The sequence below is a fragment of the Acidovorax sp. 94 genome (assembly GCF_003634645.1).
Lineage (GTDB): Bacteria > Pseudomonadota > Gammaproteobacteria > Burkholderiales > Burkholderiaceae_C > Acidovorax > Acidovorax facilis.
On record NZ_RBJA01000001.1, the window covers coordinates 3313864 to 3369654 of the forward strand.

At 66.9% G+C, this 55791-nt stretch carries 53 protein-coding genes (1 of these 53 only partly in view); 34 read left to right on the plus strand and 19 right to left on the minus strand.

Features of this window, described 5'->3' with window-relative positions:
* Window positions 1-175 precede the first annotated feature (175 nt).
* The 3 genes from flgK (at window position 176) to C8C94_RS15230 (ending at window position 4741) form a co-directional block, all read left to right on the plus strand.
* A complete protein-coding gene (gene flgK / locus C8C94_RS15220; RefSeq protein WP_121421306.1) occupies window positions 176-2152 on the plus strand; it encodes a flagellar hook-associated protein FlgK in 1977 nt (658 codons plus the stop codon).
* 27 nt (window positions 2153-2179) lie between these two features.
* The gene (gene flgL / locus C8C94_RS15225) at window positions 2180-3433 is read left to right on the plus strand and encodes a flagellar hook-associated protein FlgL (RefSeq protein WP_121421307.1); all 1254 of its coding nucleotides are present in this window, start codon (window positions 2180-2182) and stop codon (window positions 3431-3433) included.
* A gap of 72 nt (window positions 3434-3505) precedes the next feature.
* Entirely contained in the window at window positions 3506-4741 is a 1236-nt protein-coding gene (locus tag C8C94_RS15230) for an HDOD domain-containing protein (RefSeq protein ID WP_121421308.1), read from the plus strand.
* Between the two features lie 147 nt (window positions 4742-4888).
* On the opposite strand, the gene C8C94_RS15235 is transcribed toward C8C94_RS15230, so the two are convergent.
* Window positions 4889-6379, minus strand: a complete 1491-nt coding sequence (locus tag C8C94_RS15235) for a PLP-dependent aminotransferase family protein (RefSeq protein ID WP_121421309.1) — start codon at window positions 6377-6379, stop codon at window positions 4889-4891.
* Between the two features lie 147 nt (window positions 6380-6526).
* Between C8C94_RS15235 and C8C94_RS15240 the strand changes: the two genes are divergently transcribed.
* From C8C94_RS15240 to C8C94_RS15300, 13 genes are all read left to right on the plus strand, one after another.
* The gene (locus C8C94_RS15240; protein WP_121421310.1) at window positions 6527-7141 is read left to right on the plus strand and encodes a LysE family translocator; all 615 of its coding nucleotides are present in this window, start codon (window positions 6527-6529) and stop codon (window positions 7139-7141) included.
* A complete protein-coding gene (locus tag C8C94_RS15245) occupies window positions 7138-8052 on the plus strand; it encodes a DMT family transporter (protein ID WP_121421311.1) in 915 nt (304 codons plus the stop codon). Before C8C94_RS15240 ends, C8C94_RS15245 begins: the two co-directional genes overlap by 4 nt.
* Window positions 8049-8519, plus strand: coding sequence for a RidA family protein (locus C8C94_RS15250; RefSeq protein ID WP_121421312.1), 471 nt, complete (start codon window positions 8049-8051; stop codon window positions 8517-8519). Before C8C94_RS15245 ends, C8C94_RS15250 begins: the two co-directional genes overlap by 4 nt.
* 5 nt (window positions 8520-8524) lie before the next feature.
* The gene (locus C8C94_RS15255; RefSeq protein WP_121421313.1) at window positions 8525-8854 is read left to right on the plus strand and encodes a DHCW motif cupin fold protein; all 330 of its coding nucleotides are present in this window, start codon (window positions 8525-8527) and stop codon (window positions 8852-8854) included.
* 8 nt (window positions 8855-8862) lie between these two features.
* Window positions 8863-9198 (plus strand): cupin domain-containing protein, encoded by a 336-nt coding sequence (locus C8C94_RS26070; RefSeq protein WP_121421314.1) that lies wholly within the window; start codon window positions 8863-8865, stop codon window positions 9196-9198.
* The gene (locus tag C8C94_RS15265; RefSeq protein ID WP_199731270.1) at window positions 9195-10397 is read left to right on the plus strand and encodes a PLP-dependent aminotransferase family protein; all 1203 of its coding nucleotides are present in this window, start codon (window positions 9195-9197) and stop codon (window positions 10395-10397) included. The genes C8C94_RS26070 and C8C94_RS15265 overlap by 4 nt, the downstream gene beginning before the upstream one ends.
* A 169-nt stretch (window positions 10398-10566) precedes the next feature.
* Window positions 10567-11193 carry a glutathione S-transferase family protein gene (locus C8C94_RS15270; protein WP_121421315.1) on the plus strand — a complete coding sequence of 209 codons (627 nt, stop codon included), beginning with the start codon at window positions 10567-10569 and terminating at the stop codon, window positions 11191-11193.
* 14 nt (window positions 11194-11207) lie between these two features.
* The gene (locus C8C94_RS15275; RefSeq protein WP_121421316.1) at window positions 11208-12071 is read left to right on the plus strand and encodes a PhzF family phenazine biosynthesis protein; all 864 of its coding nucleotides are present in this window, start codon (window positions 11208-11210) and stop codon (window positions 12069-12071) included.
* A 172-nt stretch (window positions 12072-12243) separates the two neighbouring features.
* Window positions 12244-13119, plus strand: a complete 876-nt coding sequence (locus C8C94_RS15280) for a PhzF family phenazine biosynthesis protein (protein ID WP_121421317.1) — start codon at window positions 12244-12246, stop codon at window positions 13117-13119.
* Window positions 13120-13148: 29 nt separating this feature from the next.
* A complete protein-coding gene (locus C8C94_RS15285; protein WP_233573484.1) occupies window positions 13149-13835 on the plus strand; it encodes a VOC family protein in 687 nt (228 codons plus the stop codon).
* Window positions 13836-13840: 5 nt separating this feature from the next.
* Window positions 13841-14482 (plus strand): LysE family translocator, encoded by a 642-nt coding sequence (locus C8C94_RS15290; protein WP_121421318.1) that lies wholly within the window; start codon window positions 13841-13843, stop codon window positions 14480-14482.
* Window positions 14479-15462, plus strand: a complete 984-nt coding sequence (locus tag C8C94_RS15295) for a threonine dehydratase (protein ID WP_121421319.1) — start codon at window positions 14479-14481, stop codon at window positions 15460-15462. Before C8C94_RS15290 ends, C8C94_RS15295 begins: the two co-directional genes overlap by 4 nt.
* 96 nt (window positions 15463-15558) lie before the next feature.
* Complete coding sequence (locus tag C8C94_RS15300; RefSeq protein WP_055398330.1) at window positions 15559-16230, plus strand: histidine phosphatase family protein; 672 nt, start codon at window positions 15559-15561, stop codon at window positions 16228-16230.
* A 175-nt stretch (window positions 16231-16405) separates the two neighbouring features.
* Here C8C94_RS15300 and C8C94_RS15305 read toward each other — a convergent pair whose 3' ends face one another.
* The 3 genes from C8C94_RS15305 to C8C94_RS15315 are packed head-to-tail and all read right to left on the minus strand — an operon-like array spanning window position 16406 to window position 18156.
* Window positions 16406-16870 carry a GNAT family N-acetyltransferase gene (locus C8C94_RS15305; protein WP_055398331.1) on the minus strand — a complete coding sequence of 155 codons (465 nt, stop codon included), beginning with the start codon at window positions 16868-16870 and terminating at the stop codon, window positions 16406-16408.
* 34 nt (window positions 16871-16904) lie between these two features.
* Window positions 16905-17765 (minus strand): creatininase family protein, encoded by an 861-nt coding sequence (locus C8C94_RS15310; protein ID WP_121421320.1) that lies wholly within the window; start codon window positions 17763-17765, stop codon window positions 16905-16907.
* Between the two features lie 31 nt (window positions 17766-17796).
* A complete protein-coding gene (locus C8C94_RS15315) occupies window positions 17797-18156 on the minus strand; it encodes a hypothetical protein (protein WP_121421321.1) in 360 nt (119 codons plus the stop codon).
* Between the two features lie 112 nt (window positions 18157-18268).
* On the opposite strand from C8C94_RS15315, the gene C8C94_RS15320 reads away from it, so the two are divergent.
* The 5 genes from C8C94_RS15320 to C8C94_RS15340 all read left to right on the plus strand — a co-directional run bounded on the left by C8C94_RS15320 (window position 18269) and on the right by C8C94_RS15340 (window position 27012).
* Complete coding sequence (locus C8C94_RS15320) at window positions 18269-19030, plus strand: alanyl-tRNA editing protein (RefSeq protein WP_121421322.1); 762 nt, start codon at window positions 18269-18271, stop codon at window positions 19028-19030.
* Between the two features lie 178 nt (window positions 19031-19208).
* Complete coding sequence (locus C8C94_RS15325; protein WP_121421323.1) at window positions 19209-23012, plus strand: DUF748 domain-containing protein; 3804 nt, start codon at window positions 19209-19211, stop codon at window positions 23010-23012.
* 114 nt (window positions 23013-23126) lie between these two features.
* The gene (locus tag C8C94_RS15330) at window positions 23127-25376 is read left to right on the plus strand and encodes a protein-disulfide reductase DsbD (RefSeq protein ID WP_199731271.1); all 2250 of its coding nucleotides are present in this window, start codon (window positions 23127-23129) and stop codon (window positions 25374-25376) included.
* 65 nt (window positions 25377-25441) lie between these two features.
* A complete protein-coding gene (gene lgt, locus C8C94_RS15335; RefSeq protein ID WP_121421325.1) occupies window positions 25442-26290 on the plus strand; it encodes a prolipoprotein diacylglyceryl transferase in 849 nt (282 codons plus the stop codon).
* Window positions 26291-26397: 107 nt separating this feature from the next.
* Window positions 26398-27012: a thioredoxin family protein gene (locus C8C94_RS15340; protein ID WP_121421326.1), complete on the plus strand. Its 615-nt coding sequence runs from the start codon at window positions 26398-26400 to the stop codon at window positions 27010-27012.
* Window positions 27013-27021: 9 nt separating this feature from the next.
* On the opposite strand, the gene C8C94_RS15345 is transcribed toward C8C94_RS15340, so the two are convergent.
* Window positions 27022-27372 (minus strand): MliC family protein, encoded by a 351-nt coding sequence (locus C8C94_RS15345; RefSeq protein ID WP_121508424.1) that lies wholly within the window; start codon window positions 27370-27372, stop codon window positions 27022-27024.
* A gap of 105 nt (window positions 27373-27477) precedes the next feature.
* Between C8C94_RS15345 and C8C94_RS15350 the strand changes: the two genes are divergently transcribed.
* A complete protein-coding gene (locus C8C94_RS15350) occupies window positions 27478-27993 on the plus strand; it encodes a CoA-binding protein (protein ID WP_121421328.1) in 516 nt (171 codons plus the stop codon).
* A gap of 87 nt (window positions 27994-28080) precedes the next feature.
* Window positions 28081-29403 carry an O-acetylhomoserine aminocarboxypropyltransferase/cysteine synthase family protein gene (locus tag C8C94_RS15355; RefSeq protein WP_121421329.1) on the plus strand — a complete coding sequence of 441 codons (1323 nt, stop codon included), beginning with the start codon at window positions 28081-28083 and terminating at the stop codon, window positions 29401-29403.
* 12 nt (window positions 29404-29415) lie between these two features.
* Here the strand turns inward: C8C94_RS15355 and C8C94_RS15360 are convergent, their stop codons facing one another.
* On the minus strand, window positions 29416-30225 hold the full coding sequence (locus tag C8C94_RS15360; RefSeq protein WP_121422895.1) for an IclR family transcriptional regulator: 810 nt from the start codon (window positions 30223-30225) through the stop codon (window positions 29416-29418).
* 142 nt (window positions 30226-30367) lie between these two features.
* On the opposite strand from C8C94_RS15360, the gene C8C94_RS15365 reads away from it, so the two are divergent.
* The 4 genes from C8C94_RS15365 to C8C94_RS15380 all read left to right on the plus strand — a co-directional run bounded on the left by C8C94_RS15365 (window position 30368) and on the right by C8C94_RS15380 (window position 34339).
* Complete coding sequence (locus C8C94_RS15365; protein WP_121421330.1) at window positions 30368-31327, plus strand: MBL fold metallo-hydrolase; 960 nt, start codon at window positions 30368-30370, stop codon at window positions 31325-31327.
* Between the two features lie 27 nt (window positions 31328-31354).
* The gene (locus tag C8C94_RS15370; RefSeq protein ID WP_121421331.1) at window positions 31355-33004 is read left to right on the plus strand and encodes an FAD-dependent oxidoreductase; all 1650 of its coding nucleotides are present in this window, start codon (window positions 31355-31357) and stop codon (window positions 33002-33004) included.
* A gap of 16 nt (window positions 33005-33020) precedes the next feature.
* The gene (locus tag C8C94_RS15375; RefSeq protein ID WP_121421332.1) at window positions 33021-33278 is read left to right on the plus strand and encodes a DUF2783 domain-containing protein; all 258 of its coding nucleotides are present in this window, start codon (window positions 33021-33023) and stop codon (window positions 33276-33278) included.
* A gap of 92 nt (window positions 33279-33370) precedes the next feature.
* Window positions 33371-34339: a tripartite tricarboxylate transporter substrate binding protein gene (locus C8C94_RS15380; protein WP_121421333.1), complete on the plus strand. Its 969-nt coding sequence runs from the start codon at window positions 33371-33373 to the stop codon at window positions 34337-34339.
* Window positions 34340-34447: 108 nt separating this feature from the next.
* Here the strand turns inward: C8C94_RS15380 and C8C94_RS15385 are convergent, their stop codons facing one another.
* Entirely contained in the window at window positions 34448-34990 is a 543-nt protein-coding gene (locus C8C94_RS15385) for a DUF2062 domain-containing protein (protein WP_121421334.1), read from the minus strand.
* A 17-nt stretch (window positions 34991-35007) separates the two neighbouring features.
* Window positions 35008-35988, minus strand: coding sequence for a TerC family protein (locus C8C94_RS15390; RefSeq protein ID WP_121421335.1), 981 nt, complete (start codon window positions 35986-35988; stop codon window positions 35008-35010).
* Between the two features lie 150 nt (window positions 35989-36138).
* Here C8C94_RS15390 and C8C94_RS15395 point away from each other — a divergent pair, with 150 nt between their 5' ends.
* Window positions 36139-37041 carry a LysR family transcriptional regulator gene (locus C8C94_RS15395; RefSeq protein ID WP_121421336.1) on the plus strand — a complete coding sequence of 301 codons (903 nt, stop codon included), beginning with the start codon at window positions 36139-36141 and terminating at the stop codon, window positions 37039-37041.
* A gap of 75 nt (window positions 37042-37116) precedes the next feature.
* Here C8C94_RS15395 and C8C94_RS15400 read toward each other — a convergent pair whose 3' ends face one another.
* The 4 genes from C8C94_RS15400 to C8C94_RS15415 all read right to left on the minus strand — a co-directional run bounded on the left by C8C94_RS15400 (window position 37117) and on the right by C8C94_RS15415 (window position 41442).
* Entirely contained in the window at window positions 37117-37845 is a 729-nt protein-coding gene (locus C8C94_RS15400) for an alpha/beta hydrolase (RefSeq protein WP_121421337.1), read from the minus strand.
* A gap of 262 nt (window positions 37846-38107) precedes the next feature.
* A complete protein-coding gene (locus C8C94_RS15405) occupies window positions 38108-39079 on the minus strand; it encodes a helix-turn-helix domain-containing protein (RefSeq protein ID WP_121422896.1) in 972 nt (323 codons plus the stop codon).
* 84 nt (window positions 39080-39163) lie between these two features.
* The gene (locus tag C8C94_RS15410) at window positions 39164-40492 is read right to left on the minus strand and encodes a sulfatase (protein ID WP_121421338.1); all 1329 of its coding nucleotides are present in this window, start codon (window positions 40490-40492) and stop codon (window positions 39164-39166) included.
* Entirely contained in the window at window positions 40489-41442 is a 954-nt protein-coding gene (locus C8C94_RS15415; protein WP_121421339.1) for a Bug family tripartite tricarboxylate transporter substrate binding protein, read from the minus strand. The genes C8C94_RS15410 and C8C94_RS15415 overlap by 4 nt, the downstream gene beginning before the upstream one ends.
* 117 nt (window positions 41443-41559) lie before the next feature.
* Here C8C94_RS15415 and C8C94_RS15420 point away from each other — a divergent pair, with 117 nt between their 5' ends.
* Window positions 41560-42129, plus strand: coding sequence for a MarR family winged helix-turn-helix transcriptional regulator (locus C8C94_RS15420; protein WP_121421340.1), 570 nt, complete (start codon window positions 41560-41562; stop codon window positions 42127-42129).
* Between the two features lie 49 nt (window positions 42130-42178).
* Here the strand turns inward: C8C94_RS15420 and C8C94_RS25480 are convergent, their stop codons facing one another.
* A complete protein-coding gene (locus C8C94_RS25480) occupies window positions 42179-42766 on the minus strand; it encodes a hypothetical protein (RefSeq protein ID WP_147433267.1) in 588 nt (195 codons plus the stop codon).
* A 227-nt stretch (window positions 42767-42993) separates the two neighbouring features.
* Here C8C94_RS25480 and C8C94_RS15425 point away from each other — a divergent pair, with 227 nt between their 5' ends.
* The 3 genes from C8C94_RS15425 (at window position 42994) to C8C94_RS15440 (ending at window position 46782) form a co-directional block, all read left to right on the plus strand.
* A complete protein-coding gene (locus C8C94_RS15425) occupies window positions 42994-44577 on the plus strand; it encodes an MFS transporter (protein WP_121421341.1) in 1584 nt (527 codons plus the stop codon).
* 156 nt (window positions 44578-44733) lie between these two features.
* Complete coding sequence (gene hemE / locus C8C94_RS15435) at window positions 44734-45846, plus strand: uroporphyrinogen decarboxylase (protein WP_055398944.1); 1113 nt, start codon at window positions 44734-44736, stop codon at window positions 45844-45846.
* A gap of 51 nt (window positions 45847-45897) precedes the next feature.
* A complete protein-coding gene (locus C8C94_RS15440; protein WP_121421343.1) occupies window positions 45898-46782 on the plus strand; it encodes a helix-turn-helix domain-containing protein in 885 nt (294 codons plus the stop codon).
* A 26-nt stretch (window positions 46783-46808) separates the two neighbouring features.
* On the opposite strand, the gene C8C94_RS15445 is transcribed toward C8C94_RS15440, so the two are convergent.
* The gene (locus C8C94_RS15445; RefSeq protein WP_370449768.1) at window positions 46809-47270 is read right to left on the minus strand and encodes an NADH-quinone oxidoreductase subunit B family protein; all 462 of its coding nucleotides are present in this window, start codon (window positions 47268-47270) and stop codon (window positions 46809-46811) included.
* A gap of 846 nt (window positions 47271-48116) precedes the next feature.
* Between C8C94_RS15445 and priA the strand changes: the two genes are divergently transcribed.
* Window positions 48117-50255, plus strand: coding sequence for a primosomal protein N' (priA, locus tag C8C94_RS15450; RefSeq protein ID WP_121421344.1), 2139 nt, complete (start codon window positions 48117-48119; stop codon window positions 50253-50255).
* Window positions 50256-50261: 6 nt separating this feature from the next.
* On the opposite strand, the gene C8C94_RS15455 is transcribed toward priA, so the two are convergent.
* The 3 genes from C8C94_RS15455 to C8C94_RS15465 all read right to left on the minus strand — a co-directional run bounded on the left by C8C94_RS15455 (window position 50262) and on the right by C8C94_RS15465 (window position 52918).
* Window positions 50262-50825: a midcut-by-XrtH protein gene (locus C8C94_RS15455; RefSeq protein WP_121421345.1), complete on the minus strand. Its 564-nt coding sequence runs from the start codon at window positions 50823-50825 to the stop codon at window positions 50262-50264.
* A gap of 146 nt (window positions 50826-50971) precedes the next feature.
* Window positions 50972-52489: a carotenoid oxygenase family protein gene (locus C8C94_RS15460; protein ID WP_121421346.1), complete on the minus strand. Its 1518-nt coding sequence runs from the start codon at window positions 52487-52489 to the stop codon at window positions 50972-50974.
* Window positions 52490-52507: 18 nt separating this feature from the next.
* A complete protein-coding gene (locus tag C8C94_RS15465) occupies window positions 52508-52918 on the minus strand; it encodes a DUF2141 domain-containing protein (protein ID WP_121421347.1) in 411 nt (136 codons plus the stop codon).
* A 315-nt stretch (window positions 52919-53233) separates the two neighbouring features.
* Here C8C94_RS15465 and C8C94_RS15470 point away from each other — a divergent pair, with 315 nt between their 5' ends.
* Entirely contained in the window at window positions 53234-53962 is a 729-nt protein-coding gene (locus C8C94_RS15470; protein ID WP_121421348.1) for a hypothetical protein, read from the plus strand.
* A gap of 80 nt (window positions 53963-54042) precedes the next feature.
* Here C8C94_RS15470 and C8C94_RS15475 read toward each other — a convergent pair whose 3' ends face one another.
* Window positions 54043-54996 (minus strand): AEC family transporter, encoded by a 954-nt coding sequence (locus tag C8C94_RS15475; protein WP_121421349.1) that lies wholly within the window; start codon window positions 54994-54996, stop codon window positions 54043-54045.
* A gap of 141 nt (window positions 54997-55137) precedes the next feature.
* Window positions 55138-55791 carry the 3' portion of an ABC transporter substrate-binding protein gene (locus C8C94_RS15480; RefSeq protein ID WP_121421350.1) on the minus strand. It continues 627 nt past the right edge of the window, so 654 of the gene's 1281 nt are visible here — the last part of the coding sequence; its start codon lies beyond the right edge, outside the window — the gene reads right to left on this strand; it ends in the stop codon at window positions 55138-55140.

Sequence of the window (55791 nt, forward strand, 5' to 3'; positions counted from 1 at the left end):
CCATGCAAACACCCCCTGAGTCGCTTCGCGCCTTCCCCCTCTCTCGCTTCGCGGGAGGGGGACGCCCCCAGCGCGGCGGGGCGGCCCTTGCGCGGGGGCACTGGCTAGGGCCGCGCCAGTCTCACGCGCTGGGGGTGCAGGCAGCGCTGGGGATCACTGAAATGCGAGGTGAGTCATGAGCTTGCTCAACGTCGGCGCCCGCGCCCTGTTGGCCAACCAGGTGGCGCTGCAGACGGCGGGCCACAACATTGCCAACGTCAACACGCCCGGCTATTCGCGCCAGACCGTGGTGCTGCAGACCGTGCAGGGCCAGTTCACGGGCGGCGGCTACATCGGCCAGGGCGTGGATGTGCAGACCATCCTGCGCAACCAGAGCGAGCTGCTCACGCGCCAGTCGGCCACGGCGGGCTCGGTGCAGTCGTCCGACATCGTGCGGGCCGAGCGCCTGCGCCAGCTGCAGGAGGTCTTCAGCGGCGGCACGGCGGGCCTGGGTGCAGCCATCAATGACATGATGAATGCGTTCTCGGACGTGGTGAGCGCCCCCACGGACATCACTGCGCGCACCGTGGTGCTCACGCGCATGGACGAAACCGCCTCGCGCATGCGTGCGGCCGCCGACCGCATCAACGAGATCCAGTACACCGTGACCGAACAGCTGCAAAGCAGCATCACCGCCGTCAACAGCCTGGCCGGGCAGATGGCCAGCGTGAACGAGCAGATCGCGCGCGCCAAGGGCAATGGCCAGACTCCGAACGACCTGCTGGACCAGCGCGACCAGATCATCCGCGACATCAACCAGTACGTGCAGACCACGCAGATCCCAGCTGACGATGGCACCGTGGGCCTGTTTGTGGCGGGCAGCCAGCCGCTGGTGCTGGGCACCACGGCCACCAGCCTGTCCATCGATGACGCGACGGCGTTCCCCGGCAGCGGTCAGATCAAGCTGTTCTTCAACCGGCCCGGTGCGCCAGCCGTGGAGATGGACGAGAACGTGCTCGGCGGGGGCTCGATGTCGGGCCTGCTGCGCTTTAACAACAACGATCTGGCCGAAGGGCGCAACCTGCTGGGCCGCATGGCCATGGCCATCGGCATGACGATGAACGACCAGCACAACCTGGGCCTGACGCTGGACGGTGCGCTGGGCAAGGACCTGTTCGCGCTGCCCGCCAGCATGCCGGGCCACACCAACGGCGCCGGCGTGGGCACGGTGTCCTTCACCGGCCCCACGGAGTTCGCGGCGTCGGACTATGAAATCCGCTTTACCACCGGCACGGCCGGGCAGGTGGTGCGCTTGTCGGACGGCACGTCCACCCCGTTCACCGACGCGGCCAACCTGGCCACGCTGCAGATCGACGGCCTGAACTTCAACCTGACCACGCCCGGCAACCCCGGCGAGCGCATGTTGTTCAAGCCGTTCAGCACGGCGGCGGCCAACATCCAGTCGCTGGTGTACTCACCGCGTGATCTGGCTGCGGCCAACCCCATCAACGCGGCCATGGGCACCTCCAACGGCGGCACGCTGCAGCTGGCGGGCCTCAAAGCCACGGGCCTGCCCAACCCGCCGGGGCTGGTGCTGCCGCCCAACGCCAACCCGGCGGCGTTGCCCCCCATCCTGGGCGGTATCCAGCTGCAGTTCACGGCCGGCCCGCCCACCACATACGACGTGCTGGACCGGGGCACTGCGCCACCCACCACCGTTGCCGCTGCGCAGCCCTACACGCCGGGTGCACCCATCTCGATCAACGGTTGGGAGATCAAGCTGCAGGGCAGCCCCAACACGGGCGACACCGTCGTGATCGGCAATGCATCGGACCCGCAGTACGGCGACATCTTCACGCGCAATGCGGGCAACGCGAGTGCACTCATGGGCCTGCGGGACGTGAAGATGTTCGACGAGTCCACACTCTCCGACGGCTACGCAGGGGCCATGGCCCAGGTGGGCACCCGCACCCAGAGCGCGCTGTTCGCGGCCGAGCTGTCCACCACCATCGCGGCCAACCTGGAACGGGACCGTACGGCGATTTCGGGCGTGAACCTGGACGAGGAGGCTGCAAGGCTGATCCAATACCAGCAGGCGTACCAGGCATCGTCCAAAATGATCCAGATTGCGCAAAACATCTTTGACTCGCTGCTGCAGGGCCTCGGCCGCTGACGGCGGGACAGGAGTTAGGAGTTCGACATGAGTAACAGCATCTACCGCCTTGGCACGGCCAACATGTATGACAACGCGCTGCGCAACCTGGGCACGCGCCAGACCAACCTGTCGAACCTGCAGGAGAACCTGACCTCGGGCAAACGCGTGGTGCGGGCCAGCGATGACCCCGTGTCGGCCGCGCAGGCCGAACGCGCCATCAACCGGCTGGCGCGCATCCAGACCGAGCAGCGCGCACTGGAAACGCAGCGCAACGCCATCGCGCAGGCCGAGTCCGCCCTGGGCGACGCAGTGGACCTGGTGCAGAACTTCCGCGAACTGGTGGTGAACGCCGGCAGTGCGGCCCTGACCCCCAACGACCGCAACACCATCGCCAACCAGCTGCAAGGCCTGCGCGAGCAGCTGCTGGAAGTAGCCAACCGCAAGGACACCAACGGCGTTCCCCTGCTCAGCGCCCTGGGCAGCGCGCTCGCGCCGTTCCTCGGCCCCCTGAGCAGCAGCCCCGACTACAGCTTTGAAGGACTGCCTGGCCAGACAGCCAGCAGTGGCGTGTCGATTCCCAACACCCTGGATGGCGAAGCCGCCTTCATGTTCGACCCGCAGCGCGATGGTGTCTACACCGCAGGTGTCAGTGCCATTCCCTCCAGCCGCTTCCTCAACACCACGGCGGTCACCCCCGTGGACCCGAGCCTGGTAACGGGCGACAACTACACCATCACCTTCAGCGCGGTCGGCCCGGGTGCCACACCCGGCACCACCACCGCCACCTACACGCTCACCAACACCACCACAGGCGCCGTGTCACCGGCCGTGGTGGTGCCCGACTATCCCACCGACAAGCCAGTGACCATCGCCATCACCAGCATCCCGGGCCTGAGCTTCGACATCAAGGGCAACCCTGCCACCGGGGACACCATTACCCTGCAGCCCAGCCCGAGCATGTTCAGCACCCTGGACAACGCGATCCGCGACATCCGCAGCGCCCCCGACAGCAATGCAGCGGCGCAGGCAGTGGGGCAGGCCCTGGGCAACATGGACATTGGCCTGGAACGCCTGCACAACATGCGCGGCTACGCAGGCGAGCTGCTCAACCGAGCGGACCGCATCACGGGCGACCAGGAAAAGCGCTCCATCCAGCTCGAAGGCGACCGCTCGCGGGCCGAGGATCTCGATATGATCCAGGGAATTTCAGACTTCCAGAACCAGCAGGTGGGCTACGAGGCAGCGCTCAAGTCCTATGCGCAGGTTCAGAAGCTGTCCCTGTTCAATTTCATCAGTTAAAGCGGGCCTGCCCACGCTGCACAGCCCCGGGCGGGGACAGGCCCCAACGACGAGACAAACGCCTAAGAGCACATGGTCCAATCTGTCCTTGGCAGCCTGATTCTGGGTTACCGCCCTTTGTGGAACCGCGCCCGCAAGCTCGCGGCGATCCAGCTTTATGTGCACAGCGAGCCTTCGGCCCTGGTCGATACCGCCCACCTGCTGCGCACGCTGCAGGAGTTGTGGTCTGCCAGTTCTCCCCCGATTCTGCTGTCCCCCCAAAGCCACCAGCTGCTGTCCAACATGCTGGAGCACGCGCCACGTGGCGCGCCCTGGATCGAGGTGCGCGGCAACTGGCTGTCCGACTCCACCATCTATGCGCTGGTCAAGGCCGCCCACCAGCGGGGCCTGAAGCTCGTGTGGCGCGGTGAGCTGGGTCGGCTGCCCGAGCCCGACATTGCCCAGTGCTTTGACAACAGCCTGCTCACCCTGCGCCCCGAAGACGCCGTGGCGGCCCTGAAGGCGGCCCCCGCCGCACGCCCTGGCGGCACCCCCACGCAGCCCGCGCGCACCACCAGCCCGGTGCTGGCCGGGCAGATGTACGAGAACATTGCCAGCCGCGCGCTCATGGAGCATTGCCTGGATCAGCACAACGCCCTGGCACTGGCCGGCTGGCCCACCGAAGATGTGCTCTACAGCCTGCGCCACCATCCCCAGCAGCCATCGCACGCGGTGATCTTCAAGCTCATGAAGGCCATCGACGCAGAGCAGTCGCTGGAAACCTTTGAAGACATCATGGGCCAGGACCCGATCCTGGCGTACCGCTTCATGGTGTACACCAACTCTGCGGCCCTGGGCCTGCGCACCGGCATCGATTCGCTGCGCCGGGGCCTGGTGATGATGGGCTACGGCTCCATCAAGCGCTGGCTGTCCGACCAACTGCCCCATGCCAGCACCGACCCCAACATGCAGCCGGTGCGCGAGGCCATGGTGATGCGTGCCCAACTCACCGCACAGCTGCTCGACGCGGGCGTGGAGAACGATCTGCGCCGCGAGATCTACCTGTGTGGTCTGCTGTCGCAGATCGACGACCTGCTGGGGGAGCCGCTTGGCACCATCCTGCGCCGTCTGCCCTTGTCTGAGCGCATCTATGACGCCACGGTGCTGCGCACCGGCCCCTACACCGGTGGCCTGCAGATGGCATGCGCGCTGGAGACGGACGACGCCAGTGCCATTCGCAACCTTTGCGAGACGTTCGAGCTGGACCTGGAAGAGGTCAACCGCGCGCTGCTGCGAGTGCTGGCCGACCTGGAAGTAGAGCGAAGATAGCCCCCCTGAGCCGCTGCGCGTCTTCCCCCAAGGGGGACGCCACCGGTGGCCCGGCAAAGCCGGTTCCACGGTGGCACTGGCTGGGGCCGCGCCAGTATTTGCCGACAGCGCCAGTCTGGGACATGGGCTCAAAGGCAGTGGGTCGGCTCACCGTGCCTGCTCATCGCGCACCCGCGCAAAAGTCTTCCAGAACTCCGCCTCCTGCGTGGTCGCAAAGTTGATGCGCATGAGGGTGCTGGGTTGGCGCTCTGCATGGAACAGCGCGCCCGGCGCCAGCAGGTAGCCCTCGTCGAGCATGCGCTGCGACAGCGCGTCGGTGTCCACCCCTGTCTCCACCCAGCCAAACAGGCCCACGGGCTCGGCTGCAAAGGTGCAGCCCGCGCCCAGCGCCAGCTTCACGCTGCGTGCACGCGCAGCGTCGAGCCGCGTACGGATGCGCTCGGCGTGGCGGCGCAGTTGGCCCTGTTCGATGCACAGGGCCAGGGCTTTTTCCAGCAGCGCGGGCGTGGTCAGCGTGGCCAGCAGTTTGGTGTCCAGCAATTGCTCCACCAGCGCGGGCGGTGCGGCCATGAAACCGATGCGCCAGTTGGGCGCGAGGATCTTTGCAAAGCCGCTCACGTAGATGGTGCGCTGCAGCCCATCGAGCGCCGTGAGGCGCGTGGCGTGCTCGGGCGCGATGTGGCTGTAGGTATCGTCCTCCACCACATGGAAGTTGTACTGGTTGGCCAACTGCAGGATGCGATGCGCGCTGCCCGGAGACAGGCAGTAGCCCGTGGGATTGTGGAACACGCTCACGCTCACGTAAAGCTTGGGCTGGTGCACCTCGCAGTACTTCGCCATGACCTCCAGGTCTGGCCCGTCGGCACGGCGCGGCACCGGCAGGATGTGCATGCCCAAAGCAGACAAGCGCGCAAACTCCACCGCCCAGCCGGGCTCCTCCACCATCACCGGGTCGCCCGGGCGCAGCAGCGTGCGGCTCACGATGTCGAGCGCGTGCGTGGCACCCACGGTGGTGATGATGTTTTCGGGGGCGGCATGCACATTCAGCGTGGCCAGCTTCTTGGACAGCACCCGGCGCAGCCCCGTGTCGCCCAGAGGCTCGCCGTACTGCAGCGAAAAATCATTCAACGCGCGTGTGCTGGTCACCTTGCGCACAGCGGCGGGCATGAAGGTGGACTCCAGCCAGGCAGGCGGAAACACGCCCATGCCGGGCTGCGGCTTGTCGCTGATCTTGTGGAACATGCCCCGAATCAGCGCCGTGGCGTTGACGGGAGGCGCCCCCCGCGCAGCACCGCGCCCGGCGCCGCGCGCGGCAAACCAGTGCGCGGTGCTCCAGTTGCCCATGGCACGCTCGACTTCCTGGGCGCCCGCGTCGTCGTCCTCAGCGCCCCTGTCCAGCAACCCGTTGGCCATCTCGCGCACAAAAAAGCCCCGGTTCTTGCGCGCCTCCACCAGCCCCTGCGCCAGCAATTGGTCGTACGCTGCAACCACAGTGGAAGGGCTCACGCCATGCTGCTGCGCGCACTGCCGCACCGAAGGCAGGCGCGCGCCGGGCGCCAGCAGCCGGTTGCGGATGCGCTCGCCGAAACGCGCCGACAGCTGCTCGGTCAGCGACTGGGTGGTGGTTTTCATCAGCATGGCGGTGTCCTTGTGTACTGTTATCGCAGCCAATACAGATCACGAACTGCGCTGCTTAACTGTACTGGTTGTGTACTGACATCGAAGATTACATTGAAGCCCAGGCGATGACAAGCCACCCGCCATAAAGCCCGGACCCACCTGCCCATGACCGCCCCCGAACTGACTGCCCTGCTGCTGTTCTGCACCGCGATGAGTTTTTCGCCGGGGCCCAACACCACCTTGTCCACTGCGCTGGCCGCGAACCTGGGCCTCAAGCGCGCCCTGCGCTTTTGCTTTGCAGTGCCCACAGGCTGGACGCTGCTCATGCTGGGCAGCGGCCTGGGCCTGGGCGCCCTGATCACCGGAGTGCCCGCGCTGCGCTGGGCCGTAACGCTGCTGGGCGTGGCCTACATGCTCTGGCTGGCCTGGAAGCTCAGCAGGGCAGGCAAGATGACCGAGATCGACACCACGCGCCTGAACGTGACTTTCTGGCAGGGCGTGGGCCTGCAGTTCGTGAACATCAAGGCCTGGATGCTGGCGCTCACGCTCAGCGCAGGCTGGGTGGTCAACGCCGCAGGCCAGCCCTCGACCAATCCGGGCGAGCGCCTGGCCATCATCTGCGGGGTGATGATGGTGTTTGCGTTCACCAGCAACTTTGCCTACGCGCTCATCGGCTCGCTGCTGCGCCAGTGGCTGGCGCAGGGCCAGCGCCTGCTCTGGTTCAACCGCGCACTGGCCCTGGTGCTCGTTGCCACTGCCCTTTGGATGCTCGCGCTATGAACAACGCACAAGAACGCGAGGCGCTGGTCTGGGGGCTGGTGGGCGTCACCCTGTTTGCGGCCACCCTGCCGATGACCCGCCTCGCCGTGGGGCCCACCGACGCGCCGCAGCTGTCGCCCTGGTTCGTCACATTCGGCCGCGCTGCCGTGGCAGGGCTGCTGTCCATCGCCTACCTGTGGCTGCAGCATGCGCGCGGGCGCCTCAACCTGCCGCAGAAAGCAGAATGGCCGCTGCTGGCCATCACGGCCTTTGGCGTGATCGTGGGATTTCCGCTGTTTCTGGCTCTGGCACTGCGCCATGTGCCCAGCACGCATGGGGCCGTGGTCACCGCCTTGCTGCCACTGTCCACCGCCTTGCTCGGCGCGCTGTGGTATCGGCAAAGGCCCTCCGCCGGATTCTGGGCCTGTGCGGTGCTGGGCAGCGGCCTGGTGCTGGGCTTCATGGTGTGGCGGGCCGGTGGCATCTACCTGGGTGCAGCCAACATCTACCTGCTCATTGCCATGACCACGGGCGCGTTCGGCTACATCGGCGGCGCCCGCCTCACGCCACGCCTGGGGGCCGAGCAGGTCATCTGCTGGGTACTGGTGTGCTCCCTGCCGCTGACCATTCCCATCGCCTGGTGGTTTGCACCGGCCGTGCCCTCGGCCATTGGCGGCATGAGCTGGCTGGGCTTTATCTACGTGGCGCTGTTCTCGATGTGGATCGGCTTCTTTGCCTGGTACCGGGCGCTGGCACTGGGCGCCGTGCGCGTGAGCCAGATCCAGCTGATCCAGCCCTTCCTGAGCCTGCTCTTCGCCGTGCCGCTGCTGGGAGAGCGGCTGGATACCGTCACGGTGGTGTTTGCATTGGCCGTGATCGCCACCGTGTTTGTGGGCAAGAAGATGCCCGTTCACCAAGGAGCTTCCGCATGACCCCCATCACCCCAGAAGAACGCCTGCAGCAGCTGGGCCTGGTGTTGCCCGCCGTGACCGCACCCCGTGGCAACTTCGACGCCTATGTCCTCGACGGCAACACACTGTACCTGTCGGGCAAGGGCGCTCCCGCCCGCGAAGACATGGCCACCGTGCCCAAGGTGGGGCGCGAAATCAGCGCCGCAGAAGCCAGGGCCCATGCCCGCGAGGTGGGACTGCACCTGATCGCGACGATGAAGGCTGCACTGGGCGACCTCTCGCGGGTGCGCCGCGTGGTCAAGGTGCTGGGCATGGTCAACGCCACCCCCGACTTCATGCAGCACACCGAGGTCATCAACGGCTGCTCGGACCTGCTGGTCGAGGTGTTCGGCGACGCGGGGCGGCATGCGCGCTCTGCCGTGGGCGTAGGCTCCCTGCCGCGTGGCTTCGCGGTGGAGATTGAAGCGGTGGTTTCCGTGAAAGACTGACAGCCATGCAGATACACAACATCCCGTTTGCCACCACCGACTGGTCCAGCATTCCCCGCGAAGAAAAAAGCGCACAGGCAGGCCAGGCCTTCTGGCGCACGCAGCAGTTCGGCGACATGCGCGTGCGCATGGTGGAGTACACGGCCGGATACGTTTCGGACCACTGGTGTGTCAAGGGCCATGTGCTGCTGTGCCTCAGCGGAGAATTGCACACCGAGCTGGCCGACGGCCGCCGTTTCACGCTGACGCCGGGCTTGAGCTACCAGGTGGCGGACAACGCCGAGCCCCACCGTTCCAGCTCACCCCAAGGGGCAACCCTGTTCATCGTGGACTGACCAGGAAGATGGGAACGCCTGTGAAATACTCCGTGGAACACGCATTGCAGCAGCTACCTGGCCCGGGCGGTGAGCGGTTCGTGGAACTCTTGCGCCACGGCAGCATGCGCACGGAGCTGTATGCGCCACGCGGCCACGACCCGCAGCAGCCGCACGCGCAGGACGAGTTGTATTTCGTCCAGCGTGGAAGCGGAGAATTCGTGCAAGGTGAAGCCCGCCACCACTTTGCAGCCGGAGACGCCTTTTTTGTACCTGCGGGACAGCACCACCGCTTTGAGAATTTTTCTGACGACTTTGCAACATGGGTAGTCTTTTGGGGACCGCCCGGAGGAGAACGAGAGTGAAACTGAACGACCTTCCACAGACCAGCACCTGGACCCTGGCGCGCCGCGCCGAGCGCATGAACCCTTCGGTCATCCGCGAAATCCTCAAGGTCACGGAAAAGCCCGGCATCATCAGCCTGGCGGGCGGCCTGCCCTCGCCCAAGACTTTCCCGGTGTCGGCCTTCGCCGAAGCCTCGGCCGCCGTGCTGGCCAATGACGGCCCCGCTGCCCTGCAATACGCCGCCAGCGAAGGGTATGCCCCGCTGCGCCAGGCCATCGCGGACTTCCTGCCCTGGGCTGTGGATGCCGACCAGGTGCTCATCACCACCGGCTCGCAGCAGGCGCTGGACCTGATCGCCAAGGTGCTGATCGACACCGACAGCCGCGTGCTGGTGGAAACACCCACCTACCTGGGCGCGCTGCAGGCCTTCACGCCCATGGAGCCTGCCGTGGTGTCCGTGGCCAGCGATGACGAAGGTGTGCTCATCGACGACCTGAAGGCCAAGGTGGGCACAGGTGCCAACAAGGCGCGCTTTTTGTACGTGCTGCCCAACTTCCAGAACCCCACGGGCCGCACCATGAGCGAAGCCCGCCGCGCCGCCCTGGTGCAGGCTGCCGCTGAACTGAACCTGCCGCTGGTAGAAGACAACCCCTACGGCGACCTGTGGTTTGACAACCCGCCACCCGCGCCGCTGACGGCCCGCAACCCTGAAGGCTGCATCTACATGGGCTCGTTCTCCAAGGTGCTGGCACCCGGCCTGCGCCTGGGTTTTGTGGTGGCGCCCAAGGCGGTTTACCCCAAGCTGCTGCAGGCCAAGCAGGCCGCCGACCTGCACACGCCCGGCTACAACCAGCGCCTGGTGGCCGAGGTGATGAAGGGCAATTTCCTGGACCGCCATGTGCCCACCATCCGCGCGCTGTACAAGCAGCAGTGCGAGGCCATGCTGGCCGCGCTCGACAAGGAAATGCAGGGCCTCGGTGTGCAGTGGAACCGCCCCGATGGCGGCATGTTCCTGTGGGTGCGCTTGCCCGAAGGCATGAGTGCCGTCGAACTGCTGCCCAAGGCGGTGGAGCGCAACGTGGCCTTCGTGCCCGGCGCGGCGTTTTATGCCGACAACGCCGACCCGCGCACACTGCGCCTGTCGTTCGTCACATCGACGGTAGAGCAGATTGCCACCGGCATTGCTGCGCTGGCAGCGGCCATCCGCGATAACAAGTGAACAACCCCCTGTGGCGCTGCGCGCCTTCCCCCTTCTCTGACATCGCTGTGCGATGCGGAAGGGGGACGCCGCCAGCGCGGCGGGGCGGCCCTTGCGCGGCGGCCGCTGGCCGGGCCACGCCCGCTTCATACATCACAGTTCGTTCAACGCACATGAAAGTTGATTCAACATGCTGAGGCTCTGGGGGCGCCTGTCGTCCATCAACGTGCGCAAGGTGGTGTGGGCTGCGCAAGAACTCGGCATCACGGTGCAGCGCACCGACGCGGGCGGCCAGTTCGGGCTGGTGCGCGAGGCCGACTATCTGCAGCGCAATCCCAATGGCCTGGTGCCGCTGATGGAAGACGACGAGACCAGCACCGTGTTGTGGGAATCCAACCCCATCGTGCGCTACTTGTGCGCGCGGCACTCTCCAGGCGAGCTGTACCCTGAAACCTTGCGTGAGCGCTTTGTGGCCGAGCAGTGGATGGACTGGCAGCAGACCACACTGAACCCGGCCGGGCGCGATGCCTTTGTGCAGTGGATACGCACCCCAGCGGCCCAGCGGGACGACGGGCTGATTGCAGCATCCGTGGCGGCCACGGAGCTTCTGATGGGACTGCTGGATGCGCATCTGGCGCGCCAGCCCTTCATGGCGGGCGACCAGTTCACCATGGCGGACATCCCTGTGGCCTGCGAGATCCACCGATGGTGGGGCCTGCCACAAGAACGTGTGGCGCGCCCTCACCTGGAGCGGTGGTACAACACGGTCAGCACCCGGCCCAGCGCACGCGGGGTGCTGGACCAGCCCCTGTCGTGATCCCGGAGCCCCCCATGCACCAGCGTCCCTTCAAGCAAATCGATGTGTTCAGCGATCACCCGGGTTTTGGCAACCCGGTCGCCGTGGTGCTGGATGCCGAGGGCCTGAGCGACAGCGACATGCGCCGCTTTGCGGCGTGGACCAACCTGTCGGAAACTACCTTTCTGCTGCCCGCCACCGAGGCCGGGCGCGCCGCGGGTGCCGACTACCGCCTGCGCATCTTCAGCCCCAATGGCGAACTTCCCTTTGCGGGGCACCCCACGCTGGGCACCTGCCATGCGTGGCTGCAGGCGGGCAACACGCCACGCCAGCAGGGCATGGTGATCCAGGAGTGCGCGCTGGGTTTGGTGCGTATCGCGCAGGCCGATGGCACCCTGGCCTTTGCCGCCCCGCCCCTGAAGCGCAGCGCGCCCAGCCCGGCCCTGGTGCCGCTGATTGCGAGCGCGCTGGGCCTGCGCCCCCCGCAGATCCTGGGGGCACAACTGCTGGACAACGGCCCGGTGTGGCTGGGCCTGCTGCTCGACAGTGCGGACACCGTGCTGGGCCTGCGGCCGGACCACGCGCGCCTGAAAGACCTGGGTCAGGACGTGGGCGTGATCCATGTCGGCCCCACCGCCAGCGACACCGCCCAGCCCGGTGTGGTGGTGCGCGCCTTTGCCGCCCCCATGGGCAACCCCGAAGACCCGGTCACCGGCACCTTGAACGCCAGCTTGGCCGAGTGGCTGATTGCCGACGGCCTAGCGCCACGCAGCTATCTGGTCGCCCAGGGTGAATGCCTGGGCCGCGCCGGCCGCGTGCACATCCGCCAGGACGACGATCACCAGATCTGGGTAGGCGGGCGTGCAGTCACCTGCATCGAGGGCACGGTGCTGCTATGAATTTGATGGCTTCCGTGCCGCGCCCCAGCGGCTGAATTTCACGCCTCCGGGCTCCTAACGGGGCCTACCGAATCCACACCAAAAACACCGGGCAACACACCCGGTATGCCCCCGGCGTGCCTCCACCGTCACCTCACTGGCCGCATCACCGATTTTTCTACCAAGGACCACCATGCAACAGCGCCACTTCCAACAAGTCGATGTTTTCACCGCCCAGGCCTACCGGGGCAACCCGCTGGCCGTGGTGCTCGATGGCACGGGCCTGTCCACCGAGACCATGCAGGAGTTCACGAACTGGACCAACCTGTCCGAAGCCACCTTCTTGTTGCCACCCACTCCCGAAGGCCGCGCCGCCGGTGCCGACTACCGCGTGCGCATCTTCTGCCCCGGGCGCGAGCTGCCTTTTGCCGGCCACCCCACGCTGGGCAGCTGCCACGCCTGGCTGAGAGCTGGCGGCAAGCCCCAGGTAGCAGGCAAGGTGGTGCAGGAATGCGGCGTGGGCCTGGTCACGCTGCGCCAGGATGGCGAGCGCCTGGCTTTTGCCGCGCCTGCGTTGATCAAAAGCGGCCCGCTGGCGGAAGACGACGTGGCCTTGATTGCCAGGGGCCTGGGGATAGACCGCAGCGACATCCTGCACCACGCCTGGTGCGACAACGGCCCCAACTGGCGCGGGGTGATGCTGCGCTCGGCTGAGCAGGTGCTGGCGCTCAAGCCCAACGCCAGCATCCTCGGCCAACTCGATGTGGGCGTGGTGGGACCGCGCGGAAAAGTGGGTGTCATCGGCAGCACGGACGCAGAAGGCATCGCCTTCGAGGTGCGCGCTTTTTTCCCCGGCAACAACGGCCTGGCCGAAGACCCCGTCACCGGAAGCCTGAATGCCGCGTTGGCGCAGTGGCTCATCGGCGCCGGGCTGGCCCCCACGCAGTATGTGGCCGCCCAAGGCACCTGCCTGGGGCGCGCCGGGCGGGTGTACGTGCAGCAGGACGGCGACACCATCTGGGTGGGCGGGAGCTCGGTCACCTGCGTGTCGGGCGAGGTGCTGCTGTGACCACGGCCATCCCCCAGCACCCACCCTGCGTGGACCACCTGGTTGTGTTGGCTACGGACCTCGCCAGCGGCGTGGCGTGGTGCGAGCGCACGCTGGGCATCACCCCCACTGCGGGCGGTGAACACCCGCTGATGGGCACACACAACCGCATCATCAACGTCTCCAGCCCGGCGCATTCGCGCATCTATCTGGAGATCATTGCTATCAATACAGGAGCAACTCCCGCAATACCAGCGGGCGCAAGGCGCTGGTTTGACATGGACGATGCGGCTCTGCAGCAGCAGGTGGCAGCGCACGGCCCGCAGCTCATCCACTGGGTGGCCTCCGTGCCCGACGTGGCCGAGCGGTGTGCCGCGCTGGGGGCGCTCGACATCGAGCGCGGCGCCATCGTCACCGCCAGCCGGCCCACGCCAAACGGCCTGCTGCAATGGCAGATCACCGTGCGCGACGACGGCCTGCGCCTCATGGACGGCTGCCTGCCCACCCTCATCCAGTGGGGCGCGGTGCACCCGTGCAGCAGCCTGCCCGGCAGCGGAGTGCAACTGCAGCGGCTAACGCTGCAGCATCCGCAGGCCGCCACGCTGCAGGCCGCGTGCGAAGCGGTGGGGGTAGCAAACTGCGTCGCCATCACACCCGGCGACACGCCCCGGCTCACCGCGCAGCTCAGCACGCCACGGGGTCCGGTCACCCTCTCGTCGTTCACCCCTCAGGAGTAACCGCCATGCTTTTCTCCGTACAGGAACTGCTGCTCTTCACACTCGCCGCGCTGGTACTGGTGCTCACGCCGGGCCCCAACATGGTGTATTGCGTTTCGCGCAGCCTCACCCAGGGGCCGCGCGCCGGGCTTGTCTCGCTGACCGGAGTGGTGCTGGGTTTTGTCGTGCACCTGCTGGCAGCGGCGCTGGGCCTCACAGCGCTGCTCGCCGCCGTGCCACTGGCGTTTGACGCCATCCGCTACGCCGGTGCCGCCTACCTGCTGTGGATGGCCTGGCAGGCCGTCAAACCCGGCGGCGCTGCTCCCTTCGAGGCGCGCAACCTGCCGCACGACCGCCCGCGCACGCTGTTCCTGATGGGCTTCATGACCAACCTCCTGAACCCCAAGGTGGCCATGTTCTACCTGTCGTTCTTCCCGCAGTTCCTGCACCCCGAGCGCGGCCAGCTGCTGCAACAAAGCCTGACGCTGGGCGCGGTGCAGATCAGCACCAGTGCCGCAGTGAACGCACTGCTGGTGCTGGGTGCCGCCCGCGTGGCGCTGTTCCTCAACCGCAATGCTGCATGGATGCGCGCCCAGCGCTATTTCATGGGCACCGTCCTGGGTCTGCTGGCCCTCAAACTGCTGACTGAAAAGAAAGCCGCCGCATGAACACCCGCCTCGACCCCACCGCCCTGCTGCCCACCCTGGCCGACATCGAAGCCGCTGCCGAGGTGGTGTACCGAGACTTCGCCGCCACGCCCCAGTACCGCTGGGGCCTGCTCAGCCAGCGCCTGGGCACCGACTGCTGGCTCAAGCACGAGAACCACACGCCGGTGGGCGCCTTCAAGATCCGCGGCGGGCTGACCTACTTTGACCAGCTCGCACAACGCGGCTCGCTGCCCATGGAAGTGATCAGCGCCACACGCGGCAACCACGGCCAGAGCATGGGCTGGGCCGCGCGCCGCCACGGCGTGGCCTGCACCATCGTCGTGCCACGCGGCAATTCGGTCGAGAAAAACGCTGCCATGCGCGCACTGGGCGTCACGCTCATCGAGCATGGCGACGACTTCCAAGAAGCGCGCGAACACGCCATCCAGCTCGCGGCCCAGCGCGGCGCCCACATGGTGCCCAGCTTCCACCCCGACCTGCTGCGCGGCGTGAGCACGTATTGGTGGGAGTTCTTGCGCGCCGTGCCGCAGCTGGATGTGGTGTATGTGCCCATCGGCCAAGGCTCGGGTGCGTGCTCGGCCATCGCGGCCAAGCTGGCCCTGCAGCACTCGGTGCGCGTGGTCGGAGTGGTCAGCCGCCACGCCACCACCTATGCCGATTCGCTGGCCGCCGGCCGCGTGGTCGAGGCGCCCGTCACCACCCAGCTCGCCGACGGCATGGCCTGCCGCGTGGCCGACGCCGAAGCCCTGGCCGTGATGGCCCCGCACATCGACCATATCGTGCAGGTGAGCGATACCGAAGTGGCCGCCGCCATGCGCGCCTTGTTCACCGACACGCACAACGTGGCCGAAGGTGCAGGCGCGGCGGCGCTGGCGGCAGCGCTGCAGGAACGCGACCAGCTCCAGGGCTTGCATGTGGGCCTGGCGTTGACAGGCGGCAACGTGGACGCGCCGATGTTCAGCAGCGTTCTGGCGGGCTGATCCCGTTGCACACACAAGCTACCATGCTATTCATTCAATAGCATTGGTCGCTTGTGTGACAAGCGCCAGGGCCCTGTTCTGGCCACAATCCGCCGCATGGGAACCCTCTACCTCGTGCGCCACGGCCAGGCCTCGTTTGGCGCAGATGACTATGACGTGCTCAGCGCGCGCGGGCGCGAACAGGCCGTGCGCCTGGGCGAATACTGGCGAGCGCGGGGTATGGCGTTCGACGCCGTCATCACCGGCACGCTGCGCCGCCACACGCAAACGCTGGAAGGCATTGCCGAAGGCTTGCAGGCCATGCCCCAAGTGCTTCAATTGCCGGGCCTCAACGAATACGACAGCCACGCACTCATCGCGGCCATCCACCCCCAGCCGCTGGGCAAAGCCGACACGCCCGAGTTGTACCGCGCGCACTTTCGCATCCTGTGCGACGCGCTGGCGCAGTGGATGGCGGGCGTCATCAGCCCGCAGGGCATGCCGACGTGGAACGAATTTTCAGCCGGCGTGCGCGCTGCGCTCGACCATGTGCGCCACCACCACGCGGGCCACAACGTGCTGCTGGTAAGCAGTGGCGGCCCCATTTCCACGGCCGTGGGAGAGGTGCTGGGCACCGCACCCGAGGTGACCATTGCGCTGAACATGCGCATCCGCAACAGCGCGGTGACGGAGTTCTCGATCTCGCCAAAGCGGTTGATGCTGCAGACGTTCAACACGCTGCCGCACCTGAACGAGCTGGAGCATGCGGGATGGGTGACGCATGCTTGACGCCTGCGGTCGGAATTTTGGGTGTTTTTGGCTTCTAGCGCCTATTGGGCAAGCGCCAAAAGCTATTCAATTTATAGCAAACTGACATTCCTGACCCCCACTGCGCCCGGCAGCAGCACCGTGACTCCAGGCCGCTCCCACACCGGAATCCGTGTTGGATAACCTTACCGCCCCTCTACAAATCCAGCGCCAGAAACCGGGTTCCCGGCACCGGGTTGAAGCTCACGGGCTCAGCCGTGACAAAGCCCAAGGATTCATAGAGCCTTTGGGCCGCAACAAATTCGGGAAGCACGTCCAGGCACATGCGCCGGTAGCCGGCCTCCCTCGCGACGCGCAGCATCTCCTCGACCAGCTTCCGCCCCAGATCCATCCCCCGGGCCACAGGCCGCACATACACGCGCTTCAACTCGCAGGTGCCGTCCTCCACACGGCGCAGGGCTGCACAGCCCACCACACGGCCCTCGACGACGGCCAGCAGAACACCGCCATCGGGCTCCGCGTACTTGCCGGGCAGCTCCGCGAACTCCTGCTCATAGTCCTGAAAATCGAGATTGGCGGTCGGACTCTGGACGTACTCGCGAAAGATCGCGGTGACTGCGGGGAGATCGTCGGGGAAGATGGCGCGCCGGATCGTGGTCATGCGGGGACGGACGGGAGGGGTTGCGCAAATGCGCTCATTCGGTCTCGGGGCGCACAGTCTGCAGCGGCAAGTGCACCAGCTCCTGCAGCAGCGCCACCAATTGCCCTGCCGCAGCGTCCACAACCGCCTGCCCTCTGTCGGCCGTGGCTCCAGCCGCATTGCCCACCGCACCGGCCGGGTGGTAGTCCTGCATCTGCCAGCCCAGCTTGGCGCTTTTTCCGTTGCCCAGAATGGCGTAGCGCTCCGACCGGTCCTGCGACGTGGAGCGGAAATCCCGCGCATGTTCCATGTGCACCGTGCCGGGTGCCAAGTGCAGCATCATCGAGGTCTCGATCTCGCCCGCGTGGATGCCAAAGCGGTGCTCCTGGGCGCTGAACTGGCCCGCCACCGCCTCGGGCAGCGGCAGGCTGAACCAGCTGGCGCTGTAGACGATCAGGTCGCAGCGCGTGCGCAGCTCGCGCGCCACGATGTCCATCACGCTGACCTGGCCACCGTGGCCGTTCAACAGCAGCAGCTTCTTGATGCCCGCACGGGCCACACATTCACCGATCTCGGTCCACAGCGCAATCACCGTGGCGGGAGACAGCGTGAGCGTGCCCGGAAAGCGGATGTGCTCCGGGCTCAGGCCCACGTTCTGCGGGGGCAAGAACAGCGCGGGCAGATCGTCGGGCAGTTGCGGCAATGCAGCGTCGATCACGCCCTGCAGTAGCGTGGCGTCCACCGACAGCGGCAGGTGCGGGCCATGCTGCTCGACGGCAGCCACGGGCAACACCGCCACGACCTGGTCGGCCTGGCCGCTGTGCTGCAGCGCGGCAAAGTCGCGGGTGGACAGGTTGGCCCAGAAGCGCGAGGGCAAGGAGAGTGGTGCAGATTGGGGCGCGGCGGCAGCGGTCATGCCGCGATGTTAGGGCCTGTTCCGGGGCGCGTCACTTCAGCGCCATCTTGCCCAGCCACACCAGCAGGTGTGCCACGCCCATCACCAGCAGAGCGGTGGATGCCAGCCCACTGGCCCAGCTGCCCAGGCCACGGCGGCGCTGCCAGACGCGTACCACCAGAGCCACCACCCAGCCCACCGCTGCCAGCCCGGCCCACAGCATCCACAACAGCCCCACGCCCAGGCAGCCAAAGCTCTCGCAGTACAGCGAGAAGGTGTAGTAGGACAGGCCCCCCAATGCCACGCAAAGCCCCAGCAACAGCACGTCCAGCGTGCGCGAGACCCACACCGCCCTGCGCGAAAGCGGGGTCGAAGAAGACGACTGTGGCGATGAGGGCAAGGGCGTGTTCATGAAAAACCGAAGGTGAAGCGGCGCGGGATGATGCGTGGCAGAAACCCCTGCAGCCCAGCATAGCGCCCGCCTCACCGCCGCGCGCCGCCGCCCATCCCGCTACCATCACCGCATGACCCAAGACCTCTTCCGCCAAGACGCCTACCTGCGCGAATGCAGCGCCCACATCACCGCCGTCACCGATACCGGCATCGTGCTGGACCAGACCGTGTTCTACCCCCTGGGCGGGGGCCAGGCCGGTGACAGCGGCGTGCTGGTGCTGGCCGACGGCACCGAGATCGCCATCGCCGACACCCGCAAGGGTAAGGACGCCGAAGGCAACCCCACCAGCGACATCGTGCACATCCCCGCCCCCGGGCAGGAAGACCGCGTGGCGCAGCTGGCCCAACAGGGACCAGGCACCGCCGTCACGGCCCGCATCGACTGGGAGCGCCGCCACCGCATGATGCGGCTGCACACCACCAGCCACCTGCTGTGCCATGTGGTGCCGCAGCTGGTCAACGGCTGCTCCATCACGCCCGACTACGCTCGGCTGGACTTCGCGATGACCGACCCGCTGGACAAGGAAGCCCTCACCGCCGCCATCGCCACCCTGGTGGCCGCTGCGCACCCGCTCACCGTGGCATCGATCAGCGACGAAGAACTGGACGCCAACCCCGCGCTGGTCAAAAGCATGAGCGTGCAGCCCCCGCGCGGCACCGGGCGCATCCGCACCATCCGCATCGGTGGCGAAGACAACGCGCCGCTGATCGACCTGCAGCCCTGCGGCGGCACGCATGTGGCCAACACGTCGGAGATCGGCGCCATCGTAGTGACCAAAATCGAGAAAAAGAGCGCAACGACTCGACGGGTGGTACTGGGCTTTGCTCAGTGAGCGCAGCGACGAGCACGCTCCTCAAATGTCAACAATCTTGAGCCGCCGCAGCCCCCGGTTGCAATGGCTTACCCCGCCAGACCCACAACGGGGACAATAGCGGCCCGCGCGCGCGGCCTTTTTTGGACTTCTTGCACCCGGCTTCCTGGGGCTGCGGCGCTCACTTTAGCCTGCCGCCATGCCGATCTCCCTGCGCTCCGTCTCGTTTGCCTCCCTGCGCCAGCACCGCTGGTTCCGCCCTGTCGTCCGCGCGCTGGCGGGTTTGATCGTCCTGTGGCTGGTCACCTGGCTGGCCATTCCGCCGCTGGTGAAGGGGCCGCTGGAGCGCATTGCGTCCGAACAACTGGGCCGCACCGTCACCGTGGGGGGCATCGACTTTGAGCCCTGGAGCCTGGAATTCGCGCTGCGTGACGTGGCCGTGGCGGGCGCCGACGGCGCGCCCCCACAGCTGACCATTGGCCGCGTCTATGCCGATGGCGAGTTGCAGTCGCTGCTGCGCCTGGCGCCCGTGGTGGACGCCTTCACCATCGAAAACCCGGTGCTGCGCATCACCCACCTGGGCGACGGCCGCTACGACGTGGACGACATCATCGCCAAGGTCACCGCGCCCACCAGCGAACCCGAGCCCGACAAAGGCCCCGCACGGGTGGCGCTGTACAACCTGGCACTGACGGGTGGCAGCATCGACTTCTCGGACACCGCCGTGGATAAAACCCACGAAGTACGCGACCTGGCCCTCAAGGTGCCTTTCATCAGCACCCTGCCGTCGCAACGCGAGGTAAAGGTCGAGCCCCACCTGGCGTTCACGCTCAATGGCAGCCGGTTTGACTCGTCCGCCCAGGGCACGCCGTTTGCGCAGACCGGCCAGGCTGACGCACAGATTCGGCTGGACGGGCTGGACCTCGCGCCCTACCTGGGCTATTTGCCGGCCAACCTGCCCGTCAAGGTGCAGGGCGCCACGCTGGATGCGGATGTGAAGGTGGCCTTTGAGCAGCACCCTCGCATGGCCGTGAAGCTGACCGGCACCGTGCAAGCCAGCGGCGTACGCATCGCAGACCGCCAGGGCGCCGACCTGCTGAGCTATGAGCGCCTGAAAATCGACATGGCCGATGTGCGCCCGCTGGATCAGGTGGTGCGACTGCAGCATGTGGAGCTGACCGCGCCCGTGGTCACCGCCACACGCGATGCAGCAGGCCAGATCAACCTGGCGCAACTGGCACCGCCTGCACAGCCGTCATCGGCGCTCAAGGGCAAGACCCCCGCACCTGCGGCACCTGCATCTGCTGAACCGGCGTCTCCGCCACTGGCCAACGCCAGCGCAGCATCCGCCACCGCGTCGACCGCCTCCACAGGCAAAGCAAAGGCCAAGGCGGCCGCCCCCGCCTGGGTCGTGGAAGTCGCCACCGCCGCAGTGCGCGGCGGCACCCTGCGCTGGGCCGACCAGACCACGCGCCCCGCCGCAGCCCTGCAGGCCACCGACTTCACGCTGGACGCCGCCGCCCTGGCAGTCCCCTTCGCCAAGCCCTTCACCTTCAAGGGCGGGCTCAACCTGCAAGGCAGCACGCTCAGCTTCACCGGCGAAGCCACCGACCAGAAGGCCCAGGTCAACGCCACCCTGAACGCCCTGGCGCTGCAACTGGCCGCGCCCTACCTGGCCCAGGCGCTGGAGCCCACGGTGACCGGCCAGCTCACGGGGGATGTGGGCGTGGTGTGGCAAGCCCCCACCGCCGCGGCCGCACAGGCCGGCGCCACGGGCGTCACCCTCAAGGCAGGCCCTTTGGCGCTGGAGCAGTTGGCCGTCAAACAGGGCAAGACCACGTTGGCCAGCCTGGGCAAGCTCGACATTGCCGGGGCCGAAGTGCCCCTGGACGCACGCACCGCCACGCTGGAGCGCCTGTCCATCAGCCAGCCGCAACTGGCGGTGGAACGGGGCGCGGACGGGCGCTGGATGTTCGAGCGCTGGCTGAAAGCGGCCCCCACCGCGCAAGACACCGCCACGGCACCGGCCGACGCCGCCCCCTGGAAGCTGCGCGTGGCCGATTTCTCGCTGCAAGGCGGCACGGTCTCGCTGGCCGACAACGCCCAGCCGCGCCCCGTGGCGCTGGACGTGACGGCCCTGGGCATCACCGCCCGCAACCTGGCCAGCGACGGCAGCAAGCCCGAAGCCTTCACGCTCACCGCCCGTGCCGCCGCACCGGGCAAGGGCAGCAAAGCCGCACCGGGCAAGCTCGACTACCAGGGCACGCTGGCCCTGCAGCCGCTGGCCACCCAGGGCAAGCTCGACGCCACCCGCCTGCCGCTGCACGCACTCGACGGCTACCTGGCCAGCCAGCTGTCGGTAGAACTGCTGCGCGCCGATGTGGGCTACCGGGGCCAGGTGGCCCTGGCGCAGACCGACAAAGGAGTCAGCCTGCGCCTGAGCGGCGATGCCGTGGTGGAAGACCTGCAGGCCAACAGCACGGCCGCCTTCACCCCCAAGACCGAGGCCCAGGTGGGTGAGGAACTGCTGGCCTGGAAGAGCCTGAACCTGCGTGGCCTGGCCGTGGCCACCGCCCCCGGCACCGCGCCGCGCGTGGAGGTCAAGGAAACCAGCCTGGTGGACTTTTTTGCCCGGGTCACCATCAACGAGGCGGGCCGTATCAACCTGAGCGACATTGCCAAGACCCCGGCCGAAGCACGGGCGGCCAATGCGGCCAGCGCCGCTGCCAGCACGGCCGCCCCCACGTCTTCGGCATCGGCCCCCGCCACAGCCGCATCGGCAACGCCCACGGCCCCTGTCGCCGTGGCCCAGGCAGATCCGCTGGCCCCCGTGGTGGTCTTTGGCCCCGTGAGCCTGGTCAACGGCAAGGTGCTGTTCTCCGACTTTTTCATCAAGCCCAACTACTCGGCCGACCTTTCGGAGCTGACCGGCAAGCTCAGCGCGTTCTCGTCCGAAGCCCCCGGTGGCGAGCCCATGCTGGCCGACCTGGAGCTGCGCGGCCGCGCCGAGGGCTCGGCGTCGCTCGAAGTGACCGGCAAGCTCAACCCGCTGGCCAAGCCCCTGGCGCTCGACATCGTGGGCAAGGTGCGCGACCTGGAGCTGCCCCCGCTCACGCCGTATTCCGTCAAATACGCGGGCCACGGCATCGAGCGCGGCAAGCTCAGCGTGGATGTGAACTACAAGGTGCTGCCCAATGGCCAACTCACCGCCAGCAACCGGCTGGTGCTCAACCAGCTGACCTTTGGCGAGCCCGTGGAGGGTGCGCCCAACAGCCTGCCCGTGAAGCTGGCCGTGGCCCTGCTGGCTGACCGCCAGGGCGTGATCGACCTGGACCTGCCCATCAGCGGCTCGCTCAACGACCCGCAGTTCCGCATTGGCCCGGTGATCTTCAAGATCATCGTCAACCTCATCGGCAAGGCGCTGACCTCGCCCTTCAGCCTGCTGGCCAGCGCCTTCGGCGGTGGCGACGAGATGAGCCACGTGCCCTTTGCCCCTGGCAGCGCCACCCTCACACCCGAGGCGCAGCAGAACCTGGACAAGGTGGCCAAGGCCCTGGCCGACCGCCCCGCGCTCAAGATCACTGTGACCGGCACGGCCAGCCTGCAGGACGAGCGCGAAGGCCTGCGGCGCGAGAGCCTGCAACAACGGGTGCTGGCCGAAAAACGCCGCGCCAATCCGGGCGATACCGCCCCCGTATCGGCCGCCGAATACCCCGCCCTGCTCAAGGAGGTGTACCGCCGCGCCGACATCCCCAAGCCGCGCAACCTGGTCGGCCTGACCAAGGAGCTCACGGTGCCCGAGATGGAAGCCCTGCTGCTGGCCAACCAGCCCGCCACCGAGGCCATGGCCGCCGAACTGGCCACGCAGCGCGGCCAGGCGATCCGCGCCTATCTGGTGGCGCAGAAGCTGCCAGTAGAGCGGTTGTTCGTAGCGGCCCCCAAGGCTGGCAAACAGCCCGAAAAGTGGACCCCGCGTGCGGATTTGAGCCTGGCGACACAATAGGCGCCTGGCTGGCGGAAGGTTCCGGGGAATCCCCCTCCGCCAGTCTGATCGCCCCGCAGGCAGAGCACAGGGGCGCCGGAACCAAACCCGCCCTGCCAGCTCCCACACTGCACCATGCCTTCACGCCCGCTTTACCGCCTCGCAGTTACTCTGTTTTTGATAGCTGCAAGCGCTTTATGGACGGGCGCAAACGCCCAATTTAGCCCCAAAACCAGCGGACAGGGCACCAGCGTGGTCACCACGCCCTATGTGCGGGCCGAGTTGCTGGCCCATGCGCCCCAGGGCGTGGCGCCCGGCCAGCCGCTGTGGCTGGGCCTCTCGATCACCCACCAGCCCGAGTGGCACACCTACTGGAAGAACCCTGGCGATTCTGGCCTGCCCACCGACCTGGCCTGGACGCTGCCAGCCGGTCTGGACGCGGGCGAGATCGCCTGGCCCCTGCCCAAGAAGATCCCCATCGGCACGCTGGCCAACTATGGCTACGAAGGCACGGTGCTGCTGCCCGTGCCCGTCACCGTGGCCAGCAGTTTTGCCCCCAGCCCGTTGGCCAAGGACGCAACGATCAAGCTGCGCGCCTCCTGGCTGGTGTGCCGCAAGGAGTGCATTCCCGAAGAAGGCGAATTCACGCTGCAGTTGCCCATCCAGAGCACCACGGCGCTCAACGGCGCCGCCTTTGAGGCGGCCGCCAAGGCCCTGCCCCAACCCGTGCTGGCAGGCACCAACGGCATCGTGCCGGACAGCCAGGCGCAGATTGCCGACGGCAACCTGCTGAACGTCAGCGTGCAGGGCCTGCCCGTGGCGCTGCGTGGCAAGACACTGGACCTGTTCCCCGAAACCGCCGAAGTCATCGACAACGCCGCGCAGTGGAAGCAGGCCTGGAACGGCAGCGTGTGGACCGCGCAGATTCCCCTGTCTGCCCAGCGCAGCGCCAGCCCCAGCCTGATGCCCGTGGTGCTGGCCGAGCAGTCGCCCGCACATGCCACTGGCCCCGACACGCGCACCGGCTACCGCGCAGAGCTGAAGGTGCTGGGCACCTGGCCGCAGGTGGCGTCGGTTGCCAGCGTGTCGCCCGCGCTGGAGGCCGCGCTCAAGGCCAATGCTGCGCAGGCAAGCGGCGCTGCCGCGCCAGCCATGGGCTCCGGAGCCTCGTCCCTCACCCTCACGGCCGCGCTGCTGGGCGCCTTGCTTGGCGGGCTCATCCTCAACCTCATGCCCTGCGTGTTCCCGGTGCTGGCGATCAAGGTGGTGGGCTTTACCCAGCATGCGCAAGACCGGCGCGCGCACCGCGTGAGCGGCATCGCCTACACAGCGGGTGTGGTGCTGTCGTTCATCGCCCTGGGCGCCCTCATGCTGGGCCTGCGCGCAGCAGGCGAGGCGGTGGGCTGGGGCTTTCAGCTGCAGTCGCCCGCCGTGGTGGCATCGCTGGCGGCGCTGTTCACGCTGATCGCGCTGAACCTGGCGGGCGTGTTCGAGTTCGGGCATTTTCTGCCGTCCTCGGTGGCCAGCCTGCAGGCCCGCCACCCTGTGGCCGACAGCTTCCTCACCGGTGTGCTCGCCGTGGCCGTGGCATCGCCCTGCACTGCGCCGTTCATGGGCGCATCCCTGGGCCTGACCGCCACGCTGCCCGCGCCCCAGGCGCTGGCCGTGTTTGCGGCGCTGGGGCTGGGGCTGGCGCTGCCGTACCTGGCAGCCAGCTTTGTGCCCTCCGTGGCGCGCGCCCTGCCACGCCCCGGCGCGTGGATGGACACCTTCCGCAAGCTGATGGCCTTCCCCATGCTGGCCACTGTCGTCTGGCTGGTGTGGGTGCTGGGCCAGCAAAGCGGCATCGATGGCGCCGGTGCGCTGCTGATCCTGCTGGTGGGCCTGTCGCTGGTGGTGTGGGCGCTGTCGCTGGCCGGGCGTGCGCGCGTGTGGATGGCCACGGTGTCCATCGCGGCCATGTCCTTGCTGGTCTGGGCCTTTGCGCCCCACATCACGCACATTCCTACCGCGCAGGCCGCCACACCGTCCACGCAGGCCTCGGCCACCGGCTGGCAGCCCTGGGCACCCGGCGCGGCCGAGCAGATCGTGGCCACGGGCCGCCCGGTGTTTGTGGACTTCACCGCCGCCTGGTGCGTGACCTGCCAGTACAACAAGAAGACCACGCTGGCCAACGCCGATGTGCTGGCCGACCTGCAGACCAAGAACGTGGCCCTGCTGCGTGCTGACTGGACGCGCCGCGACCCCGCCATTACAGCGGCGCTGACCCAGCTTGGACGCAGCGGCGTGCCGGTGTACGTGTTCTACCGCCCCGGCAAGCCGCCGGTGGTACTGACCGAGGTGCTCAGCGTGGACGAGGTGCGCGCCACCATCTCCCAGCTATAGGGCAGGAACGCTGCAAGCGCAAGGCATGCGATGTATTTGAAAACCCCCAGCCCTAACGCCGCCCCATGCTGACCTACCCCGCCATCGACCCCGTCGCACTGCAGCTTGGACCGCTGGCCGTTCACTGGTACGGCCTGACCTACCTTGCGGCCTTCGGGCTGTTCCTGCTGCTGGGCCGTCTGCGCCTGCACCACGCACCGTTCGCCTCCATCAGCGGCCCTGGCGCCTGGTCACGCAAGGATGTGGAGGACATCCTCTTCCTTGGCGTGGTGGGCGTGGTGGTGGGTGGGCGCCTGGGCTACTGCCTGTTCTACAAGCCCGCCTACTACCTGAGCCATCCGCTGGAAATCCTGATGATCTGGACCCCGGGCATGTCGTTCCACGGTGGCCTGCTGGGCGTGGTGGCAGCCATGCTGTGGTTTGCGCATTCGCGCAAGCGCCCCTGGCTGCAGGTGGCCGACTTTGTGGCGCCCTGCGTGCCCACAGGCCTCGCTGCGGGGCGCGTGGGCAACTTCATCAACGGCGAACTGTGGGGCCGTTTTGCAAGCCCGGACCTGCCCTGGGGCATGGTGTTTGCGCACAGCGGCTCGCTGCAGCCACGCCATCCATCGCAGGTCTACCAATTTCTGATGGAAGGGTTGCTGCTGTTCATCCTGCTGTGGCTGTACGCGCGCAAAGAACGCCGCCCGGGCCAGGTGGCCGCAGCCTTCCTGTTCGGCTACGGCTTGTTCCGCTTCATTGCCGAATATTTCCGCGAACCGGATGCCCACCTGGGCTTGCTGTCGCTGGGCATGAGCATGGGGCAGTGGCTGTGCCTGCCGATGATCGCGGCGGGCGTGGGGCTGTGGCTGTGGGCGCACAGAAAGGCTCGCCCAGGAGTCCCCCCTGGCGAGCCCCGACCCCGTCCAACTTGATTGCCTGAGGAGCAATCCGGTCATTGCGTGCCGAGCAGCCGACTTCACGCTGCCCTGTTGATTGCCAGAACATTTCGCCCCCTCGTCAACCGCTAGGAGACCCTGCCATGAAGCTGCTTCGCCGTACGTTGATCGCCACCGCCGCCCTGGTCGCACTGGGCGCACAGGCCGCCGCCACCGTGGGCCAGCCCGCACCCGACTTCACGCTCAAGGACACGTCGGGCAAAACCGTGCGCCTGTCGGACTTCAAGGGCAAACACGTGGTGCTGGAATGGACCAACCCCGGCTGCCCCTTCGTGCGCAAGCACTACGACAGCGGCAACATGCCCGCCACGCAGAAAGACGCCATCGGCAAAGGCGTGGTGTGGCTGTCCATCAACTCCACCGAAAAAGCCAGCAGCGACTACCTGGAGCCCGCCAAGCTGATGGCCTGGAAGCAGGAGCGCAAGGCCGCCCCCACCGCCGTGCTGATGGACGAGGAAGGCACCGTGGGCAAAAGCTACGGCGCCCGCACCACGCCACACCTGTACATCGTCAACCCGCAGGGCGTGCTGGTGTATGCAGGCGGTATCGACAGCATCCCTTCGGCGCGCCCGGCTGACATCGAGAAGGCCACCAACTATGTGAAGGTGGGGCTGGCAGAAGCGCTGGCGGGCAAGCCGATTTCGGCGGCCACGACGCAGCCTTACGGCTGCAGCATCAAGTACAAATCGGCCAGCTGAAAAAGAACTTCAGCGCGCCACGCAGTTCACCCGCAGAGCGCGCGGACTGTGGAAGTACATGGTGTTGCCCTTGCCACGGATGTAGGTGCCGCCATCGCCGTATCCAAAACCCGACGCCACGCGCTCAGGCTGCAGCGGCACGGTGCGGCCATTCATTTCCAGCAACGCAGGGCCATCGGGCTGGGCGGGCCAGTGCACCACCATCATGGGGCCACGGTCACAGGCGTAGGTCGTGATACGCTGGACCTTGGGCACATCGGGGGCACGGGGCGGGGTGCAGGCGCTCAGGGCAAAGGTGGACAAGACAACAGCCGTGGCGACAAGGCCAGTGGTGCGGCGGGCGCGTGGTGGGTTCTGCACGGGATCTCCTCGGATTCTGGGTCGGTGCCACCGTGTTGATGGCAGTGTGGGTGGACAACGCGGGGGTCTGGCGCCGCAGCGGTTCGCCCCCATACACTGCCATGTATGAAACGCACGCCCGACACCATCAGCACCCTGCGCGATATTCTGACGCACTGCCGCACCCTTGCGGTGGTGGGACTGTCGCCCCAATGGCACAGACCCAGCTATTTCGCGGCCAAGTACATGCAGGCACATGGCTACCGCATCGTGCCGGTGAATCCGCTCGTCGCACGGGATGGCGGGCAGATCCTGGGCGAAACCGCCTACGCCAGCGTGACCGAAGCCGCTGCCGCGCTGGCGGCGCAGGGGCAGAAGATCGACATGGTGGACTGCTTTCGCAAAAGTGAGGACATCCCGCCGCTGGCCGATGAAGCCATCGCCATCGGCGCAAGGTGCCTGTGGCTGCAACTGGGCGTGTTCAACGAGGCGGCCCGGCAACGCGCCGAGGCCGCCGGGCTGCAGGTGATCGAAAACCGCTGCGTGAAGATCGAGCACGCGCGGCTGTTTGGCGGCCTGGGCTGGATGGGCGTGAACACACGGGTCATCAGCGCCAAGCGCCTGCGGCAGCTGCCTTACTAGCCAATTCGCAGTCAAGCTCAAAGCTATAAAATTCATAGCTATTAGCGCTTATCCATCAAGCGTTAGCAGCCAATTTCATTCAAAACCATGTCCTCCAACCATCCCTCCGGCGCCGACCGCGAGTTCGGCTTTGGCACCCGCGCCATCCACGCCGGCGCCCAGCCCGACCCCGTGACCGGCGCACGCGCCACGCCCATCCACCAGACGACGAGCTTTGTGTTCGACAACGCCGAGCACGCCAGCAGCCTGTTCAACCTGCAGACCTTTGGCAACGTCTACAGCCGCATCAGCAACCCCACGGTGGCGGTGTTCGAGGAGCGCATTGCGAGCCTCGAAAACGGCCGTGCCGCACTGGCCTGTGCCAGCGGCATGGCCGCGCAGATGGCGGCGCTGCTGGCCATCCTGAAGACCGGGGACCACATCGTGGCGGCCAGCACGCTGTATGGCGGCACGGTGGGGCAGCTGGGCGTGGGCTTCGCGCGCTTAGGGATAGAGACCACCTTTGTGGACCCGGCCGACCCCGAGAACTTTGCCCGTGCCATGCGCACCAACACCCGCGCCGTGTACGGCGAAACCATCGGCAACCCGCTGGTCAACGTGCTCGACATCGCCGCCGTGGCCGAGGTGGCGCATGCGCACGGCGTGCCACTCGTCATCGACAACACCGTGGCCAGCCCCTACCTGTGCAACCCCTTGCAGCTCGGCGCCGACATCGTGGTGCACAGCGCCACCAAGTACATCGGCGGCCACGGCACCACCATGGGCGGCGTGGTGGTGGAGGGTGGCAAGTTTCCGTGGGACAACGGCAAGTTCCCCGAGATGGTGGAGCCCAGCCGCGCCTACCACGGCGTGAAGTTCTACGAGACCTTTGGCGACTTTGGCTACACGATGAAGGCGCGCATGGAGGTCAACCGCACCTTCGGCGGCGTGCTTTCGCCCATGAACGCGTGGCAACTGTTGCAGGGCGCCGAGACGCTGCACCTGCGCATGCGCGAGCACTGCCGCAATGCGCTGGCCGTGGCGAAGTTTTTGCAGAGCCACCCACAGGTGGCGTGGGTCAACTACCCCGGTCTGGCGGATTCGCCGTACTACGATCTGGCGCAAAAGCAGTTTCGTGCTGTGGACGGGGCGCCGGGCGCCTCGGGCATCCTCACGTTCGGCGTGAAGGGGGGCGCTGCGGCGGGCGAGAAGTTCATCGACGCCTGCGAGTTCCTGAGCCACCTGGCCAACATCGGCGACGCCAAGACGCTGGTGATCCACCCCGCATCGACCACCCACCGCCAACTGAGCGAAGAAGAGCTGGCCCGCGCTGGCGTGAGCGCGGACATGGTGCGGCTGTCGGTGGGGATCGAGGATGTGGACGACATTCTGTGGGATATCGACCAGGCGCTGGGACGCGCAACGGCCTGATCGCCCCACGGGCTACACGGGGCTGACCGGCGCGCCCAAGCGCTGCGACAAACTGCGCGCTGCCTCGCGCAGGTGCTGCGCCGCCGGGCTGGCGGACCCGGTCTGCAGCGTGGCGCTGGGGCCGATCACGGCGATGCACAGCACCAGCTGCCCGAACCCATCAAACACGGGCGTGGCCAGCGCGCTGATGCCGGGCAGCAGCTGGTCGGTCACTTCGCTGATCTGGTGCTGGCGCACAGCCTCCAGCTCGGCCGCAAATGCGGGCTCATCCAGCGCGCCCGCGAACCCTTCGGCCGCCAGCGCAGCCGCAGCGCGCTCGCGCGGCCCGAAGGCTGCAAACACCTTGCCCGTGGCCGTATGCCGCACCGAGGCCGTGGTGCCATGGCGCATGGCCACGTACACGGCGGTGGGGCCTTCTTCCACACGGATGATGGTCGGGCCGTTGTCGCCCCAGACCGAGGCCGACACGGTGTAGCCGATGCGCTGGGCCAGCGCGGGCAGCTCGGCAATGGCCAGGCGCACCGGGTCCACCTGCTGCAGGCTGATCAGGCCGAGCTGCATGGCCAAGGGGCCCAGGCCGTAGTGGCCGCTCACGGCGTCCTGCTCGATCAGGCCCAGCTTGCCAAAGCTCACCAGGTAGGGGTGGGCCTTGGCGGCCGTCATGTCGGCCGCGCGGGCCAGGTCCTTGAGCGCCATGCGCCGGCCGGTGCGCGCCAGCACCTTCAGCAGCTGGCCGCCCACCTCCACGCTCTGGATGCCGCGCGGGCTGCGGGGCGTGTCTTCGTCGTCGGCGGGGGGCAGGTCGGGGGTCGTCGTGGGCATGGGGCGATTGTCCACGCAGCGCAGCATCCACCACCCCCTCGGGTTTACACCTAAACAAATGCGTTAGACATGAACGAATTTCTTGCCTAACATCAACGCATTCCGTTTAGATAAACGCATTCACCATTAACAAATCACCACCATGAGCACCGTCAAAACCTTTGCCTCCGCCGCCGACCTCGAAGTGAAGAAGGTGAGCTTCGACAAACTCTCCGACCACGCCTATGCCTACACGGCCGAGGGCGACCCCAACACCGGCATCATCATTGGCGACGACGCGGTGATGGTCATCGACACCCAGGCCACGCCCGTGATGGCGCAGGACGTGATCCGCCGCATCCGTGAGGTGACGGACAAGCCCATCAAGTACGTGCTGCTCTCCCACTACCACGCGGTGCGCGTGCTAGGTGCAAGCGCTTACGGTGCCGAGCACATCATTGCCAGCGAGGACACGCGCGACCTGATCGTGGAGCGCGGCCAGTTTGACAAGGACAGCGAGATCGGCCGCTTCCCCCGCCTGTTCCAGAACGTGGAGAGCGTGCCGGACGGCCTGACCTGGCCGACCATGACCTTCAACAAGAAGATGACGTTGTGGCTGGGCAAGCTGGAGGTGCAGATCCTGCAACTGGGCCGGGGCCACACCAAGGGCGACACGGTGGCCTGGCTGCCGCAGGAAAAGATCCTGTTCAGCGGCGACCTGGTGGAGTTCGACGCCACGCCGTATGCGGGCGATGCGTACTTCCAGGACTGGCCGCAGACCCTGGACAACCTGGCGGCACTCAAGCCTGAAAAGCTGGTGCCCGGCCGGGGCGCCGCGCTGCAGACGCCCGAGCAAGTGCAGGCGGGCCTGGCGGGCACACGCGCCTTCATCAGCGACCTGTACGAGAGCGTGAAGGCCAGTGCTGCGAAGGGTGAAGACTTGCGCAAGGTCTACGAAGCCACCTTCGCCAAGCTGCAGCCCAAGTACGGCCACTGGGTCATCTTCAACCACTGCATGCCGTTTGACGTGACCCGGGCGTACGACGAGGCCACGCAATACCCCGACCCACGCATCTGGACCGCCGAGCGTGACATTCAAATGTGGAAGGCTTTGGAAGGCTGAGCCGCCGAGGTTGGAGGAGACAAAAACATGAACCCCAGAGACATTCCCACCGAAGCCTTCCACGCCAGTGGCGCCGAGGTGCAGGCCATCGACTTCGGCTATGTGCGCTCGCCCGACCAGGACCGCGCCACGCCCGCACAGCACCCCATCGTGCTCATCGGCGCGGGCCCCGTGGGCCTGTCGCTGGCCATTGACCTGGCCCAGCGCGGGCAGCGTGTGGTGGTGCTGGACAACGACCACAAGCTCTCCATCGGCTCGCGCGCCATCTGCTTTGCCAAGCGCACGCTGGAGATCTGGGACCGCCTGGGCGTGGGCCAGCGCATGGTGGACAAGGGCATTTCGTGGAACCTGGGCAAGGTGTTCTTGAAGGACGAGCAGCTGTACGAATTCAATCTGCTGCCCGAAGAAGGCCACGAGCGCCCCGCCTTCATCAACCTGCAGCAGTACTACGCCGAGGCCTACCTGGTGGAGCGCGCGCTGCAGTTGCCGGGCATCGACATCCGCTGGCACAACAAGGTCACTGCGGTGGAGAGCCGCGCGGACGGCGCGCTGCTGAGCATCGACACGCCCGAGGGCGCCTACCAGATGGATGCGCAATGGCTGGTGGCCTGCGACGGCGCACGCTCGCCCACGCGGCAGATGCTGGGGCTGGAGAGCAAGGGGCGCATCTTTCAGGACCGCTTCCTGATCGCAGACGTGAAGCTGGCTGACGAGGCGAACTTCCCGACCGAGCGCTGGTTCTGGTTCGACCCACCCTTTCATCCCAACCAGAGCGTGCTGCTGCACCGCCAGCCCGACAACGTCTGGCGCATCGACTTCCAGCTGGGCTGGGACGCCGACCCCGAAGAAGAAAAGAAGCCCGAGAACATCATTCCGCGCGTGAAGGCGCTGCTGGGCGCAGATGCGCAGTTTGAGCTGGACTGGGCGAGTGTCTACACCTTTGCCTGCCTGCGCATGGACCAGTTCGTGCACGGCCGCGTCATCTTTGCGGGCGACAGCGCCCACGGCGTCTCGCCCTTTGGCGCACGTGGCGCCAACAGCGGCGTGCAGGACGCGGAGAACCTGGCCTGGAAGCTCGATTGGGTGCTCCAGGGCCGCGCGAGCCCCGCACTGGTGGGCACCTATGGCCCCGAGCGCGAATACGCGGCCGATGAGAACCTGTGCAACTCCACCCGCGCCACCGACTTCATCACGCCCAAGAGCGAGGTGAGCCGCCTGTTCCGCGACGCGGCACTGCACCTGGCGCGTGAACACGCCTTTGCACGGCGCATCGTCAACAGCGGGCGCCTGTCGGTGCCGGCCACGCTGCACCAGTCGCCGCTGAACACGCCGGATACCGACACCTTCGTGAGCACGCAGGTGCCCGGCGCCGTGTTGCTGGACGCACCGTTGACGAAGCAGGGCCAGCCCACCTGGCTGCTGCGCGAGCTGGGGCCGAACTTCACGCTGCTGGTGTTTGGCCCGGCACCCACCTGGGCGCGTGGCCTGCCCGGTGTGAAGGTGCTGCAGATCGGCATTGATGTGATCGACCACCAGGCGCTGGCCGCCCAGCGGCTGGATGCGCTGCCGCGCACCGTGTACCTGGTGCGACCCGACCAGCATGTGTGCGCACGCTGGCGCACGCCCACCGAAGCGGCGGTGCGCAGCGCACTGGCCCGTGCCACGGCCACTGCATGACAAGGAGCCAAAAACCATGCTGAACACCGCACCCAACCTGCAGGCCTGCGACGACTTTTATGAAGCGCTGATCGCAGCGCACCAGGGCCTGTCCACACCCGAGAGCCACGCCATGAACGCGCGCCTGGTGCTGCTGCTGGCCAACCACATCGGCGACCAGGCCGCGCTGCAGCACGCGCTGCAACTGGCGCGTGGCAGTGCCGTGCCCACAGCCGACCGGCGCACCACCCCCGCCATCACGCCCGTGGTGCCCACCCACGCGGTGGCGGCCTAGCCTCACTTTTTTACCCCACAGCTCCAGCACCGCGCAGACGGTGCGGGGCCTAGGCTTTGCTTTTTTTTTTACAACACCACGGAGACAACACCATGCAGCGCAAGCAATTCCTCGCCACCCTTGCCGGGCTGGCCCTGGCCACCACCCTCCCCCTGGCCCACGCCCAGGACACCAAACCGCTTGAATGGGTGGTGGGCTACGCGGCCGGTGGCGGCTCAGACATCGTGGCGCGCACGATTGCCGAATCGATGTCGGCCACGCTGGGCCGCCCCATCGTCATCAACAACAAACCCGGCGCGGGCACCAACATCGCGGCCGAGTACAGCGCGCGCAACAAGGACTACGGCAACCTCATTTTCTCGGCCGACTTCGCCACGCTGGCGGCCAACCCGTTTTTGTTCAGCAAGCTGAGCTACAACGCCGAGAAGGACTTTCAGCCTGTGGGCCTGCTGGTGCGCTTCCCTATGTTCCTGGTGGTGTCCAACAACGTGCCCGCCAAGAACTTGAAGGAGTTCATGGCCTGGGCCAAGGGGATGCCCGATGGCGTGAACTGGGCTTCCGCCGGGCCGGGCAGCCCGCACCACCTGGTGGGCGAGCTGTTCCGCGAGCAAAGCGGGCTCAAGCTCACGCATGTGCCCTATCGCGGCGCGGCCCCGGCGATTCAGGATGTGATCGGCGGGCAGGTGCCTGCGATGTGGATCGACAGCGCCACGGTGTACCCATTTCTCAACGGCGGCAAGGTCAAGGCCATTGGTGTGGCCAGCCCGCAGCGCGTGACGACCATGCCCGATGTGCCCACGATGTCCGAACAGGGCCTTCAAGGGTTTGAAGGTTTTGCATGGCAGGGCCTGGTGGTACCCACGGGCGCATCGGCCGATGTGGTGGCCAACTTCAGCAAGGCATTGCAGACAGCCCTGGCCGACACGCGCACCAAGGCCCGCCTGCAGGCCCTGGGTGTGGAGCCCATGCCCGGCACGGCCGCCCAGATGGGCAGCTTTGCGCGCACCGAGCGCGAAAAGTGGGGCCGAGTCATTACGAAGGTGGGCGTGAAACTCGATTAACTCCCTGAACGGCTGCGCCGGTTTCCCCCGGAGGGGACGCCATCCGTGGCCTGGCAGCGCCAGTTCCACGGTGGCGCAGGCAAATGCCACGCTCCTGTCGCAGGGCACTCAGCGGCTGCGTGCCAGCCGCCGCTTGCGCTGCAGGGCGGGCGCCAGCCACAGCAATTGCACGGTGGCATAACCCAGCGCCGCCATCACCAGGCCCAGCGTGGGCAGGCCCACCAGCAGCGGTGTGCCCAGGGCCTGCATCCAGGCGCCCAGCGCCTGCACCGAGAAGTCTCCGCCCGGCACCACGCTACTCCACGCGGGCAAAGTCTGGGTGCCCGGCATCACCAACGCGCCCAGATAGAAGGCCAGCGCATACAGCGGCACGGTGGTGAGCGGATTGGTATAGAACGTGGCCACCCCGCCCGCCACGATGTTGCCGCGCAGCCAGGCGCAGACCAGCAGCGTGCCCGGAATCTGCAGCGGCCCGGGGATCAGCCCACAGAACAGGCCCGCCGCCACCCCGCGCGCCAGGGGCTGGCGCTGAAAGCGAAACAGCTCGCGCCGCTCCAGCCAGGGGCGCAGGCGGATGAGCCAGTCCCGGTCCAGGTGTGCGCGGGCGCGTGGCTCCAGGGCGCGCAGCCAGCGGCGCAATGAACAAAGCATCTGGCTTACCACTGCACTCAGTCCTTGCGCGGCAGGGCCGGAGCGCCATGGGCGCTTTCGCCCGAACTGCGCAGCGACAGGAAGATCGAGCCAGCAATCAGCGACGCCGTCACCAGCAGCGCATAGCCGATCGGGATCTTCACAAAGTCGATGAGCAGCATCTTGCCGCCAATGAACACCAGCACCAGCGCCAGGCCATAGGCCAGCAGGTGGAAGCGGTTGGCCAGGTCAGCCAGCAGGAAGTACAGCGCACGCAGGCCCAGGATGGCAAAGATGTTGGCCGTGAGCACGATGAACGGGTCGCTGGTGATCGCGAAGATGGCCGGGATGCTGTCCACCGCAAAGATGATGTCGGTGGTGCCGATGAGCACCAGCACCACAAACAGGGGCGTGAAGTGCTTGACGCCGTTGATCATGGTGGAGAGCTTCTCGCCATCGAACTGGTCGGTGATGCGAATGCGCTTCTTCAGGAACTTGAGCACCGGGTTGGTGGCGATGTCAGGCTCCTGCCCAGCGGCAAACCACATCTTCACGCCGGTGACGACCAGGAACGCACCGAACACATACAGCAGCCAGTGGAAGGTGGCCAGCAGCCAGGCACCTGCCAGGATGAGCAGCGTGCGCAGCACGATGGCACCGATGATGCCGATGATGAGCGCGCGCTTCTGGTACTGCGGCGGCACGGCAAAGTAGCTGAACAGCATCAGGAAGACAAAGATGTTGTCCACCGATAGGCTCTTTTCGACCAGATAGCCGGTGATGAACTGCATCGAGACGGTGTTGGCAATCTCACGGCCCTGGCTTCCGTCCAGGTACCACCACAGAATGGCCACAAACACAAACGCCAGCGAGAACCACAAAAGGCTCCAGCGCGCGGCCTCGCCCATGGTGACCTTGTGCGCGCCCTGGCGCTCCATGACCAGCAGGTCGACGCCTATGGCAATGACCACGAAGACGGCAAATCCCGCCCACATCCACCACGTTCCGATCGTTTCCATCGATTTTCTCCAAAGATGCCCTCACACGTCCGGGCAAGCCGGACGCCCAAGCCCCGGACTGTAGGGGCTGATGTACTTCTTTAAAACCTGTTATCACAGTAGTATTGGTTCGGTTTTTACGAACCAAACCCTTTTCCCTCGGAAGAACCCATGAGCCAGAGCTTCAACTACCGCCATCTTTTCTACTTCTGGGTGGTGGCCAAGGAGGGCGGTATCGCCCGCGCCGCCGAGCGGCTGGACATGGCCATGCAAACCATCAGCGCCCAGGTGCGGGAGCTTGAAAAGTCGCTGGGCGTGAGCCTGCTGCGCACCGAGGGCCGCAACCTGGTGCTCACCGATGCGGGCGTGGCCGCGCTGCACGAGGCCGACCACATCTTTGCGCTGGGCGAGCTGCTGCCCGTGCGCGTGCGCGAGGCGGCCACCGGCCAGACGCTGCGCCTGAACCTGGGCATCTCCGACGGCATTGCCAAGCTGGCCGTGCACCGGCTGCTGACCCCCGTGCTGGACGAGCCGCACCTGCGCCTGCTGTGCCACGAGGGCGAGTTCCAGCCCCTCTTGGGCGAGCTGGCGCTGCACAAGCTCGACGCGGTGCTGGCCGACCGCGCCGCGCCCCCCAACCCGGCGCTGCGCACCACCAGCCAGTTGCTGGGCAGCAGCGCCATCGCCTGGTACGCGCCGCCGCTGTGGGCCGAGGCGGCGGCCAACAACTTCCCCCACAGCCTGGCCGTGGTGCCCGTGCTGCTGCCCACCGACCACGCCGCCATGCGCGCGCGCATCGACCACTGGCTGGAGCGCGAACGCATCCGCCCACGCATCGCGGGCGAGTTTGAAGACAGCGCCCTCTTGAGCACCTTTGCCGCCACCGGCATGGGCGTGATGCCCGCGCCGGTGTCGCTGGGCGAGCACCTGGCACAGACCCACGGGCTGGTGCAGGTGGGTACCGCACCCGACGTGCAGGAGCAGTTCCACCTGATCTACAGCGCCCGCAAGGTGATGCACCCGCTGCTCACGCGGCTGCTGGAGGCGGGGAGCAGCGGATCACTCCTGAATTGATAGCAATCAGCACTTACCCAGCAGGCGCAAGAGGCCAAAAGCCTTGTAGTCAGCGCAAAAAAGCTCTGGTTCCCTTCAGTCGCGCCCTGCCCGCTCGATGTGCAAGGCAGCCGATGCCGGGTCGGAAAAGCACAGCTCATGGCTGCCCGGGCACTCCACCAGGCGGAACAGGCCCAGCCGCTCCGACAGGCGCGGGTGCCAGGGCAGGCTGTGCGGCAGCGCAGTGTCCTGCTGCGCGTTGAGGTAGCTCTTGCCCACCTCCAGCGCGGCCAGCGGCACGGGCAGTTGCGCGGGTTCGGTGAAGGTGCGGTAGGGATGGGGGTTGAGCAGCGCGTAGGTGCTTTGCGCCAGGGCCTCGTCGGCATCGTTGATGAAGGCCTCGCGCCAGATGGGGTACGGCAGCATCACGGCATTGCCGTTGCTGGCCGCCACCTGGTCGAACAGCGCGCGGTAATGCGGCGGCACCAGGTCGTTCAGGCATTCGCCTGGCTGCGGCACGAAGGCGTTCCAGTACACCAGGCGGCGGATGCGCCCAGGCAGACGCGCGGGCATGTGGCTGATGACCATGCCGCCGTAGCTGTGGCCCACCAGGCGCACGTCGGTCAGGCCCTGGCCTTCGATGAAGGCCGCAAGCGAATCCACCGCGTCGGCCAGGCCCGTGGCCTCGCGGTCGTCGCCAGGGTTGTTGCCCGCGAGCGTGGGGCAGTGCACGGTGTGGCCGCGCGCGCGCAGGTGGGTGGCGGTGGCTTCCATTTCGGCACCGGTGTGCCAGGCGCCATGGACCAGGACATAGGTATCCGGCATGTGTGTCTCCTTGGGGTTGTGTTGCAGGACTGGGCAATCCGCCCTGCCGCTACCTTAGAAACACCCGGTGGCACGGAATGGCCCGCGCGTGCCAGCCTGCTGTGCTGGATGTGCCAGAGCGCTCACCCACAGGCCAGCGCGGCCGTCTCAACGCTTGGCCTCATTCCGTTTCCAAATCATTCGTGTCTAGGCGCGAAGCCACAGACAGTGCTGTAGCACGGCAAGGCGAAGCAACAACGACACGGATGATGTGGAGACGGAATCAGCCGCCGCGCCGCCACTGCGCGGGCGACATGCCCATGGCGCGCTGGAAGGCGCGCGCGAAATGCGAAGGGTCGGCAAAGCCGCAGCGCCGCCCAATCTCGCCCACGGCCACATGGGCCAGCTGGGGGCGGCGCAGCAGCTCGCCTGCACGCGCCAGGCGCAGTTCGCGCAACGTGCCCGCAAAGGTGTGGCCCTGTGCCGCAAAGGCCCGGTGCAGGGTGCGCAGCGACACGCCCGCCTCCTGCGCCAGCGCCGGGGCCGAGAGGCCCGGCTGGTCGATGCGCGCCCGCAGCAGCGCACACAGATGGGCATGCAGGCTCCGCGCAGCCGTGGGGGCCGGTGGCTGGGGCGGCTCCAGCGCCGCGCACAACAGCGCCCCCAGGTGGTCGGACAGCAATGCTGGCGGCAGGGCCTGCGCCGAGGCCGGGTCACGCGCCAGCTGCACGGCCAGCGCCCCCAGGCTCTGGCCCCAGCCCTGGTCGCGCCAGGCCACACGCAGCCCGGGCGCCTCTGCCTGCTGCAGCCACTGCCCCACCCAGGCGCGCGGCAGCTGCAGCGACACACAGTGCACGCCTTCAGGAAAGTGCAGTTCGTAAGGCCGTGCCGAATCCAGCAGCACCACATCGCCCGGGCGCAGGTGGGCCACATGGCCATCCTGGCGCACATGCCACGCGGTTTCGGCCTGGCCGATCAGGTAGAAAGGCAGCTGGCGGCTGCGCGCAATGCCTACGGGCGTGCGAAACACGTCCTGGGTGGAGGCGCGCACGCGGTTGATGGACAACGTATCCACCGGCAGGCTTTGCAGCTCCCCGCCAAACAGAGGCGCATCGCGGGAGCTGCAATCCATCTCCAGAAACGCCTCGCAGATCGCGCCCACCCAGTAGTCCAGGCGCGCTGGCGGCGCTACCACGTCGGTGGTCCACTGGCGCAGAGCAGCGTTGGACGAAGGCGCAGGGGCGGCGGCAGGCATGGCGCCCAATCTACCGGCAAGCGTGCCGGGCAGGCAACAGGGCAAGCCCTCCCGCCCACACTCCTGACGACCTGCCTGCCAGGCTCAGCGCTGCGGCATGTCCTTCACCGAATACCCCAGGCTCACCGTGGCATCGTCAGGAATGGCGGGCATGGACGCATTCCACGCCTCCCACGCGGCGCGCATGGCCTGCAGGCGCTCGGATTCCACGGGCGCGCGGTTGGCGCGCTCACGTTCATCGTCGGCCAGGTTGAACAGGTAGTCGTTGCCGTCCACCCGCAGGTACTTCCACACGCCCTGGCGCATGGCGCGCTGGCCCCGGTGGTTCATGCGCCAGAACAGCGGGGGTTCGTCCAGCGCCGCCGCATTGCGCAGCAGCGGCATCAGCGAGCGGCCGTCCAGCGGGTAGTCGGGCGCAGCGGCCACGCCCGCCGCATCCAGCATGGTGGCCGACCAGTCCATGGTCATGCAGGTCTGCGCGCTCACGCCGCCGGGGGCGATCACTGCGGGCCAGTGCGCGATCCAGGGCACGCGGATGCCGCCTTCGGTCAGGTCCATCTTGCCGCCCACCAGCGGCCAGTTGTCCGAGAAGCGCTCGCCACCGTTGTCGCTGGTGAACACCACCAGCGTGTCGCGCGCCAGGCCCAAGGACTGCAGCAGCGCCATGATGCGGCCGATGCCCTCGTCCATGTGGTGGATCATGCGGCGGTAGGTCTCGATGTTGCCGCCATGCAGGTGAAACAGGTTCGTCTTCACCTCCTGCGCCAGCGCCTCGTCATCGCGCGTCTCCCACGGCCAGTGGGGCGCGGTGTAGTGCAGGCTCAAGAAGAACGGCGTGCCCGCCTGCGCGCCCGGCGCCATGCGCTGCACGTAGTCGAGCGCGTGGTCGGTGATGAGGTCGGTGAGGTAGCCGTCCTGCTGCTTTTCTTCCTCGCCCAGGTACAGGTCGTGCGTGCCGTTGGAGCTGCAGTGGGTGAAGTAGTCCACCCCGCCCGACATGGGGCCGAAGAACTCTTCGTAACCCGAGCGCAGCGGCCCAAACGCAGGCGGGTAGCCCAGGTGCCACTTGCCCATCAGCGCGGTGCGGTAACCCGATGCGCGCAGCAGCGACGGCAGCGTGGGGTGCTCGGGCGGCAGGCCCAGCGTGGTGCTGCCTCGGCTCTTGCTGTTGATGGGCTCCTCGGCCGCGCCGCGCAGGCGGTACTGGTAGCGCGCGGTCATCAGCGCAAAGCGCGTGGGCGAGCAGACGGGGGAGTTGGAGTAGCCCTGCGTGAGCTTGAGACCGTTCGCCGCCAGCTGGTCGAGCACCGGCGACACGGGGCCAAACGCCGCGTCGCGCCCGCCGTAGCAGCCCAGGTCGGCATAGCCGAGGTCGTCGGCGACGATGAAGATGATGTTCGGGCGGGTGGTCATGGTTTGAAGCCCGAGCGCTGCACGACCGGCGCCCATTGCGCGCGGTAGGCCTTGAGCATGGCTTCGGTCTGCGCCATGGTCGCCACCACGGGCTCCATCTTGGCGGCCTCGAACTTGCGCTGGGTGTCGGGGTCTTTCATCACCTCGTGGATCAGCGCGGCCAGGCGTTCGGCTTGCGCTTTGGGCATGCCCATGGGCGCGAAGAAGGTGTTCCATCCGGTCGCAGCCAGGTCCAAACCGCTTTCCTTGAAGGTGGGGATCTTTCCATCCAGCGCGCTGCGCTTGGCACCCGACACCGCCAGGATGCGGATCTTGCCCGCTTCGTGCTGGGGCAGGAGGGTGTCAAACGTGTCGAACGCCACGGGCACCTGGCCGCCGAGCAGGTCGTTGAGCAGCGGCGCGGAGCCCCGGTAGCCCACCACCTCGGCGCGCACCTTGGCCGCGTCGCCCACCATCAGGCCAAAAAAGTGCGGCAGGCTCCCGGTGGCAGGCACGCCGAAGTTGGCCTTGTCGGGGTTGGCGCGCAGCCAGGCCAGCAGGTGCGGTAGCTCCTTGACGGGCACGGCGCTGCCCACAGCCACGCCAAACTCGTAGCTGTTGACATGGCTCACGGGGCGGAAGTCGCGCTCGGGGTCGTAGCCTGCGTCGGGGAACACCAGGGGCGCCACCAGCATCACGGCAGGGTTGGCCAGCAGCAGCGTCGGCTGGTGGGCGGGCGCGGCTTTGACGGCCTGCGCCGACAACCGGCCGCCCGCGCCGGTCTTGTTCTCCACGATCACGGGCGTGCCGAGCTTGCTGCCCAGCTTGTCAGCCACGATGCGGGCCACGCGGTCGGTGGAGCCGCCGGGGGCGTAGCCCACCACGATGCGCAACGGGGCTTCCTGCGCTTGCGTGATGGAGGCGGCCAGGGCCAGCGCTATGGCCAGTACAGAAGAAAGGGGTTTGCGCATCGTCGAAAAGTCTCCAGGGGCAGTTGCAGGGCCCTGCACCATCGCGCAGGTTGATGGGCGCACTGTATTGGCCACACAATCGATTGATCTAATCAACTATTGCACGGAAATACCCTGATGTCCGCGCCCACCCCGGCCCCCCCAGGCCCCGCCGAACCGGGCCACCGCCTGACCCATCCGGCAGCGGCCAATGACCTGCTGATGTACCGTCTGAACCGACTGCTGGCCGTCGCGGGCAGCCTGGTGGTGCGGCTGTGCGAAGGGGGCTACGGCATCACACGGCGCGAGTGGGGGCTGCTGATGATGCTGGCGCAGCACCCGGGCATGCCCCCGGCCGAGCTGGCCCAGCGGCTGGGGCTGGACCGGTCGCGCACGTCACGCGCCATCACGTCGCTACTGGTCAAAAAGCTGCTCATCCGCGATGCGATGCCGGGCGACCGGCGCCAGGCGGTGCTATCGCTCACCCCGGCGGGGCAGGCGCTGCACGATCAGCTGTTCCCCCAGGTGAAGGCGCTTAACCAGGAACTGCTGGCGGGCCTGAACACGGGCACGGTTCAGGCCCTGGACCACGCGCTGGCCGATATGCAAAAACGGGCGGAAGCCCTGGTGGCAAGCCGCACCGATGTGCCGCGCACTTACCGGTTGCGAGGGGGCCGGAACACCTCGCGAACAGACCAAGACTGGTGACGGCAGCGCCACCAACGGTCCTTTCCAAACCCCCTGGAATCGCAGTTTCCTATTTTTCAGTATTTGCCTGAATTTCCATGAGCTGGTTCAAATCAGCTCGCAGCATTCCATTTGGATCCACAGCGGCATCGTTTGCTGAAGATCGGATTCCTGCCGCCGTAATGGCCGCCGTGACATCGGTAATAGAAATTTGAACCTGATAAAGGTTTCCATCATTTGCATACTCTTTGGTGAAAGCACAAACAGCCTCCCCTGGGTCTGCAAAGTAGATGACTGCCGCGTCGGTAGCCCGCTTAGGAATTCGCAAAAAGCTGGAATACAAAGACGCCGGTACAGGGGTTCGTGCTGAACCATTGACATAGTATTCCTCCTCCCAGTCGTCGTTCTGCATCACATAGTTGTATTTCAGCGAGCTGACTTTGAGCATGGGATCACGCCCAGTACCCATCGATTCGGCAAAGATATACAGCACCTTGGTACCACGGTACGACGCCCCATCGTACCCGGCTATAGTGCAAGCGATGGCCTCCAGATTGGTTGCGGAATGAACTCCGCCCGCGCTGATATTTTTGAGATCTGCATGTGCAAATCCAGCCGCACAAATAAACCCCAAAGAAATAATGCTTTTTTTCAACATACCCTCTCCTCCGTCGGTGAATTGACCTAGGCTTGCCACTGCTCTACACAAATAGCTACAACACGCACAAATACTAACAAACGCCCACCTCAGCGTCATCCCCCGTTTTGGGGATTGACTGCACAGGGCCGCACCCAACGGCGGGACGCGTTGGCAAAGGTCGCATCGGTGGGCGTGGCTGCTCCAGTGCATTCCTTCTGGTCCGCCTTTTTCTTTGCCCACACGCCATGTCATCACCCCCGACCTCTTTGTGGAGCCCCCTGCGCCAACCCGCTTTCCGAGGCCTGTGGATCTGCGGTGGCATCTTTTTTGTGGGCAGCGGCATGCAGACCATGGCCGCTGCGTGGCTCATGGTGGAGCTGACGGGCTCGTCATTCCTGGCGGCGCTGGTGCAGACGGCCGTGTTTTTACCCATGTTTTTGCTGGCCCTGCCTGCCGGTGTACTTGCCGACACCACCGACCGGCGCAGGCTGATATCGGGCGCGCTGATGGCACAGGTGGGCGCCTGTGCACTGCTCACGCTGCTGGTGCTGGGCGGCTGGGGCGGGCCTGCGTCGGTGCTGTTTCTGGTGTTTGTGTGTGGCTGCTGCACGGCGGTGCTGACGCCTGCGTGGAACTCATCCGTCATCGACCCGGTTCCGCGCGACGAGTGGCCCCAGGCCATCACCGCCGTGAGCATCGCCTACAACGCCGCACGCGCCGTGGGGCCCACGCTGGCCGGGCTGGTGTTTGCGCAGCTGGGTGCGGGCTGGGTGTTTGCCGTCACGGTGACCACAACGCTGGTGATGTGGGAGTCCATCCGCCGCTGGCCGCCCAAGGCACACCCGCCGTCCAAGCTGCCCGCCGAGCGCCTGTGGGGCGGCACGCTCAGTGGCCTGCGTTTTGCTTGGCACTCACGCATCATCCTGGCACAGCTGGTGCGCGTGATGGCGTTCAGCGCGGCAGGCTCGGCACTGTGGGCGCTGCTGCCGGTGATTGCGCAGCGCCAGCTGGGCACCGGTGCGCAGGGTTTCGGGCTGCTGATGGGTTGTCTGGGTACGGGGGCCGTGGCCGTGGGCCTGGTGCTGGGGCGGCTGCGCGCGCGCTTTGGCATGGAGGTCATCGTAGGCGTGGGCGGCGTGGTGTTTGCTGCCGCCATGCTGGTGGCAGCGCTGACCAAGGTGGCGTGGGTGGTTTACATCGCCATGCTGTTTGCGGGCGCGGCGTGGATGTCGGCGATGTCCACCTTCAACACCGCCACGCAGGCCAGTGCCCCGCAGTGGGTGCGATCCCGCGCCGTGGCCATGCACATGGTGGCCGCGCTGGGCGCGTTTGCCATGGGCTCGGCATTCTGGGGCGCCGCATCCGACATAGTGGGCTTGGCTCCCACGCTGTACGTGGCCGCTGCGCTCATGGGTGTGGGGCTGCTGCTGGCACGCCCCATGCCGCTGCGCATGGGTGGGCTGCACGAAGTGACACAGGCCACACCGTGGGATGAACTCTTCATCGAGGCCGAGCCCCTGCCCGAGGCCGGCCCCGTGGCTGTGGAGGTGGGCTACCGCATTGCGCCCGGCACCGATGCAGCGTTCCTCGACACCATCAGCCGCATGAAGGCCCCGCGCAGGCGCGACGGCGCCACCTTCTGGCGCGTGTACAAGGACCTGGGTGAACCCTCGCGGTACGTGGAGCGCTTCATCGTTGAATCCTGGGCCGACTACCTGCACCAGCGCGCCCGCGCCACCATGGCCGACCAGGCCCTCGAGACGGAAGTGCGGGCGTTTCTGGCGCCGGGCGAAGTCGTGCGGATGTCGCACTACATCGCGGAGAGGTGAGTCTCCGCGCGCTGAAACTGGCGCGGCCGAGGCCAGTGCACCCGTGGAACTGGCTTTGCCAGGCCACCGGGTGCGTCCCCCTCCCGCGCAGCGAGAGAGGGGGAAGACGCGAAGCGTCTCAGGGGGAGCACTCCCGCCTGCTGCGACAATCGCAGGATGACCTTCGCCCCCCTCGCCAACGACACCTTCCTGCGTGCCTGCCGCCGCCAGGCCACCGACTACACGCCCCTGTGGCTCATGCGCCAGGCGGGGCGCTATCTGCCGGAGTACAAGGCCACGCGCGCCCAGGCCGGCAGCTTCATGGGCCTGGCCACCAATGTGGACTACGCTACCGAAGTGACCCTGCAGCCGCTGGAGCGCTTTCCGCTCGATGCGGCCATCCTGTTCAGCGACATCCTCACCGTGCCTGACGCCATGGGCCTGGGCCTGTCGTTTGCCGAGGGCGAAGGCCCGCGCTTTGCCAAAGTGGTGCGCGACGAAGCCGCCGTGGCCGAGCTGGCCGTGCCCGATATGGACAAACTGCGCTACGTGTTCGACGCCGTCACCAGCATCCGCAAGGCCCTGAACGGCCGCGTACCGTTGATCGGCTTTTCGGGCAGCCCCTGGACACTGGCGTGCTACATGGTCGAAGGCAAGGGATCAGACGACTACCGCCTGGTCAAGAGCCTGATGTACGCCCGGCCAGACCTGATGCACCGCATCCTGGCCATCAACGCCGACAGCGTGGCCGCGTACCTGAACGCCCAGATCGACGCCGGAGCCCAGGCCGTGATGATTTTTGACAGCTGGGGCGGCGTGCTTGCCGACGGCGCGTTCCAGGAGTTCAGCCTGGCCTACACCACGCGCGTGCTGGCGCAATTGAAGCGCATCGGCGTGGACGGCGCCGACGTGCCGCGCATCGTTTTCACCAAGGGCGGCGGCATCTGGCTGGAAGACATGAAGGACATCGACTGCGAGGTGCTGGGCCTGGACTGGACGGCCAACCTGGGCAAGGCCCGCGCCATCGTGGGCGGCCAGGCAGGCGGCCCGGGCAAGGCGCTGCAGGGCAACATCGACCCCAACGTGCTGTTTGCGCCGCCCGCACAGATCGTGCAGCAGGTGCACAAGGTGCTCGACAGCTTCGGCAAACCCCACACCGACCGCAGCACCACCGGCCCCACCCACATCTTCAACCTGGGCCATGGCATCAGCCAGTTCACCCCGCCCGAGCATGTGGCGGCATTGGTGGAGGCTGTGCACAGCCACTCGCGCGCGCAGCGCCAGGGCTGACACCCCGGGCGAGGTATCCAGACCGCCGGCACGCCGCGCAGGGACCAAGTGATGGCAACGGAACACCCCGTACCGCGGCCAGCGGAGTCCCCCACCGGCCCGCAGGCACTGCCCGCCTCGGCCCTGCAATCCCCACCCGGCGCGCTCGCAGACTGCGTGCGCGCCTTTTTCTGGCGCGACCTGGGCCGCCAGCCGACCCACACCCCGACGGACACGCGCGTGCCGCCCAGCCCCTACCCCGGCATCATCTGGCTCACGCGGGGCACCGCCCAACTCGTGGAATGTGCGGGCGCGACCATCGCAGCGGCCATGCCGGCCATCACGCTGTCGGGCGCCCACCGACATCCGTACCACTCGGTCTCATCCCGTGATGGCGATTCGTTCTGCCTGGCGTTCCAGCCCGGCGCGCTGGGGCTGCTCACCGGGCAGGACCTTGCGCCGCTGACCGACCAGGTCACAGACGCGAGCGCCTGGCTGCCTGAGGATTGGCGCCCTTTCCTGGCAGCCGTCCACGCGGCGCCCGACCATGGTGCGCGCAAGGCGCTGTGTGTGGCCTTCCTCACCCCGCGCTGGGGCGCCGTGGCAGACCGGCACGCCGCCTGGCTGCAGGTGTTGCAACACGACTGGCAGCGCGGCGCACGCCAGGCCCTGACCACCACGCTCGGCTGGACGCCCCGGCACCTGCAGCGCCGCACACGGCAACTGGTAGGCCTGCGGCCTGGCGAGATCGAGCGCATGCTGCGGGCCGAACACGCCCTGCTGACCATGCGCGACGGCGATGCGGGTGCGCTGGATGCAGCGCTGCGCCACGGCTACGCCGACCAGGCACACTTCAGCCGCGAGGCGCGCAGCCTTTTCGAACGCCCTCCTGCTGCACTCAAGGCCCACACCCAGCAGCCGGGTGACGATGCCGACTGGCTGCTGCGGCGCAGTTGAAGTGGCCGCCGCGCTTTGCGACCGCTTTACCGCTGGATCACACGGGGGCGCTTGATCTTGGCCTGCAGCTGCAGGATGCCGTAGAGCTGCGCCTCGGCCGTGGGCGGGCAACCGGGCACATAGACATCCACCGGCACGATGCGGTCGCAGCCGCGCACCACCGAATAGCTGTAGTGGTAATACCCGCCGCCGTTGGCGCACGAGCCCATCGAGACCACATAGCGCGGCTCGGGCATCTGGTCATAGACCTTGCGGATGGCGGGCGCCATCTTGTTCGTCAGCGTGCCGGCCACGATCATCAGGTCGCTATGGCGTGGGCTGGAGCGCGGAATGATGCCGAACTGGTCCAGGTCGTAGCGCGCCATGGCGGCATGCATCATCTCGACGGCACAGCAGGCCAGGCCAAAGGTCATGAACCACAGGCTGTTGGCGCGTGCGGCCTGCACCACATCGTCCAGCCGGGCAAGCACAAAACCATCGCGCTCCATGGAGGGAGCTATTGCAAGGGAAGGAGAAGAGTTGTTAGCCATGGCCGCATCGTCGCCACGCGGGCCCACGCCGTCTTGAAGCAAAGCGACATCGGCCTCCATCACCGGAGACCTGCGACGACACCAGCCCCACCGCACAGCGCCCCAGCAGGCCCTGCGACAATCCTTAGAACCTGTTCAAGATCTTCAGGTGCCGGCGAGCCCGCTTCCAAGGCGAACTTATGCACAAAATTGGAGCATCCACCGGCCCCGAGCCACTGCAGGTGGCAACTTGTAAAAAAACTTTGCGCAACCGCTAAGTCGTTGATTTATATGGATTTAAATCCCCTGCTTTTTTGACAGGCAATCCAGCCAAAGCACGGATTTTCAAGGCCTTGCGGGGCAAAACCAAGGGATATCAACAAAGTTATCCACAGAAATTTTGGATTTCTTACAAATACCCTGTGAAATCAAGCACTTGCAGGCCATATCGAAGAAATGGGTGAACATGACACCCCACAGCTAGCACAAAAAGGGGGCCATCTGTCCTCTTGACGAAGCCCTCGTGTCCGACTTATGCACACCAACCGTGATGCGGCGCAACATACGTCCGTCACAACGGCTTAGCACAAAAATTCGTGGGAAATTTCTTCAGATGCTTGATTCATAACGATTTTTTTGGTGTGCCGCATTTCCGGGCAATCTGTTCGCAGCCAGCATTCATGCGGGCTGGCAGGGTGTCCGGACAGGATGTCAACAAAGTTATCCACAGAAAGTCGGGATTACTTGGCCCCTCTCATCAAATCAAGCACTTAGCACCTAAACCTCCACGCGGCCTCCACAAGCCGCTGTAACCCGCCCTCTGCCGTGCCTACCCCCTCCACCATCGTCCAGGTTGCCCTGCACACCCCGTCGCACAGCGGCGTGGGCGATCTGCTGAGCTACGCCAGTGAGCACCCGCTCGCGCCCGGCACGCTGGTGCGCGTGCCGCTCGGCACCCGCGAGGTGCTGGGCGTGGTGTGGGATACCGACGAGGCCACCGGCGAGTTGCCCGACGGCGCCACGCTGCGGCCGATTGCCGGTGTGCTCGACGGTGTGGCGCCGCTGGACCTGCCCTGGCGCCGCCTGGTGGCGTTTGCCGCGCGCTACTACCAGCGTGCCCTGGGCGAGGTCGCTACGGCCGCCTTGCCGCCCCAGCTGCGCGACCTGCGCCCCGAACAACTCGCCCGCCGCCTGCGCCGCCCGGCCAAGGCAGGGGGCGACACTTCAAATGCTATTGAAAACATAGCACTTACCCCAGAACAGGAAAGCGCCAGGGCCCGAATTTCTGCTGAAAAAGGCCCTTTCCTGCTGTTTGGCAGCACGGGCAGCGGCAAGACCGAGGTGTACCTGCGCTGCGTGCAGGAGATGCTGGAGGCCGACCCCACCGCGCAAGCCCTGGTGATGGTGCCCGAGATCAACCTGACCCCCCAGCTCGAAGAGCGCTTTGTGGGCCGCTTTGCCCCGCGCTTCGGCCCCGGTGCCGTGGTGTCGCTGCACAGCGGCATGACGAACCCGCAGCGCCTCAAGAGCTGGCTGGCCGCCCACAGCGGCAGCGCACGCATCGTGCTGGGCACGCGCATGGCGGTGTTTGCCAGCCTGCCGGTGCTGAAACTCATCGTGGTCGATGAAGAACACGACCCCAGCTACAAGCAACAAGAGGGCGCGCGCTACTCGGCCCGCGATCTGGCCATCTGGCGCGGGCGCGAGCAGGGCGCCAAGGTCATTCTGGGCTCGGCCACACCGTCGCTGGAGAGCTGGTACGCCAGCCGCCCCGCCACTGCCGACGACCCCGAAGGCGGCCGCTATGTGCGGCTGCACATGCCCAGCCGCATCGGTGCCGGGGCCCTGGCGCGTGTGCGCCGGGTGGACATGAACCAGCAGCCTCGGCGCACAGTGTTCAGCGCGCCGCTGCTGCAGGCCATCACCGAACGCGTGGCGCGCGGCGAACAAAGCATGGTGCTGCTGAATCGCCGGGGCTACGCCCCCGTGCTGCACTGCGTGGACTGCGGCTGGAAAAGCGACTGCCCGCACTGCAGCGCGCACCAGGTCTTCCACAAGACCGACCGCACCCTGCGCTGCCACCACTGCGGCTACACCGTGCGCGTGCCCTACCACTGCCCCACCTGTGGCAGCCCCGACATTCACCCCATGGGCCGGGGCACCGAGCAGCTCGAAGAACAACTGGGCGCCCTGCTGTCCGAGGTGCTGCGGCCCGACCGCACGCCCGCGCGCATTGCCCGCATCGACGCCGACACCACCAAGGCCAAGGGTGCGCTGGAGGCGCAGCTGGCGCAGGTGCACTCGGGCGAGGTGGATGTGCTGGTGGGCACGCAGATGATCGCCAAGGGGCACGACTTTCGGCGCATCACGCTGGTGGCCGCGGTGCAGCCCGATGGCGCACTGTTCAGCAGCGACTTCCGCGCGGCCGAGCGGCTGTTTGCGCTGCTCATGCAGGCCGCAGGCCGGGCTGGGCGCGATGCGGCCTACATGGCCGCACAAGCGGTGCATGGCACGCAGCCCGAGATGTGGGTGCAGAGTTTTCACCCCAAACATGCCGTGTTCGAGGCGCTGCGCACGCACGACTACGAGGCTTTTGCCGCCCAGCAGCTCAAGGAGCGCGAGGAAGCCGCCATGCCGCCGTTCTCGTACCAGGCGCTGGTGCGGGCCGATGCCCGCACGCAGGAGGTGGCGCAGGGTTTTCTGTCAGCAGCCACCGCCGCCGCCCGCGCCGCGCAGCTGCCAGGGCTGCCCGATGGCACGGTCATCCTGTTCCCGCCCGTGCCGCTGACCATCCAGCGTGTGGCCAATGTGGAACGCGCCCAGATGCTCATGGAAAGCAGCAGCCGCGCCACCCTGCAGCGCTTTCTGGCCGCGTGGCAGCCGGTGCTGCAAACCACCCGCAGCCAGCCCGAGCACAAGGGGCTGATACGGTGGCTGGTGGATGTGGACCCGCTCGCGATATGACGCCGGTCAACCAGGCAGACTGTCGTTGTAGACCTTGATGTAACAGACTTCGTTGGGCTGCAGCACCAAGCCCACGGTGCATTCCGGCGTGAAGCCCGTGGGAGGGAGCACAACCAGTCCGGGTATGACGCTGACGCCGGTCACCCGCTGCGCGCGGTCGGTCAGGTTCTGGGCGGTATAGATATGAAACAAATCCCCAAAGAAAAGATCGGTGCTGTGGGGAATGTTGGCCACGCCGCCTGTGGCCTGGTCAAAGGCGATCTCCACCGGCGCGGGGGTCGCAATGGCGGGGTGATTCCAAAGGCTCGCTGAGAGCGCTCCGCAAACCAGCAGCCCGGTTGTCCAGACCTTCAGCGCACGGCTGCCCTGGGTCCGCATCGCGTGATAGGCCGCCAGGGCCAGCAATCCCGCCAGGCAAATCAGCCCCCATTCAGATACCGTCGGCACGTTCGAGGCCGCCAGGGGCGCGTAAGCCACGCCACCCATGGATTGCGCGGCTGCGCCCTGCGCCACCAGCAATCCCACCATCGCGACGACACTACCCCGCGCACCCAACATCACTTGCTTCATTCTGAAATCCCTTTGCGCAAAACCAAAAGTGTTACAAGGGATTACTGAATCGGCAAGAAAGTTATTGCCATGCGCGGACCGTGACCGCCTGCCCAGTCCTGATCACTGGCGCCAGCCACCGGGCTGGCCAAGAGCCAGTACCTTGATCAAGCTCCAGCAGCCACAAACTGCCCGTGCAGCCCCAGCGGCAGGCCATAGGGCAGCGTGACGCTGGCCACCGGCCCGGCACTCACCGCCTGGGCGTCGAACACGGACAGCGTCGTGCGCTCCGTCGGCCAGTGGTAGGCGGTGCCCAGCACCCAACCCCGGCCCTCGGGCGCGGTGGTGCTGGCGGGGATGTAAACATGCTCCTCTGCAATCCAGCCCGCGCCGTACCGATGGCGCTGCGGTTTTTTGTCGCCCTGCAGCGTGAGCACCGTGTCAAAGCCCTGCACATGCGCGTCCATGCCCGGGCTGCGCGCCAGCAAGGTGGTGAAGCGCGTGGGCAGCCCGTTGCGAGCCGGGTGGATGCGCGGGAACTCCACGTGGGCAAGCCCCGGTGTCTCCAGCCGCGCCTGGCCGGTGGACGGGTTGAGCGTGATGTGCGCCCACTGCGTCGCAGCCGCTACCGAGGTGCTGCGGGGGGCATCGACGTTCAGATGGCGCAGCGCGGTCAGGATGTCGGGCTGCGCCACAAACCGCACCTGCACCGTGCCACCCTCTTCCCAGGCATTGGCCAGGTGGAACAGGCCGGTGGCGGGCAACTCAAAGCGCTGGACCTTGAAGTCCGCCTTGCCGACCAACAACACCACCAGCGGCGCCTTGCCTTCCCAGCGGTAGTGCGGCAGCGGGCTGCCGGCACCGGGCTGTCCGTTGAACTTCAGCGGCATGAGCAGGAACACCAAGTGCCGCTCGGTGATGGCGAAGTCGTGAACCATGTCTGCTTGTTCCGTGGTCAGGACATGCTGGCGGCGCAACTGCCCAGTCGGTGCAATGTCGTACACCAGCAGCTTCCCCGAGCCCGGCACGTAGCCAAAATTCCACACCGTGCCATCCGGCGCCACGCGCGGGTGGGCCGAGAAGGGCGCGCCCCGGGTCTCGGGCGACCAGGCCTTGAACCCCTGGGCCTGCAGCGTAACCGGGTCCACCGCCAGGGCCGAACCCGCTTCCCACAGCGCAAAAAGCTCCTTGCGCGCGGGCAGGGCCAGCAGATTGATGTTGGCAGGGTTGACGTCGTCCGGCCCGCTGAGCGGGGGCGAGTTGGGCAGCGTGGTGGCAAAACCCGAGTACAGCAGCCGACCGGCGGCCTCTTCCGCTGTGAGCTTGGGGGTGGCCAGCAGGGTGCCTCGGTGCGAAACCCGGGGCGACGTGGCCGTTGATAGGTTGCCGCCCTCAAAACGAAACGCCTGCAGCATTCCGTCGCCGTCAAACCAGTGGTTCATGGCCACGCCGCCGAGCTCGCGCCGGGCCGGGCCAATGCGGTACAGCGTGCCCTGCAGGGCAGCGGGCCAGCGCCCCCTCACGGGCAGCGGGCCACTGGCGAGCGGCGCCTTCAAAGGCCCGTTGTAGGGGGTGTAACTGCTGCGCCAGGCATGGGGCGCATCGGCGCTGTGGCTCAGCGTGGGCAGCAGGCTGGCGCCCAGGGTTGCCAGAACAGCGCGGCGCGGTGGATGGGGGTGGGTCATCGCGGGCTCCTGACTGGCTTACTTGAGTTCGATGGCCTGGGGGCTGACATCGGCACCCACGCGGAAGGCCGCGTCGGCGAACTGCGGTGGGCCCAGCGCGCTGCGCGCATTGCGGCTGAAGCCGTATAACTCGGTCGGCACGCCAAACACATTGGCGTCGAGTTTCATGTTGGCGTTCTCGTCCAGAAACACCGAAACGGCGTAGTCACCTTCGGGCAGGCCCACAAACTGCACCACAGCCTTCCCATCGCCCGGCTGGGCCGTAGCCACCTGCAGCGGCTTGCCGCGCGGGAAGCCCTCGCTGTTGTCAAACAGTGCGGCCAGCACGGCGCCCTGCTTTTGCGCAGGCACGGTGACTTCAATGCGCAGGTCGGCAGCGTGTGCAGCCAGGGTGGTCAGCGCGGCCAGGGAGAGAATCAGTTTTTTCATGAAGGGGCTTTCTGTGGGGGGGCAAGCTGGGACACGCCCAGACCGACCCGCACTGTGCCCAGCCCGCCCAGGCCCCGCGAGACATTTGCGACGAAATGCACAAAACGTGGCGTGACCTGCAACCCGTCGGCGTGAGGCACACCGGCCTGGTAAGGCAGCCCGGTCGGCCCAGCTTGCGCTGCCCGCCTGCCCGATAAAACTTGCATCCGGGGGGATCGGCCCAGATACTGCGCCTCTTTGCAGCTCGGTATTGGCGGGCATGGCGCCCCGCGCACCGTCCCCCTGCTCCCCCTCGACTTTCAGAAAGCCCTACCAATGACAGCCATTGTTCGTGCCCTGATCTTGCTGCTCCTCCTGGCGGGGGGAACCGCCGTGCGCGCCCAGAACCTGCTCACCAACGGCAACTTCGAGGCTGGCCTGGCTGGCTGGAGTACCTGGACGGCGCCGCCGGGCTTCTGGGACGGCACCTGGATACACAGCAACGACTGCGATATCTGGGTGCCCACCCAGTGCCCGTTCGAAGGCGCCGGAATGTCCCACGCGCAGAAAAAAGGCAGTGGCGCGGGCAATGCACACGGGGGCCTGTTCCAGACCGTGGCGGTCACCCCCGGGCGGGTGTACCGGCTGCGCGGCGCTTGGTCGGGGGGCGTCACGGGCAATGCCGGTGGCAACGCCACCTGGTGGGAGGTGGTGGCCTACGACGGCGCCGTGGGCGCAGCCACCATCGACGCGGCGCCCGGCCCGCTGGACACGCTGATTGCCCGGCGCGACGTGTCGAACCTCGCGCTCAACGGCGTCTTCCAGTTCCAGTGGGAGCCCTTTGACGGCACCTTTACGGCGACCTCCAGCCAGGTGACCATCGCACTCAAAACCGGCAGCTTCTTCACCTTCGACGCGGCGGGCTACCACGACGATCTGGTACTCGAAGAAGTGGCATCCAGCAACATCCCCGTCAACTCGCCTTGGGCGCTGGTGGTGCTTTGCCTGGGGCTGCTGGCGACCGGCGCCTGGATGCGGCGCGGCCCGGGAATGCGGCGCGGGTAGAAGGCAGCGCCAAAAATTCAAGCATTTTGGGCCGCCAGCGCTTTATAGAAAAGCGCCAATAGCTATCATAAATATAGCAATCAGGTCAGCAACGCCACCGCCGCTGAAAAGCTCAGAAACGCCAGCGCCGTGGACACCAGAATGATCCGCGCCACACGCCCATTGTTGGCGCCGAACTTCTCGGCCAGCAGGGACACGTTGCTGGCGCTGGGCAGCGCCGCCAGCAGCACCATCACCGTGAGCGCAAAGGGCGTGAGCGGCACCCCCATCGCCATGGCCGCCGTGCCCACGCCCCACACCAGAAGCGGGTGCACCAGGAGCTTGGCCAGCGCCACCGGCACATAGTCGCGCGCGGGCACCTGCTCGTGCTGGTTCATCTGGGAACGCGCCAGCACGGCACCGATGGTGAACAGCGCCACAGGCGAGGCCGCGTCGGCCAGCATGGCGATGGTCTTGTCGACCGGGCCGGGCAGCTTGAACTGCAGGGCCGAGGCCAGTGCGCCCAGCGCGATCGACCAGGGCATGGGATTGGTCGCCATGCCCTTGAAGGCGTTCTTCAGCGCCACCCCCACGCCGTGGGTGCCCGCACCATCCAGGCGCGAGAGCGCAATACACAGCGAGCTGGTGATGACCATGTCCACCACGATGGTGACGATGGCAGGGCCCGCGCTTTGCGCCCCCAGCAGTGCGACCAGCAGCGGCACGCCCATGAAGCCGGTGTTGGGAAAAGCGGCCACCAGCGCGCCAAAGGCTGCGTCGTTCCAGCCGATGTGCGCCTTGCGCGTGAGCACCACCGTGGCGCCCACCATCACCAGCGCACAGAGCACATACACGCCCGCCACGGCCGGGTCCAACAGCTGGGCGATGGGTGTGCTCGCGCCAAAGCGGTACAGCATGCAGGGCAGTGCAAAGTACAGCACGAAGGCGTTGAGCCCCGGGATGGCCGGCTGGGGAAGCACTCCGCGCCGGGCGGCGAGATAGCCGCAGAGCACCAGCGCAAAGAAGGGGAAGGTGATGAGAAGGACGGAGAGCACGGTCCCATTGTCCTTGCTGCGCCTGCGGCCGGGGTCTGCGGCGCCCGGTGTGGTCAGCGCAAAGTCAGGTGGGGGCCATCACCCATGGCGAATGCACGGCAAGGATCTCCAGCCAGCGTTGCGGTTGAAGGCGCATCCACTTCACTGCTTGCGCTGGATGATCAGGTTGCGCTTGGCGTCTTCGGGGTAGGCGAAGGTGATGGCGCCGTTCTTGACCATGCCCATGACCAGCATGTTGCGCGTGATCGCGTCCTTGTCCTGCACGCTGAAGGGCTTGTCGTAGGTGGTGACCACGCCGTAGTAGGTCTTCATCTTGCCCTCCAGCGACTCCTTGATGGCTTTGCCGGTGAGGTTGCCGTCGCGGATGCCGAGGAAGGAATACATCAGCAGGTAGGTGGCGTCGTAGGCGTTGGCCGCTGCCATGGGCACGGCCACCTTGCCGTGGTACTTGCGGGTGTAGCTCGACAGGAACGATGCACGGCGCTCGTTGCTGGGCTCGGCGATGAAGGTCTGCACCATGAGCGCGCCCTCGGCCGCGTCCTTGGCGCCTTCGAGGAAGAAGGGGAAGGACAGTGGCCACGGCCCCACCTGCGGCACCTTCCAGCCCAGGGCCTTCTTGCCGTTGGCGATGGTGGCGTTTTCCGGCCCCACGGTGTAGCTGTAGACCACGTTGGCGCCCGCGTTGCGCGCGGCGGTCAGCTCGGCCGTGAGGTCCTTCACCCCCAGGTCAAAACGCGCCACATGCACGGGCTTGAGGTTTTTGGCCGCCAGCGCGGCCACCACGTCGTTGTAGCC

What these genes read in the sequence shown, in the direction of transcription:
- C8C94_RS15235 (WP_121421309.1), bottom strand. Translation starts at nt 6,379, where the DNA reads ATGCTGATGAAAACCACCACCCAGTCGCTGACCGAGCAGCTGTCGGCG.
- C8C94_RS25480 (WP_147433267.1), bottom strand. Translation starts at nt 42,766, where the DNA reads ATGTTGAAAAAAAGCATTATTTCTTTGGGGTTTATTTGTGCGGCTGGA.
- C8C94_RS15330 (WP_199731271.1), top strand. Translation starts at nt 23,127, where the DNA reads ATGCCTTCACGCCCGCTTTACCGCCTCGCAGTTACTCTGTTTTTGATA.
- C8C94_RS15230 (WP_121421308.1), top strand. Translation starts at nt 3,506, where the DNA reads ATGGTCCAATCTGTCCTTGGCAGCCTGATTCTGGGTTACCGCCCTTTG.
- C8C94_RS26070 (WP_121421314.1), top strand. Translation starts at nt 8,863, where the DNA reads ATGGGAACGCCTGTGAAATACTCCGTGGAACACGCATTGCAGCAGCTA.
- C8C94_RS15360 (WP_121422895.1), bottom strand. Translation starts at nt 30,225, where the DNA reads ATGCCCACGACGACCCCCGACCTGCCCCCCGCCGACGACGAAGACACG.
- C8C94_RS15355 (WP_121421329.1), top strand. Translation starts at nt 28,081, where the DNA reads ATGTCCTCCAACCATCCCTCCGGCGCCGACCGCGAGTTCGGCTTTGGC.
- C8C94_RS15420 (WP_121421340.1), top strand. Translation starts at nt 41,560, where the DNA reads ATGTCCGCGCCCACCCCGGCCCCCCCAGGCCCCGCCGAACCGGGCCAC.
- C8C94_RS15365 (WP_121421330.1), top strand. Translation starts at nt 30,368, where the DNA reads ATGAGCACCGTCAAAACCTTTGCCTCCGCCGCCGACCTCGAAGTGAAG.
- C8C94_RS15410 (WP_121421338.1), bottom strand. Translation starts at nt 40,492, where the DNA reads ATGACCACCCGCCCGAACATCATCTTCATCGTCGCCGACGACCTCGGC.
- C8C94_RS15415 (WP_121421339.1), bottom strand. Translation starts at nt 41,442, where the DNA reads ATGCGCAAACCCCTTTCTTCTGTACTGGCCATAGCGCTGGCCCTGGCC.
- C8C94_RS15375 (WP_121421332.1), top strand. Translation starts at nt 33,021, where the DNA reads ATGCTGAACACCGCACCCAACCTGCAGGCCTGCGACGACTTTTATGAA.
- C8C94_RS15325 (WP_121421323.1), top strand. Translation starts at nt 19,209, where the DNA reads ATGCCGATCTCCCTGCGCTCCGTCTCGTTTGCCTCCCTGCGCCAGCAC.
- C8C94_RS15305 (WP_055398331.1), bottom strand. Translation starts at nt 16,870, where the DNA reads ATGACCACGATCCGGCGCGCCATCTTCCCCGACGATCTCCCCGCAGTC.
- C8C94_RS15310 (WP_121421320.1), bottom strand. Translation starts at nt 17,765, where the DNA reads ATGACCGCTGCCGCCGCGCCCCAATCTGCACCACTCTCCTTGCCCTCG.
- C8C94_RS15320 (WP_121421322.1), top strand. Translation starts at nt 18,269, where the DNA reads ATGACCCAAGACCTCTTCCGCCAAGACGCCTACCTGCGCGAATGCAGC.
- C8C94_RS15350 (WP_121421328.1), top strand. Translation starts at nt 27,478, where the DNA reads ATGAAACGCACGCCCGACACCATCAGCACCCTGCGCGATATTCTGACG.
- C8C94_RS15445 (WP_370449768.1), bottom strand. Translation starts at nt 47,270, where the DNA reads ATGGAGCGCGATGGTTTTGTGCTTGCCCGGCTGGACGATGTGGTGCAG.
- C8C94_RS15465 (WP_121421347.1), bottom strand. Translation starts at nt 52,918, where the DNA reads ATGAAAAAACTGATTCTCTCCCTGGCCGCGCTGACCACCCTGGCTGCA.
- C8C94_RS15385 (WP_121421334.1), bottom strand. Translation starts at nt 34,990, where the DNA reads ATGCTTTGTTCATTGCGCCGCTGGCTGCGCGCCCTGGAGCCACGCGCC.
- C8C94_RS15315 (WP_121421321.1), bottom strand. Translation starts at nt 18,156, where the DNA reads ATGAACACGCCCTTGCCCTCATCGCCACAGTCGTCTTCTTCGACCCCG.
- flgK (WP_121421306.1), top strand. Translation starts at nt 176, where the DNA reads ATGAGCTTGCTCAACGTCGGCGCCCGCGCCCTGTTGGCCAACCAGGTG.
- C8C94_RS15370 (WP_121421331.1), top strand. Translation starts at nt 31,355, where the DNA reads ATGAACCCCAGAGACATTCCCACCGAAGCCTTCCACGCCAGTGGCGCC.
- C8C94_RS15240 (WP_121421310.1), top strand. Translation starts at nt 6,527, where the DNA reads ATGACCGCCCCCGAACTGACTGCCCTGCTGCTGTTCTGCACCGCGATG.
- C8C94_RS15380 (WP_121421333.1), top strand. Translation starts at nt 33,371, where the DNA reads ATGCAGCGCAAGCAATTCCTCGCCACCCTTGCCGGGCTGGCCCTGGCC.
- C8C94_RS15395 (WP_121421336.1), top strand. Translation starts at nt 36,139, where the DNA reads ATGAGCCAGAGCTTCAACTACCGCCATCTTTTCTACTTCTGGGTGGTG.
- C8C94_RS15340 (WP_121421326.1), top strand. Translation starts at nt 26,398, where the DNA reads ATGAAGCTGCTTCGCCGTACGTTGATCGCCACCGCCGCCCTGGTCGCA.
- C8C94_RS15255 (WP_121421313.1), top strand. Translation starts at nt 8,525, where the DNA reads ATGCAGATACACAACATCCCGTTTGCCACCACCGACTGGTCCAGCATT.
- hemE (WP_055398944.1), top strand. Translation starts at nt 44,734, where the DNA reads ATGACCTTCGCCCCCCTCGCCAACGACACCTTCCTGCGTGCCTGCCGC.
- lgt (WP_121421325.1), top strand. Translation starts at nt 25,442, where the DNA reads ATGCTGACCTACCCCGCCATCGACCCCGTCGCACTGCAGCTTGGACCG.
- C8C94_RS15250 (WP_121421312.1), top strand. Translation starts at nt 8,049, where the DNA reads ATGACCCCCATCACCCCAGAAGAACGCCTGCAGCAGCTGGGCCTGGTG.
- C8C94_RS15460 (WP_121421346.1), bottom strand. Translation starts at nt 52,489, where the DNA reads ATGACCCACCCCCATCCACCGCGCCGCGCTGTTCTGGCAACCCTGGGC.
- C8C94_RS15270 (WP_121421315.1), top strand. Translation starts at nt 10,567, where the DNA reads ATGCTGAGGCTCTGGGGGCGCCTGTCGTCCATCAACGTGCGCAAGGTG.
- C8C94_RS15300 (WP_055398330.1), top strand. Translation starts at nt 15,559, where the DNA reads ATGGGAACCCTCTACCTCGTGCGCCACGGCCAGGCCTCGTTTGGCGCA.
- C8C94_RS15455 (WP_121421345.1), bottom strand. Translation starts at nt 50,825, where the DNA reads ATGAAGCAAGTGATGTTGGGTGCGCGGGGTAGTGTCGTCGCGATGGTG.
- C8C94_RS15425 (WP_121421341.1), top strand. Translation starts at nt 42,994, where the DNA reads ATGTCATCACCCCCGACCTCTTTGTGGAGCCCCCTGCGCCAACCCGCT.
- flgL (WP_121421307.1), top strand. Translation starts at nt 2,180, where the DNA reads ATGAGTAACAGCATCTACCGCCTTGGCACGGCCAACATGTATGACAAC.
- C8C94_RS15245 (WP_121421311.1), top strand. Translation starts at nt 7,138, where the DNA reads ATGAACAACGCACAAGAACGCGAGGCGCTGGTCTGGGGGCTGGTGGGC.
- C8C94_RS15295 (WP_121421319.1), top strand. Translation starts at nt 14,479, where the DNA reads ATGAACACCCGCCTCGACCCCACCGCCCTGCTGCCCACCCTGGCCGAC.
- C8C94_RS15400 (WP_121421337.1), bottom strand. Translation starts at nt 37,845, where the DNA reads ATGCCGGATACCTATGTCCTGGTCCATGGCGCCTGGCACACCGGTGCC.
- C8C94_RS15470 (WP_121421348.1), top strand. Translation starts at nt 53,234, where the DNA reads ATGACAGCCATTGTTCGTGCCCTGATCTTGCTGCTCCTCCTGGCGGGG.
- C8C94_RS15275 (WP_121421316.1), top strand. Translation starts at nt 11,208, where the DNA reads ATGCACCAGCGTCCCTTCAAGCAAATCGATGTGTTCAGCGATCACCCG.
- C8C94_RS15290 (WP_121421318.1), top strand. Translation starts at nt 13,841, where the DNA reads ATGCTTTTCTCCGTACAGGAACTGCTGCTCTTCACACTCGCCGCGCTG.
- C8C94_RS15440 (WP_121421343.1), top strand. Translation starts at nt 45,898, where the DNA reads ATGGCAACGGAACACCCCGTACCGCGGCCAGCGGAGTCCCCCACCGGC.
- C8C94_RS15280 (WP_121421317.1), top strand. Translation starts at nt 12,244, where the DNA reads ATGCAACAGCGCCACTTCCAACAAGTCGATGTTTTCACCGCCCAGGCC.
- C8C94_RS15405 (WP_121422896.1), bottom strand. Translation starts at nt 39,079, where the DNA reads ATGCCTGCCGCCGCCCCTGCGCCTTCGTCCAACGCTGCTCTGCGCCAG.
- C8C94_RS15390 (WP_121421335.1), bottom strand. Translation starts at nt 35,988, where the DNA reads ATGGAAACGATCGGAACGTGGTGGATGTGGGCGGGATTTGCCGTCTTC.